Annotated in this window: 48 protein-coding genes, 1 tRNA gene and 1 pseudogene; 26 read left to right on the forward strand and 24 right to left on the reverse strand. The window is 40.3% G+C overall.

What is annotated here, in order from left to right; all coding sequences use genetic code 11:
• Positions 1–222 precede the first annotated feature (222 nt).
• On the forward strand, positions 223–1,545 hold the full coding sequence (locus C7B70_RS16450; RefSeq protein ID WP_106370098.1) for a dihydroorotase: 1,323 nt from the start codon (positions 223–225) through the stop codon (positions 1,543–1,545).
• A gap of 26 nt (positions 1,546–1,571) precedes the next feature.
• On the opposite strand, the gene C7B70_RS16455 is transcribed toward C7B70_RS16450, so the two are convergent.
• Genes C7B70_RS16455 through yvcK form a run of 3 tightly spaced genes read right to left on the reverse strand, consistent with a single transcriptional unit; the run spans position 1,572 to position 4,100 of the window.
• Positions 1,572–2,237 carry a LysE family transporter gene (locus C7B70_RS16455; protein WP_106370099.1) on the reverse strand — a complete coding sequence of 222 codons (666 nt, stop codon included), beginning with the start codon at positions 2,235–2,237 and terminating at the stop codon, positions 1,572–1,574.
• Between the two features lie 8 nt (positions 2,238–2,245).
• On the reverse strand, positions 2,246–2,695 hold the full coding sequence (gene tsaE / locus C7B70_RS16460) for a tRNA (adenosine(37)-N6)-threonylcarbamoyltransferase complex ATPase subunit type 1 TsaE (protein WP_106370144.1): 450 nt from the start codon (positions 2,693–2,695) through the stop codon (positions 2,246–2,248).
• Between the two features lie 13 nt (positions 2,696–2,708).
• Positions 2,709–4,100 (reverse strand): gluconeogenesis factor YvcK family protein, encoded by a 1,392-nt coding sequence (gene yvcK, locus C7B70_RS16465; protein WP_106370100.1) that lies wholly within the window; start codon positions 4,098–4,100, stop codon positions 2,709–2,711.
• A gap of 357 nt (positions 4,101–4,457) precedes the next feature.
• Between yvcK and ruvC the strand changes: the two genes are divergently transcribed.
• Complete coding sequence (gene ruvC, locus C7B70_RS16470) at positions 4,458–4,988, forward strand: crossover junction endodeoxyribonuclease RuvC (protein ID WP_106370101.1); 531 nt, start codon at positions 4,458–4,460, stop codon at positions 4,986–4,988.
• A gap of 40 nt (positions 4,989–5,028) precedes the next feature.
• Here ruvC and C7B70_RS16475 read toward each other — a convergent pair whose 3' ends face one another.
• Both C7B70_RS16475 and C7B70_RS16480 read right to left on the reverse strand, forming a co-directional pair.
• On the reverse strand, positions 5,029–6,870 hold the full coding sequence (locus C7B70_RS16475; RefSeq protein ID WP_106370102.1) for a PP2C family serine/threonine-protein phosphatase: 1,842 nt from the start codon (positions 6,868–6,870) through the stop codon (positions 5,029–5,031).
• A 257-nt stretch (positions 6,871–7,127) separates the two neighbouring features.
• Entirely contained in the window at positions 7,128–8,375 is a 1,248-nt protein-coding gene (locus C7B70_RS16480) for an aspartate aminotransferase family protein (RefSeq protein WP_233220967.1), read from the reverse strand.
• A gap of 260 nt (positions 8,376–8,635) precedes the next feature.
• Here C7B70_RS16480 and C7B70_RS16485 point away from each other — a divergent pair, with 260 nt between their 5' ends.
• Entirely contained in the window at positions 8,636–9,706 is a 1,071-nt protein-coding gene (locus tag C7B70_RS16485) for a TrkA family potassium uptake protein (RefSeq protein WP_106370104.1), read from the forward strand.
• Here C7B70_RS16485 and C7B70_RS16490 read toward each other — a convergent pair.
• The 3 genes from C7B70_RS16490 to C7B70_RS16500 are packed head-to-tail and all read right to left on the reverse strand — an operon-like array spanning position 9,703 to position 13,138.
• Positions 9,703–9,909 (reverse strand): glycogen debranching protein, encoded by a 207-nt coding sequence (locus C7B70_RS16490; RefSeq protein ID WP_106370105.1) that lies wholly within the window; start codon positions 9,907–9,909, stop codon positions 9,703–9,705. The two genes, C7B70_RS16485 and C7B70_RS16490, sit on opposite strands and share 4 nt — an antisense overlap.
• Positions 9,906–10,400, reverse strand: a complete 495-nt coding sequence (locus tag C7B70_RS16495) for a GNAT family N-acetyltransferase (RefSeq protein ID WP_106370106.1) — start codon at positions 10,398–10,400, stop codon at positions 9,906–9,908. The genes C7B70_RS16490 and C7B70_RS16495 overlap by 4 nt, the downstream gene beginning before the upstream one ends.
• 35 nt (positions 10,401–10,435) lie before the next feature.
• Entirely contained in the window at positions 10,436–13,138 is a 2,703-nt protein-coding gene (locus C7B70_RS16500; protein ID WP_106370107.1) for an EAL domain-containing protein, read from the reverse strand.
• A 246-nt stretch (positions 13,139–13,384) separates the two neighbouring features.
• Here C7B70_RS16500 and dprA point away from each other — a divergent pair, with 246 nt between their 5' ends.
• Positions 13,385–14,500, forward strand: coding sequence for a DNA-processing protein DprA (gene dprA, locus C7B70_RS16505; protein ID WP_106370108.1), 1,116 nt, complete (start codon positions 13,385–13,387; stop codon positions 14,498–14,500).
• Here dprA and C7B70_RS16510 read toward each other — a convergent pair.
• The 3 genes from C7B70_RS16510 to C7B70_RS27075 all read right to left on the reverse strand — a co-directional run bounded on the left by C7B70_RS16510 (position 14,497) and on the right by C7B70_RS27075 (position 16,591).
• Positions 14,497–15,684, reverse strand: coding sequence for a PAS domain-containing protein (locus tag C7B70_RS16510; protein WP_106370109.1), 1,188 nt, complete (start codon positions 15,682–15,684; stop codon positions 14,497–14,499). The two genes, dprA and C7B70_RS16510, sit on opposite strands and share 4 nt — an antisense overlap.
• Before the next feature lie 246 nt (positions 15,685–15,930).
• Positions 15,931–16,185 carry a hypothetical protein gene (locus C7B70_RS16515; protein ID WP_233220964.1) on the reverse strand — a complete coding sequence of 85 codons (255 nt, stop codon included), beginning with the start codon at positions 16,183–16,185 and terminating at the stop codon, positions 15,931–15,933.
• 232 nt (positions 16,186–16,417) lie between these two features.
• Positions 16,418–16,591, reverse strand: coding sequence for a hypothetical protein (locus C7B70_RS27075; RefSeq protein WP_199192312.1), 174 nt, complete (start codon positions 16,589–16,591; stop codon positions 16,418–16,420).
• Positions 16,592–16,792: 201 nt separating this feature from the next.
• Here C7B70_RS27075 and C7B70_RS16520 point away from each other — a divergent pair.
• A tRNA-His gene (locus C7B70_RS16520) sits at positions 16,793–16,865 on the forward strand.
• Between the two features lie 98 nt (positions 16,866–16,963).
• Here the strand turns inward: C7B70_RS16520 and C7B70_RS16525 are convergent.
• Positions 16,964–17,269: a YkvA family protein gene (locus C7B70_RS16525; protein ID WP_106370111.1), complete on the reverse strand. Its 306-nt coding sequence runs from the start codon at positions 17,267–17,269 to the stop codon at positions 16,964–16,966.
• A 251-nt stretch (positions 17,270–17,520) separates the two neighbouring features.
• Here C7B70_RS16525 and C7B70_RS16530 point away from each other — a divergent pair.
• The 3 genes and pseudogenes from C7B70_RS16530 to C7B70_RS16540 form a co-directional block, all read left to right on the forward strand.
• A pseudogene (locus C7B70_RS16530) lies at positions 17,521–18,165 on the forward strand (MotA/TolQ/ExbB proton channel family protein); the annotation flags it as partial.
• A 258-nt stretch (positions 18,166–18,423) separates the two neighbouring features.
• Positions 18,424–19,026 (forward strand): biopolymer transporter ExbD, encoded by a 603-nt coding sequence (locus C7B70_RS16535; RefSeq protein ID WP_106370113.1) that lies wholly within the window; start codon positions 18,424–18,426, stop codon positions 19,024–19,026.
• A 91-nt stretch (positions 19,027–19,117) separates the two neighbouring features.
• Positions 19,118–19,486 carry a phage holin family protein gene (locus C7B70_RS16540; protein ID WP_106370114.1) on the forward strand — a complete coding sequence of 123 codons (369 nt, stop codon included), beginning with the start codon at positions 19,118–19,120 and terminating at the stop codon, positions 19,484–19,486.
• A 40-nt stretch (positions 19,487–19,526) separates the two neighbouring features.
• Here the strand turns inward: C7B70_RS16540 and C7B70_RS16545 are convergent, their stop codons facing one another.
• Positions 19,527–21,329: an aspartate kinase gene (locus C7B70_RS16545; RefSeq protein WP_106370115.1), complete on the reverse strand. Its 1,803-nt coding sequence runs from the start codon at positions 21,327–21,329 to the stop codon at positions 19,527–19,529.
• A gap of 101 nt (positions 21,330–21,430) precedes the next feature.
• A complete protein-coding gene (locus C7B70_RS16550; protein ID WP_106370116.1) occupies positions 21,431–23,044 on the reverse strand; it encodes a serine/threonine-protein kinase in 1,614 nt (537 codons plus the stop codon).
• Between the two features lie 215 nt (positions 23,045–23,259).
• On the opposite strand from C7B70_RS16550, the gene C7B70_RS16555 reads away from it, so the two are divergent.
• From C7B70_RS16555 to C7B70_RS16565, 4 genes are all read left to right on the forward strand, one after another.
• Entirely contained in the window at positions 23,260–24,126 is an 867-nt protein-coding gene (locus C7B70_RS16555) for an FAD-binding domain-containing protein (RefSeq protein ID WP_106370117.1), read from the forward strand.
• A complete protein-coding gene (locus tag C7B70_RS16560) occupies positions 24,123–24,527 on the forward strand; it encodes a hypothetical protein (protein WP_106370118.1) in 405 nt (134 codons plus the stop codon). Before C7B70_RS16555 ends, C7B70_RS16560 begins: the two co-directional genes overlap by 4 nt.
• A gap of 227 nt (positions 24,528–24,754) precedes the next feature.
• Positions 24,755–24,910, forward strand: a complete 156-nt coding sequence (locus tag C7B70_RS27080) for a hypothetical protein (protein WP_199192313.1) — start codon at positions 24,755–24,757, stop codon at positions 24,908–24,910.
• A gap of 208 nt (positions 24,911–25,118) precedes the next feature.
• Positions 25,119–25,787, forward strand: a complete 669-nt coding sequence (locus C7B70_RS16565; RefSeq protein WP_106370119.1) for a DUF1361 domain-containing protein — start codon at positions 25,119–25,121, stop codon at positions 25,785–25,787.
• Positions 25,788–25,790: 3 nt separating this feature from the next.
• On the opposite strand, the gene C7B70_RS16570 is transcribed toward C7B70_RS16565, so the two are convergent.
• From C7B70_RS16570 to C7B70_RS16605, 7 genes are all read right to left on the reverse strand, one after another.
• Positions 25,791–26,339 carry a hypothetical protein gene (locus C7B70_RS16570; RefSeq protein ID WP_106370120.1) on the reverse strand — a complete coding sequence of 183 codons (549 nt, stop codon included), beginning with the start codon at positions 26,337–26,339 and terminating at the stop codon, positions 25,791–25,793.
• 65 nt (positions 26,340–26,404) lie between these two features.
• Positions 26,405–27,109, reverse strand: coding sequence for a DevA family ABC transporter ATP-binding protein (locus C7B70_RS16575; RefSeq protein WP_106370121.1), 705 nt, complete (start codon positions 27,107–27,109; stop codon positions 26,405–26,407).
• 8 nt (positions 27,110–27,117) lie between these two features.
• Positions 27,118–28,275 (reverse strand): ABC transporter permease DevC, encoded by a 1,158-nt coding sequence (gene devC / locus C7B70_RS16580; RefSeq protein WP_106370122.1) that lies wholly within the window; start codon positions 28,273–28,275, stop codon positions 27,118–27,120.
• 5 nt (positions 28,276–28,280) lie between these two features.
• Positions 28,281–29,594: an ABC exporter membrane fusion protein gene (locus tag C7B70_RS16585; RefSeq protein WP_106370123.1), complete on the reverse strand. Its 1,314-nt coding sequence runs from the start codon at positions 29,592–29,594 to the stop codon at positions 28,281–28,283.
• A gap of 125 nt (positions 29,595–29,719) precedes the next feature.
• Positions 29,720–30,394, reverse strand: coding sequence for a cold shock and DUF1294 domain-containing protein (locus tag C7B70_RS16590; RefSeq protein ID WP_233220965.1), 675 nt, complete (start codon positions 30,392–30,394; stop codon positions 29,720–29,722).
• Between the two features lie 257 nt (positions 30,395–30,651).
• A complete protein-coding gene (locus C7B70_RS16600) occupies positions 30,652–30,876 on the reverse strand; it encodes a type II toxin-antitoxin system HicB family antitoxin (protein WP_106370125.1) in 225 nt (74 codons plus the stop codon).
• Positions 30,877–30,972: 96 nt separating this feature from the next.
• Positions 30,973–31,704 (reverse strand): phycocyanobilin:ferredoxin oxidoreductase, encoded by a 732-nt coding sequence (locus tag C7B70_RS16605; RefSeq protein WP_106370126.1) that lies wholly within the window; start codon positions 31,702–31,704, stop codon positions 30,973–30,975.
• Between the two features lie 120 nt (positions 31,705–31,824).
• On the opposite strand from C7B70_RS16605, the gene C7B70_RS16610 reads away from it, so the two are divergent.
• Positions 31,825–32,070, forward strand: coding sequence for a hypothetical protein (locus C7B70_RS16610; protein ID WP_106370127.1), 246 nt, complete (start codon positions 31,825–31,827; stop codon positions 32,068–32,070).
• On the opposite strand, the gene C7B70_RS16615 is transcribed toward C7B70_RS16610, so the two are convergent.
• Entirely contained in the window at positions 32,063–32,662 is a 600-nt protein-coding gene (locus tag C7B70_RS16615) for a nucleoside triphosphate pyrophosphatase (RefSeq protein ID WP_106370128.1), read from the reverse strand. The genes C7B70_RS16610 and C7B70_RS16615 overlap by 8 nt on opposite strands.
• A 1-nt stretch (position 32,663) precedes the next feature.
• Positions 32,664–33,209, reverse strand: a complete 546-nt coding sequence (gene psbP, locus C7B70_RS16620; protein WP_106370129.1) for a photosystem II reaction center PsbP — start codon at positions 33,207–33,209, stop codon at positions 32,664–32,666.
• A gap of 316 nt (positions 33,210–33,525) precedes the next feature.
• On the opposite strand from psbP, the gene C7B70_RS16625 reads away from it, so the two are divergent.
• The gene (locus tag C7B70_RS16625) at positions 33,526–33,705 is read left to right on the forward strand and encodes a hypothetical protein (RefSeq protein WP_106370130.1); all 180 of its coding nucleotides are present in this window, start codon (positions 33,526–33,528) and stop codon (positions 33,703–33,705) included.
• Between the two features lie 88 nt (positions 33,706–33,793).
• On the opposite strand, the gene C7B70_RS16630 is transcribed toward C7B70_RS16625, so the two are convergent.
• On the reverse strand, positions 33,794–34,192 hold the full coding sequence (locus tag C7B70_RS16630; RefSeq protein ID WP_233220966.1) for a response regulator transcription factor: 399 nt from the start codon (positions 34,190–34,192) through the stop codon (positions 33,794–33,796).
• Positions 34,193–34,361: 169 nt separating this feature from the next.
• Here C7B70_RS16630 and C7B70_RS16635 point away from each other — a divergent pair, with 169 nt between their 5' ends.
• The 12 genes from C7B70_RS16635 (at position 34,362) to C7B70_RS16690 (ending at position 44,799) form a co-directional block, all read left to right on the forward strand.
• Complete coding sequence (locus C7B70_RS16635) at positions 34,362–35,528, forward strand: cysteine desulfurase family protein (RefSeq protein ID WP_106370132.1); 1,167 nt, start codon at positions 34,362–34,364, stop codon at positions 35,526–35,528.
• A 138-nt stretch (positions 35,529–35,666) separates the two neighbouring features.
• Complete coding sequence (locus tag C7B70_RS16640; RefSeq protein WP_199192316.1) at positions 35,667–36,980, forward strand: DUF3370 domain-containing protein; 1,314 nt, start codon at positions 35,667–35,669, stop codon at positions 36,978–36,980.
• Positions 36,981–37,293: 313 nt separating this feature from the next.
• Positions 37,294–38,253, forward strand: a complete 960-nt coding sequence (locus tag C7B70_RS16645; protein ID WP_106370134.1) for a phosphatidate cytidylyltransferase — start codon at positions 37,294–37,296, stop codon at positions 38,251–38,253.
• Positions 38,253–39,266 carry a Rieske 2Fe-2S domain-containing protein gene (locus C7B70_RS16650; RefSeq protein ID WP_106370135.1) on the forward strand — a complete coding sequence of 338 codons (1,014 nt, stop codon included), beginning with the start codon at positions 38,253–38,255 and terminating at the stop codon, positions 39,264–39,266. Before C7B70_RS16645 ends, C7B70_RS16650 begins: the two co-directional genes overlap by 1 nt.
• A complete protein-coding gene (locus tag C7B70_RS16655; protein ID WP_106370136.1) occupies positions 39,263–39,925 on the forward strand; it encodes a 1-acyl-sn-glycerol-3-phosphate acyltransferase in 663 nt (220 codons plus the stop codon). Before C7B70_RS16650 ends, C7B70_RS16655 begins: the two co-directional genes overlap by 4 nt.
• Entirely contained in the window at positions 39,922–40,527 is a 606-nt protein-coding gene (locus C7B70_RS16660) for a CDP-alcohol phosphatidyltransferase family protein (protein WP_106370137.1), read from the forward strand. Before C7B70_RS16655 ends, C7B70_RS16660 begins: the two co-directional genes overlap by 4 nt.
• Before the next feature lie 37 nt (positions 40,528–40,564).
• Complete coding sequence (locus C7B70_RS16665) at positions 40,565–41,113, forward strand: GNAT family N-acetyltransferase (protein ID WP_106370138.1); 549 nt, start codon at positions 40,565–40,567, stop codon at positions 41,111–41,113.
• 72 nt (positions 41,114–41,185) lie between these two features.
• The gene (locus tag C7B70_RS16670; RefSeq protein WP_106370139.1) at positions 41,186–42,238 is read left to right on the forward strand and encodes an aminotransferase class V-fold PLP-dependent enzyme; all 1,053 of its coding nucleotides are present in this window, start codon (positions 41,186–41,188) and stop codon (positions 42,236–42,238) included.
• 16 nt (positions 42,239–42,254) lie between these two features.
• The gene (locus C7B70_RS16675; RefSeq protein WP_146134080.1) at positions 42,255–43,010 is read left to right on the forward strand and encodes a class I SAM-dependent methyltransferase family protein; all 756 of its coding nucleotides are present in this window, start codon (positions 42,255–42,257) and stop codon (positions 43,008–43,010) included.
• Entirely contained in the window at positions 43,007–43,768 is a 762-nt protein-coding gene (locus tag C7B70_RS16680; RefSeq protein ID WP_106370141.1) for a carboxylesterase, read from the forward strand. The genes C7B70_RS16675 and C7B70_RS16680 overlap by 4 nt, the downstream gene beginning before the upstream one ends.
• Positions 43,765–44,412: an SDR family oxidoreductase gene (locus tag C7B70_RS16685; protein ID WP_106370142.1), complete on the forward strand. Its 648-nt coding sequence runs from the start codon at positions 43,765–43,767 to the stop codon at positions 44,410–44,412. Before C7B70_RS16680 ends, C7B70_RS16685 begins: the two co-directional genes overlap by 4 nt.
• An 84-nt stretch (positions 44,413–44,496) precedes the next feature.
• Complete coding sequence (locus tag C7B70_RS16690; RefSeq protein WP_106370143.1) at positions 44,497–44,799, forward strand: hypothetical protein; 303 nt, start codon at positions 44,497–44,499, stop codon at positions 44,797–44,799.
• Positions 44,800–44,853: the final 54 nt, after the last annotated feature.

Below are 44,853 nucleotides of genomic sequence, written 5' to 3' on the forward strand. Positions count from 1 at the left end.
AAACGACATCGAGCCGTGGGTAAAGAAACTGGCACTCGCGAGCTAGAATGAGCGCTTCAACAACACTTGATCTCAGCGTCGTTCGCGGCGGCTAGTACGAAAAACTTTATCGTTCTAGAAGTCTTTGGGGAGCCACCTTCGGGCAATTTGGTACTTTGTCCACGCTTACACTAAATCATTACTTCCGTAGGACTACTAATTTTTTAACTGTCAAAAATTACCATGCCCATTAATTCCAGCTTACTTATCCGCCACGCCACAATTATGCTTCCTAATGGGGAATTTATAGTTGGAGATGTGCTGGTGCGCGATCGCTTAATTGTCCAAGTTGCTCCAGAAATTTCTATCCCAGGTATTCAAGAGATAGACGCAACAGGGTTAACTTTGTTGCCAGGAGTTATTGACCCCCAAGTACACTTTCGTGAACCAGGCTTAGAACACAAAGAAGACCTGTTTACCGCTAGTTGTGCCTGTGCCAAGGGTGGAGTTACATCTTTTTTAGAAATGCCTAACACGCGCCCGTTAACCATCACTCAGCAAGCTCTTGATGACAAGCTGCAACGGGCGGCGCAAAAGTGTGTAGTTAATTATGGTTTTTTTATTGGTGCTACTTCCGAAAACTTACCAGACTTACTAACGGCTCATCCCACTCCAGGCATAAAAATCTTTATGGGTTCGATGCACGGCCCATTGCTAGTAGATACAGAAGCAGCCTTAGAGGCGATTTTTGCCCAAGGGCAGCGTTTAATTGCCGTCCATGCTGAAGATCGCGCCAGAATTGAGCAAAGGCGGTTAGAATTTGCCGGAATCCACGATCCAAAAATTCATTCGCAAATTCAAGACAATCAAGCGGCTTTACTTGCTACTCAACTTGCGGTAAAACTGGCTAATAAGTATCAACGCCGCCTGCATATTTTGCACTTGTCAACCGCCGAAGAAGCAGAGTTTTTGCGTCAAGATAAGCCAAGCTGGGTAACGGCGGAAGTAACGCCCCAACACTTGCTATTAAATACTAATGCTTATGATACCATCGGCTCTTGGGCGCAGATGAATCCGCCTCTGCGATCGCAGCGCGATAACGAAGTTCTCTGGAAAGCTTTATTAGATGGGGTTATAGACTTTATTGCTACCGATCACGCGCCTCATACTTTAGCAGAAAAAGCCCAAGAATATCCCCTTACGCCCTCTGGAATGCCTGGAGTAGAAACATCGCTCCCCTTAATGCTAACGGCTGCTAAAGAGGGACGATGTACAGTGGCGCAGGTGGCAAATTGGATGTCTACCGCCGTAGCTAAAGGTTACGGTATTGCTAATAAAGGTGCGATTTCTCCGGGCTATGATGCAGATTTAGTATTGGTAGACTTAAATACTTATCGCCCAGTGGTACGGGAGGAATTGTTAACTAAATGCGGTTGGAGTCCTTTTGAAGGCTGGAAACTTACGGGATGGCCAGTAATTACTATTGTTGGCGGTCAAATTGTCTACGAAAACGGCAAAGTAAATACACAACTGCGGGGTGAAGCTTTAAAGTTTACTAATAATTAATTACGAGATATTTCCCCCCCCTTTTTTTAAGGGGGATTTCCGAGGAAATTTAAGTTACGGGCTGTACTCAAAACATCTTCTAAAGCTACTTTTATTCCTAACCCAATTAAAATTACTCCCATAGTTTTTTCTAGATAATGAGACATCGATAAAAACCGATTTTTAACAATGGGGTGAGAAATCGTTATTGCTAATAAGGTAAACCAGCTTAAAGTAAACACAAACATTTGCAATCCGTAAAGCGCTCTTAAGCTTGCAGGCGTATTTGGGCTAATAACTTGGGTAAATAAACTAAAGAAAAATAAAGTAACTTTTGGGTTAAGTATATTAGTTACGAAGCCAATTTTTATTGCTTGTAATCTAGTGAGGTCGTGCTTTGATTTTTCTGTTGTATTTTTTCTATTTGGTTTAGCTTTTAAGGATTTGTAGCCAATGTAAATTAAATAAGCTGCGCCTAAAAGTTTGATGGTTGAAAATAAAATAACTGATTTAGAAATAATTAGCCCAATTCCAACTAGCGTATAAGTTACATGAACTAAAATCCCTAAAGATATACCCAAAGCTGAATAAATGCCCGTACGGCGAGAATAGATTAAACTATTGCGACAAATAATAGCAAAATCAGGGCCAGGACTCATAATTGCTACTAACTGAATAAGCGTAATAGTTAGTATTTGAGCATCTAAAGACATAGTTATTTTTATAACAATTCATCTAATTCGAGCGAAAGACCAAAATCACAAATTTCTACCTGTCTTTGGTCGTTTTCATAAGTTAAAGATAATTTTAAATAAGCTGGCGGTTTAAATACCAATCTCTCCGCCCATTCAATGGCAACAATTCCTAAAGGATATTCCCACTCATTCCAGTAACTTTCTAAATTCAACTGCTTAACTTCTTCAGTTTGTAAACGATATAAGTCTAGATGATACAGAGGTAAACGTCCTTGAGTGTACTCGTTAACTAGGGTAAAAGTTGGGCTAACAATTGCTTCGGTAATTCCCAAACCTTTACCAATTCCTTGAACTAAAGTAGTTTTACCACTACCTAAATTTCCCTCTAATAAAAGTACGCTACCAGCAGCTAAAAGTTGTCCTAACTTTATCCCCAATAGTTGCGTAGCTTCCGCATCAGCTAGTAAAATTTTCAAAGGGGTTGCACCTTTAACCATAAGAGCGACTGTACCAACGCAATAAGACTCCTGCTAGACGCTGAGGATTGTGTCTAACTACACCCGTTGCCTCATCTTCATCCATAACATTTGCTAGAATAACGCGCCGCCCTAACTTTGTAACCAATTCACGATCAAGAAATACTGGATGGGAGTCTTCTTGAGCATAACGTTTTAAACTGCGGGGAGATGGATCTTGTTTGTGGACTAGCACGGCATTAAATAAATTTTCTCCACAAGCATTATCGATCGCTCTAATATGATCGGAAACGGTATAACCATGAGTTTCCCCAGCTTGAGTCATAATATTACACACGTAAATGCAGGGTACGGGGGGAACTCTACCGCCTCTGTTGCGCCTTAAAGCGATCGCTTCTGTTATTTCTGGTACTAATAAATTAGGGATAACGCTCGTGTAAAGGCTGCCAGGCCCAATAATAATACAATCGGCTTCTTCAATAGCTTGGATTACTTTAGGTAAGGCGGGAGGATTTGCGGGAATACTACCAATTTTGAGAATGCTTCCCCCAGCTTCGGTAATATTTGACTCGCCTTCAATTATTCGCCCGTCGGCTAATTCTGCCCACAAGCGCATATCCGATAGAGTTGCAGGTAATACTTTACCTCTTACTGCCAATACATCAGAACTTGCTGCAATCGCTCTTTCCAAGTCTCCGGTAATATCACTCATTGCTGTCAAAAACAGATTACCAAAACTATGACCCGTTAAACCATCACCTGCTGTAAATCGATACTGAAATAGCTCCGTTAGCAGTGTTTCCTCTGATGCCAGCGCCGCTAAACAGTTGCGAATGTCTCCCGGTGGCAAAACACCATTTTCTCTCCGCAATCGCCCAGAGGAACCGCCGTCGTCTGCTACGGTGACAATTGCTGTAATGTTGTTACTATAAGTTTTCAGTCCTCTAAGTAAGGTTGATAAGCCTGTACCACCGCCAATTACAACAATTTTTGGTCCACGATGTAAGCGACGGTAACTAAGTAATACGTCGATTAATTCTTCTTCACCTTCGGGTCTTAAAACTTCGGTAATTGAACTAAGTGTACGAGTTTGTCCCCAAAAAACTAAGAGTATCCCCAATAGTAAGATTAATGGGCCGCTAATATAGTTTGGCAAAAAATTAGCGATCGCGCTTACTAAGTCTTGAATGAGTTGAATTGCATAAAAAATGGGTGTCAGTTTCACCCATATAGCCAAACCCAAAGCTGCAAGTACCACACCACCAGCACTTATTAGCAACCAGCGCTTAACCGATAATCCTGGCGAAAGCCATTTAAACCACTGGCTAAGTCTATACTGAGTCCGATTGCGCGACTCTTGCCTAAATAGGTTTATAACTTGTTTGAAATAATAGCTGATGGACATAGGCTAACTTGACCGCAGGATGATACACCAGATAGCTAGTAAGCAAGGCTGTTTGAGTCTTAATTTAGGCTTATCCGTTCATTACTTTACTAGCTTTGAGGACGTTGAGGTTTACTTTTTAGTTGCGCTAACGGTTTGTAGATGACAACACATATCTTATCTAATTAAGGTTCAATAAAACTATCCAAGTGCTTCCCTTGGCATAAAATATTTCCTAAATTAACAATTTAGAGTTATTAATTGTTAATTTAGGAAATAATAAGTTTTTTACAGTTAACTATCTTATTATTTCACTTAGTTATTTTAGATGTAAAAATGCTAAATACATCTTTTTTACAGTACCTTTAAGGCTTTCGGATGAAAAAACGTATTTTAGGCTTAGATCCGGGTTTGGCTATTTTAGGTTTTGGAACCATTTGTTATCAAGCAAAACAACCTCCAGTTATGGACTTATCCAATTCTTCTAACCTGATAGCTCAAGTAGTAAGTAAGTCAGTAACCCTATTAGATTTTGGCGTAATTAAAACTAATGCTAAAGAAGAAATGGGTAAGCGACTTTGTATTATTTACGACGACTTAAATACACTGATGGAGCAATGGAAGCCCGATCTGGTCGCTGTGGAAAAGTTGTTTTTTTATCGGATGGCAAATACTATTACGGTAGCTCAGGCTAGGGGGGTACTGATGTTAGTATTAGCGCAACATAAAGTTCCTTTTGTTGAGTTTACACCTGCTCAAATTAAGCAAGCACTTACAGGCTGGGGTAATGCGGATAAGCAAGAGGTACAATCGGCTGTAGCACGAGAATTAGAGTTAGATTATATTCCGCACCCTGATGATGCGTCGGACGCTTTAGCAGTGGCGTTAACAGCATCTTTTCAATTATAAAAATGTGGCAGGTTTTGTTTCATAGCCTAAAGAGAAAACTTTAATATTGATTTAATAAATTACATTTCATTGCGACAATTGTTGCATTATCACGAGCGCCTCTTGTTAATACTAAATCAATCGTATTATTCACTGCTAATTTTAAGTTTAGATTTACTGTAAAAATTTCTGCTAACTCCGTTGGAGGTATTAAGTCCCATACCCCATCGGAGCAAAGTATCACAATATCGTCTTGTTCTAAAAGTATTGATAATTCTGAATCAAAAGATTGCAATGTTTGTACATAGCTAGGATCTAAAATGTCTTTTGAACCAATGCACTTAGTCAATACATTTCGCTTTTTGTGTTTGTAACTTTCTGCATAGGTAATATCACCTCTCGCAAGGAGCATAGCCACTAAAGAATGATCTTCGCTCAGTTGACATATCATATTTTTGCGAATCAAATAAATGCGACTATCTCCTACGTGGGCAATTCTTAAATGGCGTGAATTAGCCCAAACTACACTTAAAGTAGTACCACCTTTAATCACATTTTCCCTAACATATTTATTTGCTTTTTTAACTACAGCAACTAACCATTCGTTGCATTTTTCTTCACTATAATCAAAACAATCAATAGGTGTTTCTATTACTTTTTTTACTGCCAAATAACTAGCAAGTTCTCCGTGGGCTAAACCTCCCATTCCATCAGCTAAAACTGCCAAAATTATATTTTTGTAACTGCTAGAATATTGCTGAATTCCATAACTATCTTCGTTATGCAGACGTTGCATTGATAGCCCAATTGTAGAGCGACTTGCTACGTCCCACTGCACCTTGCAACTACTAACTGTTTGTTGTGTTTCCTTTAAAACTTCTGTTAATTGAGCTAGGGAAATTCGTTCATCTACAATAGGGAAAAGACAAAGGCTAATAATTTGATGAATGCCTGGTATGGGTAGAATAGTCGAGAAACTAACATTAGGCTTAGTATTGGGCAATTGTTGGTAAATAGCCTGGTAGAGCAAAACACCTATAATATAAGCACTCATTCCTGCACTAACCGGACAATCAAAAGCAATTTCTGGAGCGCAATACTTAGTCTCTCTAACAAATACAACCTTTTCACCGACAAGACGAATATTAGTTAAATCAAAAAATTTGATTGTCGAATTAACTTGAATAAATTGAGGGATTACTTGAAAAAAACACCAATCTTGCTGATAAGCTTGCTGAAATAATTGGCAAACTTGATTAGTTACTTCTAAAGCTAATTCGTAGCTGTGTTTTTTCTGTAACCAAATATCTAAAGTTTGTGCTTCTGTTGGCAGATAACTTAGTAAAATTAGTTTTGAATTGGGTGAGATGTTAGGAAGTTCTGCGGAGTCATCTTCTAAATAGTCATAGTTTTCGGTTTCTTCCCAATCGCCATCAAAGTAGCTTTCAGTATTTGTTACAACGTTGTCATTATTAGCTGTTTGATTTAGGTCTAATTTGTTCGCAGAGTTACTCTTTGTTAAATAATTTTCAAGTACAAAGTCAGTTTGTTGAATGAACTTTGTATCTAAGTTTGGGTAATTAAAGCTTCCTTCTGAACTACCCTCTTTAGAAATGTTTGAAAATAGTTCTACTTCTTCTATGCAAAAAGTAATAAGTTCAGATATTGCGCTATTTTCTTTAAGTACGTGGCGTAACTGCAATTCACAGCTAAGTCCGCCATCCACATCGCCAATACGCAGTAAACCTGGCTTCTTAAAATTTAGGTTGGGATCAGTTCCAATTTCTTGAATGGTGACTTGGTAATAATTTACATCAGCAAATTTACCTAAATGTAATTGGACGACAAGATAAAAGTTATTTAGTTGAAAACAGGTATCCTCTTTAACAATTAGACAGGACATATTAGCAAGTATATTTATGGAAAATAACTATCCTAGAATAATTTATTAATTTATCTAAGTATTATTGATAAGATTCTAGGCTATTTTTTAACTGTTGCCAAAAACAAAAGCTAGAAAGCTAATAAATTCATCAAGTATTTGCATCTAGTCTATGTTTGTAAACTTTTAACAATACAAAAAAAACAATTAAGAAGGCTACAATTCCCTCTTAATTATTTTCCTGAAAATTTGGATAAACAATAAAGTGCGATCGCTTACTAAACCAAAACTTTCATCGCCTGTTCTACAGCCTGTAAAGCCGTGTTGACCTCAGACTCAGAAACAATTAATGGTGGCACAAAACGAATAACTTTGGGCCCAGCAGGAACAAGCAATAAGCCTTCACTCATTGCCGCCTTGACTACATCGCCAGAAGTTAAGGGAATATTTTGAGCTAGTTCCATGCCATTAATTAAACCCCAACCGCGCACTTCTGCGACAATATTTGAATATTTCGCAGCCAAGGCTTGCAAGCCAGTTCTTAGTTGTTCGCCGCGCTCAATGACGTTTTGGAGCAAGGAGTCGCCTTCTATAGTTTCTAGGACGCATAGCGCCGCCGCACACGCAAAGGGATTGCCCCCAAAGGTACTAGCATGATCGCCAGGGGTAAAGACATCGCAAAAAGACTTACACAGCACGGCTCCGATTGGGATACCACCGCCCAAACCTTTAGCACTGGTAAAGACATCTGGCTCAATACCTAAGTTTTCGTAACCCCATAGTTTGCCAGTTCTCCCTACACCTACTTGCACCTCATCAAGCATCAATAAAATGCCCGTTTCGTCGCAAATATCGCGGAGACGTTGGAAATAAGCGCGATTTCCAGGACGCACGCCGCCCTCTCCCTGCAAGGGTTCTATCAAAATTGCCGCCACACCGCGATCGCCTGCATCTAGTTCAGTGATTGCCGTTTCTACAGCTTTGATATCGTTGTAAGGGACGTAATGAAAACCTGGAACTAAAGGACTAAAATCTTTTTGGTACTTTGGCTGCCCAGTAGCTGTAATAGTTGCTAAAGTGCGTCCGTGAAAGCTATCTTTGGCAGTTAAAATAATTGGCTCATCAATTTTTTTTACTGTATGGGCGTACTTACGGGCAAGTTTAATCGCACCTTCATTTGCTTCTGCGCCAGAATTGCAGAAAAACACCCGCTCCGCGCAAGAAGTATCGATTAACTTTTTCGCCAATTGACCTTGAACGGGAATATAGTACAAGTTGGAAACATGATGCAGAGTTTTAATTTGCCGTGTTACTGTTTCAACTAAGGCGCTGTGAGCGTGTCCTAGGGTACAAGTAGCAATCCCCGCTACAAAGTCTAGATATTCTCGTCCTTGAGTGTCCCAAACCTTGCAGCCTGCGCCCCTTTCCAAGGCTAAGGGAAAGCGCCCGTAGGTAGTCATTACCGATTCGTTGAAGCTAGTGGGATCGTAGGTATTACCCAGTACGGGGGCAGATTCGGCGGGCATAGAAAGATTTGCAACTAAATCTATACTCATTAATTACTCCTTAAAGGCTTATTTATTTTTATCAAGTTTAATCGCTGGCAGTTAAAACTTTTGTTTGATTTGATTCAACTAGCAATATTTACCCAGAAATTTGGCGATCGCCTAAAACTAAAGTCGGCTGAATTTGACTCTAGAATTTTTAAGGTTGCTTAAACCATACTACTTATTACATAAATCAATCTCGTATAATCCAACAAAGCTAACCGCGACGGCAAACACTTGTGTACTCAACCTTCGAGCAAAAATATAACCGCATCCAAAAAGAGTTATTTGCTGGTGCTGTAGCCCTTGGCGGTGTCTTTCTAATTGGCACTTTGTGGTACTGGCTGGTAGAGGGGTGGACGTGGGAAGATGCGGCTTACATGACCGTGATTACTCTTGCTACTGTTGGTTTTGGGGAAATTAACCCTTTAGGCAACCGGGGGCGTTTGTTTACTATCTCCCTGATTTTAATGGGAGTGGTTACGATTGGTTATATTGTTAATCGTTTTACAGAAGCTCTAATTGGAGGTTACTTTCAAGAAGGAATTAGACTTAGGCAACAACGGCGGGCAATGGAATCACTTACAGGACATTATATTATTTGTGGTTGCGGACGCATTGGGCAACAAGTGGCTTTAGAATTTGCCGCCGAGGGGGTTTTATTTGTCACTGTTGACTTAAATATTGCTTCAATTCAAACGGCGCAGGAATTGGGACATATTGCAGTTCAAGGGGATGCTACCTTAGATGAAACTCTGCACAAAGTTGGCATTGAAAGGGCGGTAGGATTGGTGGCGGCGTTGCCTTCGGATGCTGAAAATTTGTATACGGTGCTGTCGGCAAAAACTTTAAATCCTAACATTCGGGCGATCGCTCGCGCCAGTAACAGAGAAGCGTTGCAGAAGCTCCAACGAGCAGGAGCCGACGCTGTAGTCTCTCCCTACATCACTGGTGGTAAAAGGATGGCTGCGGCGGCACTCAGACCCCAAGTAATGGATTTTGTTGATGGTATCCTCACCGGAGCCGACCGAGAGTTGTATATGGAAGAATACCGTCTAGATCCGGCGGTTTGTCCCTGTATTGGTCAAAGTCTAAGAGAAGCAAGGTTGCGGAGTCAGTCGGGGGCTTTGGTACTAGCTATTCGTCGAGTTGATGGGAGCTTGATTGGTGGGCCGACGGCGGAAACTATTTTGATGGCGGGAGACTTGCTAATTTGTATGGGTACGGCGGAACAGTTGCGACAAATTAATCAAATTTTAGGCCCAATTGGTCATCGAGTTCCGCGTCCGCCTAAGCACGGTAACAATTAGTCTAATTTCAAAGCATTAACTGGTACTTCATCCCAGGTTGCTACAGTTCGCATATTTGCTACCCATCCGGCGGCTTTTTGCCCATCGGTTAAATTATTAGCAAAAGAGTCATGACAATCTTTTGCCTGCCTTTCATCCTGACAAGCTATACAAGCATGAATCATTCCCGATGGATCGATTTGTTCGTTTACCCAAATAATCAAGGTTTATTCCTCCTTTTAGTTGATAACTGACTTAGTAATTCTCCTGTAACTCTGCAAATGCGCCAGTCTTGTAGCACTTCTGCGCCCATCTGCTCGTAAAAGGCGATCGCATCTTTATTCCAATCTAAAACGCTCCACTCTAATCTTCCATAACCACGCTCTACCGCAAGATTGGCTAAATACCCTAAAATCTCTTGACCAATGCCTTTACGGCGGTACTTAGGTAAAACAAATAGGTCTTCTAAATACATTCCTGGCTGAGTGAGAAATGTAGAATAATTGGGAAAAAATAGGGCAAATCCGGCTGTTTCTCCGGCATACTCGGCAATTATTGCCTCAACGTAAGGATGGGAACCAAATAAATGTTCCTGCAAAGCTTCTACATTTCCAGTAACTGAGGTAGCTAACTTTTCGTACTCCGCCAGCGCTTGGATCAAACTAAACAAAGTGCCTACGTCATCCGGTTCTACTTGACGTAATCTCAAATCCATAGTTAACAACACCGATTCACGATTGCTTTTAGATTTTAACTAGAGATTTTGCTGTTTTGACTACTAATATCTAAGGCGCAGGGTTTACCAATAGCGTAGCCTTGGGCATAATCTACCCCAAGAGATTGAAGTTTTTGGTAAATTTCCTCAGTTTCGACAAATTCAGCAATGGTTTGGATTCCCATCACTGCCGCAATGCGTTTAATAGATTCTACCATTTCTAAGGCGATCGCATTTTCCGTAATTTCTTGAATAAAAGACCCATCAATTTTTACATAATCTACTGGTAAAGCTTTGAGATACGTAAAAGATGACATTCCACTGCCAAAATCATCTAGAGCAAATCGACAGCCAATTAGTCTTAACTTATTAATTAATTCCGCCGCTTTCTTTAAGTTTGTTATGGCGATAGTTTCTGTAATTTCAAAACAAATAATTTCTGGAGGAATATTCGTCCTTGCAAACTGTTGTTGCACAAAGGCAAAAAACTCAGCATCGTTAATACTAGATCCAGATAAATTTACCGCATACAAATTTGGTAAAGTCTCAATTGGACAAGATTCCCAAACTGTTTGATATTGCTGTTCTAAATGAGCAAAAAGCGTAGCAATTACCCACCGATCAATCTGTTGCATCAAATCGTATCTTTCGGCGGCGGGTAAAAACTCTGTGGGTAGTATGATATTACCGCTTTTATCTTCTAAACGTAAAAGAACTTCGTAATGTTCTTGTTTTATCTGGCTATTTTCAATTGGGACAATTTTTTGATAGCAAAGTCGGAAATGATTATTTGAGAGCGCTTGAGGAATAATTAAACCCCACTGTGTCTCACTTAATCTTTGTACTAATTCACTCTCACTATTGTTATAAATATGTACTTGGTTCCTACCTCTCTTTTTAGCAGTATAACAAGCGCTGTCGGCTGCACTTAAAGCCATATCTAGATTTTTACAACTATCATTAATAGCAGCTATGCCAATACTTACACCAATAGAAAATGTTTGATTGCGCCAGGAAAAAGTAAATTGAGAAACACGCTCTCTTAGACCATCGGCAATTTCTACGGCTAGATGAAGGGGACAATTGTAAAGTAAAATTCCAAACTCATCTCCGCCTAAACGCGCCAATGTGTCAGTGTTTCGCAAACTGGTTTGAAATAAATTGCTTACTTGTTTTAATAATTCGTCGCCTGCTGTATGACCGCAAGTATCATTGACAACTTTAAAGCGGTCGAGGTCTAAATAACACAAAATATGTTGGGGTTGCGAACTTTTAGTAGATAATAAAGCTTGTTCCAAACTTTGCTCAAAAGCACGTCTATTTAATAATTCTGTCAAGGGATCGTGAGTAGCTTGCCAAGATAGACGTTTTTCGCTTTCTCGTAGAAAAGCTTCAGCTTGTTTGCGAGTTCTAATATCTCGAAGCACAATACACAAAGCGTCTTTTTCTTCGTAGGCGATCGCATTGGCGCTAAATTCGACATCAACGGGCAAATCGTACTTGTGATAAAATTGCCATTCACCAACCAAAGGAACATTAGTTTCGGCAATATTATTAATAGCATCATCAATTTGCTGGCGATCGCCTACTATAACGTCGTAAAGCGTATTTTTCTGCAATTCTTGCCAAGAAAAACCAAGCAAATCAAGTAAAGCCTTGTTAGCCTCAATAAAACTCTTACTACTAGCATCAATTAGAATAATCCCTTCAGAGGCTTGAGTAACCACTGCACGATAGCGTTCTTCTCGCTCCTGTCTTTCGTAATAAAATAGTAATAAATGTTCTAACATTGGTAGAGCGATCGCACCAAACAATAATCCAATAATGCACAGAGCTATTAGAAGGTAACTTAAGCTTTTTTTAGTTTGAACATTATAAGTGTCTCTAGAATTGTCTACCCGGGTTATCGCTGCTGGCTGACCGTAGATATCACTTAATGAAGCGTACCCAGCGATAACTTTGTTATTTAGCACTTTAACAAAAATTGGATTTTTTGCGGATATATTTGCACGAGCAATTTGTAAATCTGAAGATAAGTTATTGTCATTTAAAGCTTGCATTGTCAACGATAAACGGGTTGCTTTAGCTAATTTATCGGTTACTTTAGTATCTATATACCGCCCAAAAATTAATCTTCCCCTTGGTGTTCCTCTACCTTCGCTATTTAAAATTGGTCGAGAAGAAATTAGCATCAAACCTTCGGGTATTGCCATTATCCCCGCTAAACTATTATTGGGATTGGAAGGCTGCAACAAAATATTGTTTGGCTCAATACTTTTGCTAATTGTTCCGGGTATTCTAGTTTTTTGTTTGTTATTTAGATCGAACCCTGTACCAAAAATTATTTTGCCGTTCGAGTTAACATAAATTACTAAATTTATGTCTAAAAAGGCAATTTGTTCATTAGTCAAGTTTGATTTAATATATTGTTGATTTCCGTCAATAATAAAATTGTAAGTATCATCCCAAGCTGACCAATCAAGATAGCGATTGCTAAAATCTTCAATATTTTGAGTAAAAACTCCCGTAACTCCTTCAACTAATTGCTTAGAGTCTTGTTTCTCTATTTTTTCTAGACTGCTAGATAATATAGTTGAAGCTGTAGCATAAAAAATACTAATTAATGTAAATAATGATACACAAAATATACTGCGTGTTTGATGACGAAGCCTTTTGGACTTACTTGTTTTAGTCTGTTTTATCAAATTAACATCATGGTTTTTTAGTAGCGATCGCATTTTGGTAGCCTGTATAATGCCCCAATTAGATTGTTATTAAAGTTGATACAGAGCGGCAGTAAGTAATATTTTTAGTCCTAATAGCCTATTTTCTATCTAAACTCATTGATGGGTAATAAGAACTGTTAAAATCTCAAAAAATAAAATTATTTTAAGTATAACCTTGAAGGTTATTGATAATTATGAAGTATTCAAGAGTATTTGTGTTTTCGATGCGATCGCACTTAGCTAGGAAAAGAGGATAAATTGATAGAAGAACAAGCCTTTTGGATAGCATGGACGCAGATTAACGGCATTGGTTCGATTTTGATTAAACGCTTGCAACAGCATTTTGGGACGTTAGCCGCCGCTTGGTCAGCTTCAAGGGAGCAACTATTGCAGGTGGAAGGGTTGGGATTGCAAACCATTGGCGAAATTGTACTGCAAAAGTCGAGTATAGATCCTGAGAAATTATTTTTACAGCACCAAGCCCAAAACCCTAATTTTTGGACTCCAAACCAAACAGATATTTATCCCCGATTACTGCTGGAAACTGCTAGTCCTCCGCCTGTTTTGTACTATCGAGGCAAAGTAGCAGTAGCTGAAAATCAAGGTGCTGTTCCCCTAGTAGGAATTGTGGGTACTCGTCATCCGTCAGAATACGGCAAGCGCTGGACGAGAAAAATCAGCACAGCCTTAGCTAAAAGCGGCTTTACGGTGGTTTCAGGGATGGCAGAAGGGATTGATACTGACGCGCACTTAGGCACTCTTGAAGCTGGAGGTAGAACGATCGCGGTATTAGGTACAGGGGTTGATGTCGTATATCCGGCACGCAACAAAGAACTTTATCAGCAAATTTTGTCTCAAGGATTAGTTGTCAGCGAGTACAGCGCCAAAACACCACCTGATCGCCCTCATTTTCCTCAACGCAACCGAATTATTGCCGGAATGAGTAGGGCGGTAATAGTTATCGAAGCACCAACTAGATCAGGAGCGTTAATTACAGCCAGATTTGCTAATGATTTTTGTCGAGATGTGTATGTTTTGCCGGGAAGTTTGGATAACGAGCGATCGCATGGCTGTTTAGAACTAATTAGCAATGGCGGTACAATCATACTCGGCATTGATTATTTACTAAAAATGCTTGGTGCGATGCCTCAACTTGATTTTGACCCACCACCGCAGCAATTGGAGTTGTTGGAGATAAACTTAGCACCAGAACTCAAACAGGTATGGGAGGCGATCACCGATGTTGCTATGCCAATGGATCTAATTGTACGGCAAACTAATCAGTCTGTTGGCGAAGTTTCTAGTGCTTTATTGCAACTAGAACTTATGGGATTAGTATCGCAGTTGCCAGGAATGCGCTATCACCGAAGTTAAGCCGACTTTGAGTTTGTAGAATTTTGCTCTAACAAAATTAAATGATTTTTAGAATCAACTTTAATTTCTCCTTCTTTTTGCAGCTTTCCTACTAACCGAGTAATAGTAACCCTCGTTGTAGAACAAGCGTCGGCAAAATCTTGATGAGTAAAACGAATATTTAAGCGAGTTCCTGACTCTACTTTTTGACCAATTTCTTGTTTTAATAACTGTAAAAGCTGGTAAAAACGGTCTTTCACTCGGCGCTGTCCAGAAATTGCTAAAAGCGCCTCCGTTTGGTGCAAGCGCTGATTAATTTGGGCAATCGGATTTTGATCTACACTAGAATAACTATCTATTTCTGCCCAAGGAATACTTACTAATTGTACTTCTGATAAAGCTGTAGCTTGATAAGTTTGTAGGCGAGTTAAGTTTGCCCCAAAAATCATACCAGTACCTACCAAACCGACCAACACTTCTTCCCCATTTTCACCCACCGTAGAAAGCTTGACTAATCCTTGGCAAACTTGCCAAATAACTTGAGATTTAATCGGGACGATCTCACCTTTTAAGTAAATCTGTTTTTGAAGATTGAGGGCAGATTTTGTAATTGTTGAATTTGTTGGTTGTAATTGCAGCTTATCTTCAATATCGTAGATACATATCCTTAATCCAACTAGATTCTCATCCCAATCACTAATTTTAGATATTAATAATTCGGCATTAAAAGGCTGAAGATTTCGCGGTAAAATCCGCAATTTTAATCTAGCTTTATTGTCCGCTTGTTTCAACTCCGTAAGCTGGACATGAAATAATTGTCTTTTTTCCTCTGCTATAAATACTATTAAGGGCTTACCGATTAAAAAGCGTTGCGGAACGTTTAATGTAGTCGCTGCTATGTGGTTTGCTTCTTGAATTATGCCTTGCTCATCGGTTACTAAATAGGGATTAGGAGCTAGATCGAAAAGTTCTTGATATCGTAGCTTTTGAACTTCTAAAGCTACTTGTGCTAAATGTAATTCTTCATTTTGCTGCTGTAATTCTTCTAAAGCAACTTGTAATTCTTCAGAAACAAAACCTAGCTCTTTTAGGGCGGTAGGCATTACCTCTACAGGAATTGGTAAGTTAGGCTTTACTCCTTGGTACAAACTTCCCAAACGTAGGTTTATACTTGCTACTTGCTTTGAAAAATTCTCTAAATTCAAAATCTACCTCTATTGTTTAGCTGAAATATTTTGTTGAGCATCTTCTAGTTTTTATTTTTAAAATACAGGTTTGCTGCTACGAGTATTTTCGATCTTAAAATATTAATTACTTATCAAGCCTAGCAATACATTTTTACGAATAATCATTAATTATTTCCTCCCTAACTATTTAAACTTTTCCTCCTAACTAATTTGGCTAAATTGCTTATTTAATTTTTAATAATTCTTATTCTACGCCTGTAGTGCTTAAATCGAGCGCTTTCGTTTGGGGGTTTTTAGCGTAGGTACAGAGTCAGAAGACGCTGCTGAAAGGTAAATTTGAGATTTTGGTTGTATCTGTGCTGTAGGCTTTTGCTGCATCCGCCAACGCCCTAGGATTGCACCGCCTACAGTTGCTAGACCTAATGAAAACAAACCCGTGCGATCATTTAGTCCCCCAATTATGGCATTCACTAAGCCAATTGTGACCAAAAAGCTGGGTATAGGTTCTTTACGATACATTGAACTCAAAAATCTTGGATTTATAGGGTTCATTACAAGTTTAATTATTTTTTACTGTTGCTATTATTCAGGTAAAGAAAGTAAAATTATTGATTATCCGCTTTACCCAATTTTACAGAAGCAAGCTTTAGCTGTGCTTTTAATTGTAGCTTTTAAGGTGGGGCTTTACCTTTTCTTTATAATTATAGTCTCAAAACTTAGCTGCTGAGTGTTTAATCAATAACGAGCAATTCTATTTTAAGCCCAGCCAAGTAAACACACCTTGATTAGTCACGTATTCAATAATTATCATAAGACTAAAGCCAATCATAGCGGCTCTACCGTTCAATCTTTCTGCATATTCGTTAAAGCCAAACTTGGGTTGTTGTAATTTTGGCGTAACGATAGGTTGTAGTTGGGCGTTCATACTAAAAATTGTTATCTTTTAAACAAAATTATTCCTATTACCAGCAAAGGTTAAGATTTACTGCGAGTTCTATCCTCAGCTTTGGCATAGGAACAATCTATACAAATCACTGTAACATTTATTGACATTAAATTAGTTGGAGTCAAATAAAAATAAATTAGTCGATAATTGAAAAACTGTGTTAGGGTAATTAATGGCATGGCGGGCGTAGCCAAGTGGTTAAGGCAGTGGATTGTGATTCCACCATTCGGGGGTTCAAGTCCCCTCGTTCGCCCTCAAAGAAACAAAATAGCATAATGCCGCTAATCCATTTATTGAATTAGCGGCATTATTATTAGCAGGTGCGATCGCACAGTGTCAGGATTTGGTTAGTTATTTGAGCGAAACCGCATCCACATCAACGGTACTAGCGGTATTGGTAGGATCGGTAGTAGTAGCAGTTTCCGAGTAATTTTTCCGGGCTTTTACGCCTTCAATTACCATTTGGGACACTTCCGAAACTAAAAGAGTTAGTAAAAATACATCATCTAATTGTCCAACAATGGGCAAAAAGTCCGGCGCAATATCAATAGGACTAACAAAATAGAGACCTGTACCAATAATTACCCACCAACGGTATTTTGGATTGCGAAGCAGATTGCGATACCAAGAGTAGACTGATTGAATCGAAAAGTTCATTTGTTCAACCTCCAGTTATTTATAATTGTGACAAATCTATTAGAGAAATTGCGGTGTAAATAACCGTCCTTTTATAGTGCGGACGTTGCTACTATTTACTGTTGTCTAAAAATCTAGGCAAGTGTTGAGTAGATCCGAAAATTTTAGGTGGCGATCGCGCGTTAATCTCTACAATTAAAGTGCCTTAAGCAACGTTGTGGTTAACGATGCTTAAATAGTGGGCTGAGGAATGGACGGAGGAGAGTAAAACAGTGGATGTAGTACAGATTTTTCGAGATGGTGGGCCAGCAATGTGGCCTTTGCTAGCTTTATCGATTTTATCGTTGAGCGTGATTATTGAGAGATTGTGGTTTTGGGTGAGGATTCTTAGCCAAGAAAGCGAGATTGTCAATCGAATTTTAAATACAGCTAGTGCCAATTGGGGGTCAGCAACAGAACTTGCCAAACGTGCTGTTAATCAGCCTATTGGGCGGTTTCTTTACGCTCCCTTGCGCCTTGTAAAGCCCGATCCAGAGCTTTTTCGATTGGCTTTAGAAGCCAGCGCCGAAGATGAACTGTCATCGATGCGACAAGGGGAAAAAGTGTTAGAAGCTGTGATTGCTCTAGCGCCCCTATTAGGGTTATTAGGTACAGTATTGGGGTTAATTCAGTCTTTAGGTAATATTCGCCTCGGAGACTTAGGAACGGCGGCGGCGGCGGGAGTAACTACAGGAATTGGACAATCATTGATCAGTACCGCCGCCGGGCTAATTGTGGCGATTAGTAGTTTGGTTTTTTACCGTTTGTTTCAAGGTTTTGTAGTCAATCAAGTTAAAGTGTTTCGGAGGTCAGGAAGCGACTTAGAGTTGCTTTATCGGCAATACTGGCAAAATATCTCTGCAAGTATGTCAACTATTGAAGAACGCCCGAATCTAGAATTAGTGACTACGAAGGAAAATATCACAACTAGCCAACCTACTAGGTTGCAACAACCAACAAGTTTTCAATCAGATGTTGGCGTGGAGGAACGCACGCAAGACTTAGGTACATCTCCGCATGAACCAATTGCTAGCCCCGAAGCAACGGAAATAGGCGAACAAGAAAGTAATGAGACACCGCACAATAACGAGAATCATCGGGACAATTCACAGTTTTGAGCTATACAAATCACCAAAATGAAAATTAATTTACACTCACCCCTTGAAGAAGTCCAAATTCAGATTATTCCGTTGATTGATGTCATTTTTTGTATATTGACATTCTTTTTGTTAGCAGCTTTGCAATTTACTCGGCAGCAAGCAATTAATGTAGATTTGCCAAAAGCAAATACCAGTACAACACCCCAGGCGCAACAACGATTGATTGTAACTATAGATCCAGTGGGACAAATTTATGTCGAACAACAACCAATTAATTTAGACCAATTGCCCGGAACTTTACAAACTTATTTTCGGGCTAACCCTACGGCTTTGATGGTGTTGAATGCTTCTAGGACATCAAGCTATGACGATGTGGTGCAAGTATTAGATACTATGCGACAAGTAGGAGGTGATCGCGTTGCTTTGGCAACTTTACCACCATCTTCTACTCAAACCCCTGCTACCGTTGCCCCTAATTTGACTATTCCTGTCAATCCTTCACCAACTACTAGCCCGTTGCAAGGTACAGAACCCCTTCCTACACCGCCTACCAGCCCACCGGGGGTTAATAATACTATTCCAGTTTTTCCGATAGCACCCTCAAGGACGCAACCAAGTCCAGTTTCACCCCAAAGATAAGCTCAAGTTCTGCCAATTTACAGATGAATATTTCTAGACTAAATTAGTCTACTGGTATTAAGAATCTGTTGAAAATTAGGAGAATAAAATTATGCACTTTGATCTTGTAAGTTTATTAATTGCTTGGCTAGTTAGTGCTTCAAGCTTGCTGATTGTGACCAAATTGCCTGTAGGGGTAGAAATTGATAGCCCAGCAAAAGCTTACACCTCCGCCGCAGTTTTGGGAGTTGTCGCCGCCGTTATCAATCCAATTTTGAAGGCAGTATTTTTTATTCCTAATCTGTTGACTTTTGGTTTAATCTCTGGGCTAGTTACGTTTATTGTTGCTGCCGTTGCTTTGGCACTTACAGCCAGTGCTGTAAGTGGTTTTCGCCTGCGTCAAGGGATTTGGAGCGCGTTAATTGGGGCTTTAGCGCTATCGGTTGTCAGTAACTTAATTTATGGTTTTGTGGCTGCTTAATTATTCTTCGCCCCCGGACTGCATCAGTTTGGGGGCATTTTTAAGCAGAAACTTGAATTTCGTCTTTGCCTTCAAGCTCAAAAGCGCTGTGAATTGCTTGTAGGGCTTTAACTCCTTCTTCTTGAGAGACAACGCAGCTAATTTTGATTTCTGAAGTTGCAATCATTTGGATATTGATTTGCTGCTGGGCGAGGGCTTGAAACATTTTAGCGGCAATTCCTGGTTGTCCGAGCATTCCTGCCCCAACGATACTTACTTTAGCGATCGCACTATCAACGACTATTTCACCCCAACCAAATTCTAGCGCCGCATTTTTTAAAGTTTCTTTTGCCAATTCTGCGTCTAGTTGCGCTACCGTACAGGCAATATCGCGCTTGGGTACACCGTCAACTATACGACAGCGTTGAGATTGGATAATTGTATCAACACTAATACTATTTTCTGCTAGCAATCCAAATAAGCGGGCGGCGGTTCCGGGGCGATCAGGTACTTGCCTAATAGCCAAACGTGCTTGATTGAGGTCTAGAGCGACTCCCCGCACCGGAGGGATGGCAGTATTAATTTTTTGACTGGGAGCTTGTTTAGTGACTGCAAAGGCGGCACAAAGGGCATTGATGGCGCGATCGCCATCACTAGCATCAATTACGCAACTAACTTTGACTTCAGAAGTTGAAATCATTTGAATATTTACCCCCGCTTGCGATAAAGTAGCAAACATTTTCGCCGCTACTCCCGGACGACCAATCATCCCCGCGCCAGCGATGCTGACTTTGGCAATTTGCGGCTGAATCATTACTTCAGCTTCTTGGGGGGCGCAATCGCTATTAGAACGTAGTACAGGGGCAATCGCACTAGCTACAGCTTCCGCTCGTTTGAGCATGGGTGTAGTTACCGTAAAAGCTATATCGTTAGTATTGCCGTCGTGGATAGATTGAATGATTAAGTCAACATCCAAGTTTTGCTTGGCAATTTCGCCAAAGAGTCGTGCTGCTACTCCTGGGCGATCGGGTACGCGCAATAAAGCTACCCTAGCTTGATCTGTATCTAATTCCACCCCATCTACTGGACGAGCAATTTCTAAGTCTACAAGGCTTCTTTCTTTGGGTATCGGCGACACTACCCGCGTACCGGGTTCTTCACTCCAACTAGAACGAACTACCAGTTCTACCCCGTAATTTCGAGCAATTTCTACGGCGCGAGGATGCAAAACTTTTGCACCCAAACTCGCTAGTTCTAGCATTTCATCGCAGGTAATTTCTGCCATCAACTGCGCTTGAGGTACTAGGCGCGGATCGGTGGTCAAAATTCCTGGTACGTCAGTATAAATTTCGCAATAATCAGCTTTTAAAGCGGCAGCTATAGCAACGGCGGAAGTGTCGCTTCCACCACGTCCTAAAGTTGTAATCTCTAAGTCTAAGGTGTTGCTAATACCTTGAAAGCCTGCAACTACAACAACTTTTCCCTCTTGCAATTGGCGATTAATTCTTTCTGGGTTAATGTGCAAAATTCGGGCGCGGCTATGTTCAGCTTCGGTAATAATGCCTACTTGCGCCCCTGTGAGGGAAATTGCTGGTTGTCCTAATTCTTGTAATGCCATCGCCAACAACGCAATTGTTACCTGTTCGCCAGTGGAAAGTAGCATATCCATTTCCCGACGGCTGGGACTTGTAGAGATTTCTTGAGCTAGTCGCACTAACCCATCGGTAGTTTTGCCCATTGCCGAAACTACTACAACTAAGGAGTTTCCCTGTTTGCAGAGTGCGATCGCTCTTTTTGCCACTGCTGTAATGCGTTCTACTGAACCGACAGAAGTACCACCGTATTTTTGAACTATTAGCGCCATAACTTTATACTCAACCCTGCTCCATTACAACGTTAGACTAAGTAGGGGTTAAGTGCTTACTATTATTTAATTTGATTAAATGTAGCTATTTCCGTTTTCGTTCAATGCAAATCAGCTTCCCAAACACCAATATAAATGCGATCGCGCTCGTTTCTTTCAATCGTGCCTTTTAAGTTCCCTGTATTAAACGAATAACTCTTAGTTTGGCGTTGACGCACTTGTTGCAACCCGTTGTTAATATCTTCAGAAAAGTAATTGCCTAGCATTCCTTGTAAAGTAGATTGCATTACGTCTGATGCTACCGATTGAGCAAAAGCTACTTCAGTTTGGCGAATTTGCCCTGAATTGCGATCATACAAGTAGCCTAAAGTAATCCGCTCTGGTTCTAATTCATAAATAACGGCGCGAGTATTGCCCCAAATACCCCTTGTATTAGTTTTTGGGTTGCCAAAAGCAGCTTTAACTCTGTTTTCGGAAGTACCCGGAGGGAAACCAATTACTTTAGATTGAGTAGTATTAGCTTTATTTTGCGTAGGTGTTGCGGTAGGGGTTGGCGTAGTAACTTCATTTTGTGTTACTGGTGAAGGGGAACTAGGTAAAACCTCCTGTATTGGGGAAGGCGATCGCTCTTTGACTGCAATAGAATCTGGTGAGGGGGTGTTTGTAGGTGCGGTTACATCAATTGGCTTAAGAGTTTGATTTTGCCCAAAACTAACTATAGCTACAACTCCCGCCAACCCCGTAGCCAGCAAACCACCGATAATTAAATTTCTTTTCCCCTTTCCTTGGCTTACGGTTTCAGGGACATTTTTAGAAGGGGAAAATATTGTCGGCGACTGGCTAGCGACAGGACTTACAACCAGAGTTGCTATTGGTACAGAAACACCCATTGCTTGCATTGCTTCTAGCATTTTTTGGGCTGTAGTGTAGCGATCGCGCGGATGATATTTAATAGCGCGATCAATTATGTCTGTTAGTGGACTCGCCTTTGTTATGTATTTGTGCCACAAAATCTCGCCAGTTTCCGAGTCTAATTCTAACTGTTGGGGATGTTTGCCCGTAAGCATATAAATCGCTGTCAAGCCTAAACTATATACGTCACTGGCATAAATTGGTCTTCCGGCGGCTTGCTCTGGAGCCATAAAACCCGGCGTACCAACCACAATTGAGCGATCACTTTTTCCTTGAGCATTAATTACTGTAGCTACGGTTTCTTTAACTGCACCAAAATCAATTAAAACTGGCTGATTATTTGAGTTGCGTAAAATAATATTATCTGGCTTAATATCTCGGTGGATAATACCGCCGCTATGAACGTAGTCAAGAACAGATAACAAACTCACCAAAATATTTTTAACATCAAGTTCGCTCATAGTTTCTTGAGCGGTGACAACATCAGTTAAGGTTGGCCCTTGAATCCACTCTTGAATCAAGTAAAACTCCTCGTTTTCGACAAAGTAGGCGAAAAGCTTGGGAATTTGGGTGCTACCTTCTCCTAGTTTTTCTAGAGTCGCTGCTTCGCGCCCAAATCGCTCTTGTTGAAACTTTTGTTGTCCCGCTTGGTTCTTTTGCGGGTTATTCATCAACTTTAGCTGCTTAATCACACAAGGGCGGCGGGAAGGCAGATAAGTATCCTCAGCTAAGAAGGTTTCACCAAACCCGCCATGTCCTAAAACCTGAATAACTTGATACCGCCCGTTTAGCGTTGTCATCATTAAAATTTTTACAGTAACGCTGCAAAGGATTCAGATTACTAGGTCTACATACCTTTACAAAATCTATATCATTTGCTTTGTAGTGTAACCAACTACCTAACGATTGAATTGAAAAGTCAAAAGAAATAATAATCTCTTTGGGTTTATAACCTTCAACCTTGCCCAACGATTGTAGTAGTTCACAATAGTTATAGAGACTAACGGAAAATACCTTGATGAATAAAGATATGCGGCGAGAGTTTGCTACTTCAGAGGAATTAGTTGCTTACCTCCAAACCCAATTTCCTACAGCTACAGCACGAGATAAGCATATTAGTAAAACTATAGGTGGTCGCAAAGCCGCCCAAGAACTTCTAGAGCAAGTAAACCCGTCTAAATATGCTAGTTCGCGCAACTATCTAACTGGTGCAGTGACTCGGTTGTCGCCATACATCCGTTATGGGGTTTTAAGTTTGGCAGAAATTCGCGATTATATTCAAGCTCAAGTACAACAAAAAGATGAAGCAAGTAAACTAATCAACGAACTAGGATGGCGTGATTATTGGCAACGGCTTTATATTGAGCTTGGTAATGATATTTGGCTGGACAGAGAGCCTTATAAAACTGGCTATACGTCTAAAAACTATGCTGAGGTATTACCCGATGATATTGCTAGTGGAACAACTAAGCTTGTCTGCATTGATAGCTTTAGCCAGCAGTTGCGCGAAACAGGATACCTACACAATCACGCGCGATTATGGCTGGCATCTTACATAGTGCATTGGCGCTCTATTAGCTGGCAAGCGGGGGCAGTCTGGTTTTTGCAACATTTATTAGATGGCGACCCCGCGAGTAATAATTTATCTTGGCAATGGGTTTCGAGTACCTTCAGCCAAAAACCATATTTTTTCAACCGGGAAAATTTAGAGCGTCATACTGAAGGAGTTTATTGTCGTCAATGTCCTTTCTACGGTAGCTGCGACTTTGAAGGAAGCTACGAAAAATTGCAAAACCAGTTATTTCCCCAAGCGGAGTTTTATCGCTCTACTCCCCAAAAACACCGCCCTAAAAATCCCCAACGCCCAAGGCTTAATAATATATGAATCTACCGATAATTTGGGTACATGGAGACTGTTTGAGTCCTGCTAATCCTGCCTTAAAAATGTACCCCGATGCTCCGGCAATTTGGGTATGGGATGATGCCTTAATTGATGAGTGGCAGCTAAGTCTCAAAAGGATAAAGTTCATTTACGAATGTTTATTAGAGCTACCTGTAGTGATTCGACGCGGAGACGTAGCAACAGAAATAGTTGCTTTTGCCCAAGAATGCGATCGCCATGCTGTAGTCACCGTTACAAGTCCTAGTCCTCGATTTAAAGATATTTGCCAAAAAATCGCTCTACCCATTACCGTGCTACCAATAGAGCCATTTTTTGAATACGAGGGTTATATCGATCTCAAAAGTTTTTCCCGCTACTGGAAAGTTGCCCAACGTCATCTATAGACCTTTACTAGCACTATTTCGCCTCTATTTAAAGGTAATTGCGTCTGAACTATAGCAATTTCTACCCAACCGTAAACTCAAGAGGTGACAAAAGCTACGTTGCTCTATCTTGGGTTAGAAATTGACCCCATAATAAGGATTTTAGGGTTTTTCTGTAGCCGTTGTTACGAATTAGGTGTTATGTTAGGATTAACAAACAAAAAAACTAATAAAGCAGATAAGTAATCATGATTAGAAATAAACAACAAGCCGCCAAGCAAGCCTCTGATGCTCACCGCGTTAATATCCAAAGAAGTTTAGAGCATCGCCTACAAGTTGCTAGAGCTAATGGAGATGAGCAGTTAATTCGGCAGCTAGAGTCAGAAATGAGTTATTTCAACTAAGCCAACTGCATAAATAAAGTTTTCATCCTCCCCGACTTTACCTAAGTAAGCCGGGGAGGATATTTTTATGGTTATTACCTAAATAGATACCTTAAAAAAACTTAAGCCTCAATCTCAAAAATTAAACTATTTTTAAGTCCTAGCTATACTGGTTAGTTAAAAGCCTGTAATTAATGCTATCCTTGCCTAATTTTTTGGAAAATTTTTGATGAGAGAAAGAGTAATTGCTTTATTAAAAACGCTTAAGTGGATTTCAAGCCGGAATCTTGGGCGAATTGTCTGGAATCTTTTTTTAGCTTTTATTCCTTTAGGATTGAGCTTTTGGTTATTTCGCCGTGGGCGATCGCGTTCAGTGGTTTGGTGGCTAGGATTTGTAGTTTTCTTAGCTTTTTTGCCTAATGCACCATATATTTTGACTGATATTATTCATCTTATTTATGATGTCCGCGCGGTCGATTCTGTATGGACAGTTACTTTAATTGTCTTTCCTCTGCATTTGCTATTTATTTTGTCTGGGTTTGAAGCTTACGTTGTTTCTTTGATGAATTTAGGTTACTATTTGCAGCGCATTGGCATGAAAAAATTTATTTTAGCTGCGGAGTTATCTATTCATGCCTTGTGTGCTATTGGTATTTATTTAGGGCGGTTTCCCCGTTATAATAGCTGGGATTTGATTACTCGACCCGATGATTTAGTCGGTACAGTAGTAGAAGATTTGATTGGTAAAATTCCTTTAGCAATCGTTTTTATTACTTTTGTCGTAATCACTATTCTATACTGGCTGTTTAAGCAGGTAACTATAGGCGTTTTATGGCAACGTGGAGCAATAGATTTTTACTTACCTGCAAAGACAATTACTCATCAAAAAGACTTTTAATCGCTAACAACTAATCGAATTAACTTTTGGGGAACGATTGCGAACCGTTGGCGGTTTTCGACCAATTAATATAGTTATTTTTCGCACCATCAAAACTAACTGTTGGATAAAGTTTTTATTTTGAGCTTGAAATTTTGATGACTTTGATAAGACGGTTGGAATAGGTCTTTTTAATCTTCTTTTTGTGCGTCTGCGAAGCATCTGCGATAGTTGCAACGCCTCTCTCTCTTGCTGAAAAAGGTTTATTTTTCTTGTTGCTAAAACAATTAAATCTGGTTTTTGATAATGAATGCAAGGAATAGCAAGGACTTTATCCTTAAATATCAGCCGAGTATAGCGATCGCACTTAATTTCGCTGGCGGTGACTTTTAATTCAAATACCGCTTCCTCTAATTGCTCAGATAATCGGTTGACTTTTTCAGCCTTTACTAACAGTTTTTGCCAGCCGTTAATTACTTTTTGCGGCTTTTCCCGGCTCAACGGCGATTGTAATGGCTCTATAGGACTAGAAGGCGCTGTTGTTTTTGTACCTGTACTAATAAATTCGCTCATAATAAACGGCTTTTTAACTAGATTGTCACTACAATAGTACAAATGAACTATTAAAGCAACATAAATTAGCTAGAAGCTGCACTCAGATCGGCATTACGGGTTAAATAACCATCTTCCATATCAACAATGCGATCGGCGATATCTAAAATGCGGTTGTCGTGAGTCACCATCAAAATAGTTGAGCCTTGCTCTTTAGCGAGGCGCTGCATAATTTCTACGACATCGCGCCCAGATTTTTTGTCTAAAGCGGCGGTAGGTTCGTCTGCAAGGATAAGTTTGGGATGATTTACCAAAGCACGAGCGATCGCAATGCGTTGTTTTTGTCCGCCAGAAAGGCTGTCTGGGTAGTAATTTACCCGCTCTCCCAACCCTACAGCTTGCAGCATTTCTGTAGATTTTGCTTCGGCTTGTTGTTTAGAAATGTGATCGTTTAATTCGATAGACATTTGCACATTTTGTTTGGCGCTGAGAAATCCGAGTAAATTGTGAGCTTGAAAAATATAGCCAATTTGCCGCCGCATTTGCACTAACTTACTTTCTTTCGCTCCATTCAATTGCCGATCTAAAAGGGTTAAATTTCCTTCTTGCACCGAACGCAAGCAGCCAATTAAGCTAAGTAGCGTAGTTTTCCCAGAGCCAGAAGGGCCAGTCATAATCACAATTTCTCCAGCATTAATGCTGAGATTAATATCAAATAAAACCTGTTTTTTGAGGTTTCCTTTGCCGTAGTAATGATTGAGATTTTCAATGGCAATTACAGGTTCTACCATAGTATTAATTAAAATATATCTGCCGGATCGGCAGCTTGGAGTTTGCGGACGGCGATCGCGCCCGAAGCACAACACATAATTATAGTTAAAATTAAAACGGTTATGGCTCGTTCTAACGTCATAGCTATAGGTAATAAAGTAGCATTTTTTGCCATAGCATACTGAAACATAGCAAACCCAAATCCTGGAATGTAACCCAAAATAGCTAGGATTATAGCTTCTTGAAACACTACTAATAGCAAATATTTCTGAGTGTAACCCATTGCTTTTAAAGTTGCGTATTCGGGCAAGTGGTCGGAGACTTCACTATAAAGAATTTGATAAACAATCACTGTTCCGACAATGAAACCGATAATTGTACCTAAAGTAAAAATAAATCCGATAGGCGTACTACTTGACCAGTAAGCTTTTTCAAAATCAGCGTATTCTTGTTTAGTTAAAATTTTTATATCTTTAGCCAAATAACTAATTAATTGCTGTTTAATTACGGCTGGATCTGTGCCAGGTTCTAATCTAATTAACCCGATATCAATTAATCCGCGCTGCCTTTTATCAGCAAATAACCGTAAAAAATTGCGATCGCTAGTAATTATATTCCCATCTGCTCCAAAAGATGCCCCTAATTCAAATATCCCACCGACTTTAACTCGCCTACCTGCGACTTCGGTTGCAACTACTTTTCCCTTATTAAAATCTGTAGTAACATCCCCAAATTCCGGTCTAGATCCGCGATCAAATAATACAACATCTGGCAACTTAACTTTATCTAATTTTTCTGAAACTCCAGCCAAAGCAAACAATTGATCTTTGGGGTTTATGCCAATTACTTGAATATTACGAAGCTTGCGAGTTTGGGGATTTTTCCAGCTAGTAAAATCCAAATATACCGGATGTACAGATTTTACGCCTTTTAATCCTAGTGCTTGATACAAACGCCTTTGCGAAAAAGGTTCCATTGAAAGTAAAGCATCAGATTGAGGATTAATTAAGACAATATCTGCGTCTAAACTGTCGTGCATCCGCACATTAGAATTAAACAATGCTTCTCGAAACCCAAGCTGCATAAACATGAGAATATCCGCGAAAGCAATTCCCGATAGAGCAATTAAAAGTCGAGGTTTTTCTCTCGTTAATTGCAACCATGCTAGAGGAATTTTTTTTAACATTATTTTTAAATAGTAATTGCTACCACAACTTTGGCATTAGTTAAACCAGAAACTTTCCAACTAGATTGAGAATTGAGATTAATTTTAACTTCAACGACTCTAGCATCTACATCCGCCGATGGATCGTTATCAATTATATCTTGTTTACCAATGAGCCTACCAACTTCTACAACAGTGCCTTTTAATTCGCCATTAAAAGCCCTATTATCGCTGGTAATAGTGGCTTTTTGTCCGAGACGAATTTTACCAATATCTTCTTCTAATACTTCCGCGACTACTAGCATTGAATCAGTTTTACCTAGTTCAACAATGCCATCGGTACTAATATTTTCCCCGGCTCTGGTATGAATTTTCATAATTTCCCCAGCTTGGGGCGCGGTAACATAAGTTAAAGCTAAATCAGCTTGAAATTGCCTTACACCAGACAGGGCGCTATTGACTTGCGCTTGAGCTATTTGTACATCTACCGGGCGAACTTCAACAATTTTATTTAAAGTAGCTCTTGCTTCATTAATTTGCTGAGTTGAAGTAGCTATTGCGCTTTCCCTAATTGCTCTAGCTTCAATTAACTGCTGTTGAATTGTATTTACTCTTTCAGTTCGTGTAGCTTGACTTTCGTTAACTTGCTCCGTTGTCGTTACTGCACTTAATCGTCTGCGTTCTAATTCTTGGGCAGAAATAGCGCCATTGTTATACAAATCTTGATAACGTTGTAAATCGCTTTGAGCGTTGCTTTGCTCGGCTTCGGTACGCGCTACCGTTGCTTGGAGAGTTTCATTTTGCCCTTGGAGTTCGGCTTGCAAACGCGCAATAGTAGCATCGTTGGCTTTGATTTCACCGCTCAACTGAGCTTGCAAACGTTCAATTGTTGCTTGTTGGGCTGCGATTTCCCCGGTTTGCGCTCCAGCCTTGACTTTAGCTAGATTAGCACGGGCAACTTCTACTTGTTGTTTTGCCCCGTCCAAAGCCGCCACCGTGCGATCGCGATTGTCTAAAATAGCTATTACTTGTCCAACAGACACTAATTGTCCTTCTTTTACCAATATTTTATCAACTCTTGCTCCCATGCCTTGAGCAGAGGTTGGTGCAGACACCTTAATTACTTCTCCTTGAGGCTCTAATCTGCCTAAAGCGATGGCAGATTCAATTACAGGGGTAGGAATTGCTACAGGGGTTGTAGGGGCTTGTGGTTGCAGCTTATTAAAAGCTATCGCACCAAGGGCGATCGCACTGGCGACAGCTAAACCTATCTTCCAGCGATTTTTGGGCTTTAACTCTGATTCTGCTTTTCGTATTGGCTGTTCGATCGTTCTAGACATGGCGATCGCATCTCTATAAATTTAAAATATTATTCCTCAAATTTAAAAATACAACTTATGCTAAGTATCTGCCACTAAAGTCATCTATTACCGATAAATAGTGCATATTTTCTAGTTTGTCGTGCTTACCTGCTAGAAATAATATTGAGAAATGCTTTGCTCAAAGTCTTATCGAGGAAAAGCCAATCGAACCAAAACACCATGTGAATTGAAGAAATTGCCCAAAATACTTGTTGATAAGACTTTTTACTACTTTTATGACGAAGTCTGCGCTGGGCAACAAAAGCACCTAACCAGCCCCCTGCAAATTCGCATAGATGGAGCGTTTTCTCAGAAGTTCTCCAACCGCCTCGTTTTGCACGAGCCTTATCGTCAGCGTACACAGCAAAAGTTATCAAACTCATTATCGGATAGAGAATAAGCGGGAGTGGATTTGCCATTGTCAAAGCCACATGAATTGAGCCAGTTAAAGGCAGAATTGATAGCAGCAATAGCTCCCATACTGGAAACGAAGACGTAGATGTAGTGCGAGATTTAGAATCAAAGGTCGAATTTGACTTAATCTTAGCTCCCAAAATAAAGGCATTGTCCGCACGAACTTTGCCATCTTTTTCAACTACAACATAGTAGTAAATTGTGTCATCTGTTTGCGGACGGCGAGTTGCATCTTTGATTTGCGAGATGTGCAAAAAAACTTCAGGACTACCATCAGCAGGTTGAATAAAGCCAAAGCCGCGCTCGTCTATCCATTTTATGAGTTGCCCTTGGCGTTGACTATTTTCCATAAAGTAACTATACATCTCACCTCTAACCAGTATCTTTCCCTACCGCGTCCTAATTAATAATTACGATGCAAAGTCTTGTCTTAAGTTGCTGTCGGGTCTGGGACTTGAAGATCCCGGTAGATTTTACGGGCGAGAAAATTATTTATTTCACGATGACGCGGAATTGTTGAAACTCTTTGAGACAAACGATTAACATAGATCGCAGTTGTTGCCTCCTTCTCTCAAAAATTCGCAACCGTGAGCCTCAATATGGCAGATCAAATCTAGACGCTTCATGCAACGGACAGAAAAACAGACTCTTTAATCGCATCTTGTCCTTGGAGCTGTTCTTCAGCAAGGAGGCGATTAGCTTCTATAACTAGCCCAATAGCTTCCTCTAGATTTATTCTGGCTTCCTCTAAAGAATCTCCTTGCGTGTTAACTCCAGGCAATTCTTCAACAAAGGCAATATAGCCTTCTGCAACTTTCTGAAACACCTTTGTTAATGCAATTTGCACGAGTTTACCCTGTAATTTTTAAGGCAATTGGATCAAATATACTCTTGCTGGAATCTGTTAGTACAAGTCATGTCAGAGATAGAAATAATTTGATCGCTAACATTCTGGCAAATCAAACAAAACGGTAGTCATGTAATGTTCTGCCCATTGGTTGCCGAAAGCTTTTTCTAAAACTCTCCGAGTTTTGTCATTTTGTTGCTGTTTAGTACAATAATACTGTTGCGCTGCAACAATTTCGGCTCTCTTTTCGCCGCTTTGAGGTTGGGATGCGATCGCATTTTGGCAATGAATAGCTAAAAATGCCTCGACTCGCTGCACAAACATCTGTTCTTCTTCAGGGGAACCAGGACGCACGAAAATACAAAACTCGGAAAAAATATCCCCCCACTCAGGCAACTCGCGGTTATTACTAAAATTAATAGTAGGTAAGGTTTCTATTTGGGTGCTGTATTCGGGAGTCGTCAAGCGTTCGGCATTTAAAGGCGATAAATCGGCGATCGCGGCGCTAATTTGTCCCCTTCCGCCTACTAAGTCGCAACCAAACATCGGTAAGGCGTATTCGGGGCGCGGAAACATCACGCAATGCAAGATATCAAGCATTGTTCCAACTTTGGCAAGTTCTAAGTGCAGCTTACGAAACTGGGGAGTTTGATAGCAGAGGTTTTCAATTACTAACTTTTCCCCTTCTAGCTTTCCTTCTACATACCCTAACTCTGCGGGCATGGGGTACGGTGATAAGTCTAAATATTTCTGCCAGCTACCTTCTATGACATTAGCTAATTGGCAAATTAAAGGGTGTTGTTGCGATCGCAAAGAAGATGATGACATAGTTGTTTTTTAAAATTGCGGTACTAAGTAAAGTTATTTAACACTTATGGCTGTACAACTTTGATTATCTGTAACGTAGAATACAGAAAGAACGATTTAGTTGTGTAATGGGAAGAAACGATGCAAGTAACTTACTACCAGCCAAACTTTTGTATTTTACCTGTAGGACAAATAGACTGGTCAACTAAAAATAGCTGCGACTTAACGCTTACGCCCGACACCTGGGTACATTTATTAAAATTGCCCAGCGAATATAGTTATGACGAAGCACTACTATTGTGTGATCTGGGCGAAGATAAGTGGGTGGCGTGGGTTCCCAATTATGGAGAAACGGTATTAGATGCCCGTGATTTTTATCCTACCTAGCTTGCCAAAAATCTGTAACATCGTAATCTAACTGTTCTAGCATTTGCCGCAGTAAGGGCATACTTAAGCCAATAACGTTAGTATGGCAGCCAAAAATTTTTTCTATAAATAAGCTGCCATAACCTTCTAAAGCAAAAGCCCCAGCACATTGTAGCGGTTCGCCTGTAGCTACATATTTGGCAATGACGCGATCGCTTATCTGAGCAAAATAAACTTCTGTCATCTGCGGATAGCTAACCGTCCGATTTTGCACTAAGTCTATCAAAGCATGACCTGTATAGAGTTCGCCGACTTTACCGCGCATTTTTTGCCACCGGGCGATCGCTTCTGAGGGGTTTGCAGGTTTTCCATGAATTTCCCCGTCTACTAACAACACCGAATCGCAACCCAAAATTAACGCCGATTCAAATTGCCCTGCTACTCTCTCGGCTTTGCATTTAGCGAGAACTTCGACCAATTCGCGCGGATCGCTTCTTTGAATTTGCGACTCATCAAAATTGCTAACACTTACTACAGGGTCAATTCCAGCAATTTGTAGCAAGCGGCGACGGGCGGGAGAGGCGGAAGCAAGGACAAACTGGGGTAAAGGCATATTAATAAACTAAGAAAGAATCAACTACTGATTCAAACTGAGTTTGAACTTTTTGCCAACGTTTTTCGGGCGCAGAAGCATTGAAAGTATAGAGTTTGCCACGACTAACAGCGACACTAGCTAAATTGTGGCGTTCTTGATTATTGGGAAGTTTGACAGCAAACTCTAAAAGGTAGTATTTTTTGCCTTTTACTTCTCTTGAGGCGGCGTTGACAAGTTCTGCTTCGCGTCCAGAATCAGGAGGTGCGATCGCACTTTTGCTTAATTTATACCCTACCTCTGTCGGAGTTCCAAGTTCTGCTAAAGTTTTACCATTAGCAACGGGACTAACTACCACTGATACATTTTCGCTAATTTCAATCATATCGTGGAAAACAATATCAGCACCGTTAGACACCTTTACTGGAAGCCAGCCGTTAGGATACAAAAACTCATAGCCACGGGTTGCATCCACATAGCTTTTGAGTCCTGCCCCGGCGGTGGCACAACTTGTTAAATTAAAAGTAACTGCTATTACTAGCAAAAAAGCGGCAATTTTTTTCAACATAGGGGATTACACGCCAAGGAGCGTATTTTGATTGCCTCAATAGTATAAAGAACTGTGCGATCGCACTTCCAACCAAAAACGCACTTTGCTATCGAGTACCGAGTTAAATTGGTTTCATCCTACAAATTTACCAAAATCAACTTCTATCCAGCATATTGAGGCAAGTTTCTATAATCACCCCAAAAACTCCAATATATTTATTTTTTCCTAGGCTAAAGATTTTTTGCCGACTCCAGGCTAACTACAGCGATTTAAGTAGGCAGCAAGTAGCTAACAGCTTATAAAATAAGATTATTGATTACTGGAAATAAACACAATGGATACCCAAACCCTTAAAGACAGAGTTGCTTTAGTTAAAACCAAGCGCGAAGAATTGCTAACTTTACTAGAACAGCCAAATTTGGGCAGTCTGAGAATTGATGTCAACCAAGCTTTAGAAGAAATGGACGACTTGATTGATGAGTTTAAGCGTACCTTTCCTGGAGAAGTCTATTAAATTAGCTTATTTATAGATACAATGAATTTCACGCTGATGGTTAAGGAATTTAACTTGTCAGCGTGATTTTTTTAGATTCTGCACTTTTTTAATGGTTTGGTACTTTAGCCCCTAATTCTCTAACTAACTTAATTAGTTCTAGAGTGGGTGTATCTTTTTTACAAAAAGCATCTAGACAAGTAATGTTGCTTGTTTCTTGAAACTTAGGGTTTTCTAAAGAAGAATAAGCAATAATCTGAGTAGATGGATCGATAGTTTTTATTCGGCTAGAAGCACTCCAGCCATCCATTACAGGCATTTGCAGATCGAGAACAATTACGTTAGGGTGGTAGCGTTCTACCATTTCTATCGCTTCTTGTCCGTTACTAGCAACACCTACTAATTCGATGTTTTCCTGTCCACTTAGGGCAAGCTTGAGGCTAAAACGAGTTAGTTCGTGATCGTCGACTACAAGAACGCGCAAGGTACGGGGGCGACAAGACAACATTAACATCCAAATGAATTAAAAGTGATTAATTACTTATTTTCTTTATAGTCTAAATTACTGTTTACTCAATCGTATCTATCTTGTGGTTGAATAAAATCTAGACTTTTGATGTATTTTGAGTTGTGATTAAAGAAATTTAAGTGAAACCTTTATTAAAAGAGCAAAAACTTTGAATAATCGTCCTATTTATCTAGATTGTCACGCTACGACACCTGTTGACGAACGAGTATTAGCGGCAATGCTACCATATTTCACAGAGTATTTTGGCAACCCATCAAGTAGCGGTCATATTTACGGGTGGGAAGCGGAAGCTGGGGTAAAACAGGCGAGAAATACCTTAGCTAATGCTATTGGCGCATCCCCCGAAGAAATAGTATTTACCAGTGGCGCAACTGAGGCTAACAATCTAGCAATTAAGGGGATAGCGGAAGCTTATTTTAGTAAAGGGCAGCACATCATTACTTTACAAACCGAGCATAGCGCCGTATTAGATCCTTGTAACTATCTGCGAGGACTTGGTTTTGAAATTACTATTTTGCCTGTCCAGTCAGACGGAATAATTGACTTAGAGGTTTTTCAGCAAGCTTTGCGTCCAGAAACAATTTTAGTATCTGTAATGGCTGCTAATAACGAAATTGGCGTTTTGCAACCTCTGGCAGAAATTGGGGCAATCTGTCGCGCTGCGGGGGTATTATTGCATACAGATGCGGCACAAGCGATCGGTAAAATTCCGCTAAATGTCGAGTCAATGAATATTGATTTGTTATCAATGACGGCGCATAAAGTCTATGGCGCTAAAGGTATAGGTGCTTTGTACGTCCGTCGGCGCAACCCTAGAGTGCAACTATCGGCACAGCTACACGGAGGCGGACACGAGCGTTCTAGGCGTTCGGGGACTTTGTACCCACCGCAAATTGTCGGGTTTGCCAAGGCGGTAGAAATTGCTTTAACAGAGATGGAAAGCGAGACTAAACGTTTAACAGATTTACGCCAAAACTTATGGCGACAGCTTAGTAAGTTAGAAGGAATACATCTTAATGGTCATTCTACCCGAAGATTAGCAGGCAACCTTAATATTAGTGTAGAAGGTGTAGATGGAGCGGCTTTATTATTGGGATTACAGCCAATAATGGCAGTTTCTTCGGGTGCTGCTTGTTCTAGTGCAACTATCGCCCCATCTCATGTTTTGACAGCCTTGGGACACTCCGAAAAACTAGCTTATGCCTCGGTGAGGTTGGGAATCGGGCGTTTTAATACTGCTACTGAAATTGATATAGTAGCCCAACACTTAACTGCTACTATTTCTAGTTTACGGCGGCAAACTTCCCGTGTTTAAACTATTTCTAATTACCATCCCCAGAAATTAATGCTTTGTAGTCAAAGCAAAACTTTTATGAAAAATAGTATAAAAAATTTTGATTTGCTTAAGTATCCGGCGCTCGCATCTTTAGCAATAATACTGCAAGTTTCGCCAATGCCCAAGCTAGTTTTTGCCCAAACAACGCCTAAAGAGGTCGTCCAATCTCAATCAGTTTTACCATTACCAGGCAAACTAGACAATATTCCGGTATTTAATAGCAATAGTCCTGAAGGAGTAAAAGCTGATGGCATTCTACTATCGACTTTTCCCGCGACGGACAAAAAAGTACCATCTGCCCATCTCAACTATCCATTAGAAGGGCGGTTTGATTTATTTGCTCACCATTTCAGCTACTATCCCAAAGATTCACAGACACTTTATTTGGGGATTATTGTTAATAATCCAGGGAAAAAGCCTGTAACTGTAAATGTTTTAGCCGCCGCTAGTTATTTGTTACCAGAAGCACCTTATGTCACTTTATTCTCTTACTTAGAAAATGATGACGGTAAAACTTATTCTGGTCCAGGCGATCGCGCTGTAAGCAATGTATTACGAGGTGTCCGTCAAGCTGGTTTTCCTCAAAAGCTAGTAATTGCCCCAGGGGAAAGCAAAATGTTACTAAATTCGCCGATTCCCGTCCGCGATTTAGTTAAAGCTGTTAATGGGCGATCTACACTCATGCAGCTAAATAGTAGCGGCAAAGTTTATATCGCAAGTCTAGCAATGTTTGCCAAGCAACAAAGCGATCCAGCGCCGAATTTAGCCCAATGGGAGCAATTACTAACTACAAGTAGCCTTTCAAGTCCCCGTGACAAAACCCCTACCCCTCCCGAACAAACTAGCGGTCAATTAATCTACGGTAGAGTTGCAGGTATATCGCAAGGTTCGCAATGGAAAGCAACTCTTGCAGACAATCCCCAAGCTAAAAACTTGACAATTCCTGCCCCAGGAAAAGCTATTTCCTATGCTATAAATACGCTCATTGGTGGCAGATTAGGTACAGGACAAGTGCAAACAGCCAAGATGTTAGCCCGATATCCTGATACCGCCTATGAATCTCATGGGAATTACGGCGTTCTTTACAATCTTTCAATTCCTTTAATTAATTCAACTCAAAAAGCTCAAACAGTAACTTTAACCCTTGCTACGCCCTTAAAAGAAGACAAACTGAGTCAAAAGGGCGCGCGTTTTCGCCAACCACCCTTAGATTTTCCCTTTTTTCGGGGTACAGTCCGCTTGCGTTACAGTGACGACAACGGTAAACAACAAACGCGCTACGTGCATTTGTGGCATCGTGTAGGACAAGTATTAGATCCCCTAATTTCCTTAAAAATGGCTCCCTCAAGCCGCCGTATGGTGCAGCTAGAGTTGATTTATCCTCCAGACTCCACCCCGCCGCAAATCCTAACTATTGGTACTTTGGAGTAATAGTAAATTGTCTCATCGGCGATCGCCTTTATAGGGAAAGTTCTCAGTTAGGGCGATCGCAACACAATACTTAGTCCAAACTAGCATTTTAACCTAATACTTTTTACACACCTTATAGTTGCTATTTTGTCAAGCTTAATAGTGGTAGCTGTAAATATTGGCATACTACTTTTAAGTTTGTAGCAGTAACTAAATATATTTATAAGTATCAGCTAAATTAATAGCATTCTGGAATTAGCAACACAGGGTTTGTATTTAAAAGCAAACATTTAAAAAATGGCTGCAAATACCGCCAATATTGACTTGACTAAATATGAACAGTATAAATGCGATCGCCCAGTCATTCAATTTGTTTGAATTAATTAGGAATAACATTACTAACAACTTTATTCCTTTAGCTTTCTACTCTAGTTTGGCGGCAATTGTTTATTCATTATTAGGTATTTTTATTTGGCTGAAACCTTTAGAAGTAGCAAAGAAACCTTACTTAACTTGGGCGATTTTGTTACCTGTAATTTTTATACCTTTGTGGCTAGGTTCTGGTGCATGGGCGATCGCAATTACGTTGATTTCTATCTATGGTTTTAAAGAATTTGCCCGTAGTACAGGACTTTACGAGCATAAAGCTTACTGTATTGTTGTAGATATATTAATTGTGGGTTTGGGATTGGGTGCGGCTTTTAATCAATACGGGTTGTTTATGGCGTTGCCAATTTGGGGAATAGCCGGAATTACGACTTTACCTATACTTACCAATCAATCTAAAGGTGCGATTCAACACATTTCTTTAGCCGCGATTGGACTAATTTATTTTGGTTGGTTCATGGCACATATTAGCTTTTTAAGTCAGTCAAAATATGGTTTAGGTTATGTTTTATTTATGGTGTTAGCGACTCAATTTAACGACGCTTTAGCTTTTTTATGGGGTAAGTTATTCGGTAAAACAACTTGGACAGAGATATCGCCCAAAAAGACTGTAGAAGGCTCAATTTTAGCTTTAGTGTCGAGTATTGCGATCGCATTTTTAAACTGGCAAATCGCTTTTCCTCATTTTCAATGGTGGTTAGTGGGAATAATTGGTTTAATAGTAGGTATTGGCGGTCAAATTGGCGACTTGGTAATGAGTGCCTTTAAACGCGATTTGGGGATTAAAGACTTTGGCGCACTTTTACCCGGACATGGCGGAATTTTAGACAGAATTGATAGTTTGCTGTGGGTTGCGCCAGTATTTTTTCATACAGTCCGGTTTTTTCATGGAGGCTTTGGCTACTAATGCAAGATGTTCGTCAGTGCAGCCTCAATCTCAATTATTGGTGGACAGTTGCCCATCTTAAGAATTTTTCGCGTAGTGGTATTAAAGCGGCAAAAGTGGGAACGATAGAATTAGTTGTTGTCAAGGCTAATAGTAGCTACAGCGTCTTTGAAGATGCTTGTCCGCATAAACGGGTGCGCTTAAGTAAATTTGGTCGCCGCGTCGGAAATAAACTTGTTTGTAGTTATCACGGCTGGAAATTTGCCCCTAGCGGTCAGTGTACCGATATTCCGGGTATGGATATGCAAAAGCAATTTTGTCTTAAGTCCTATCCCGTTAAAGAGTATGGCGGCTGGTTGTGGGTGTTTTTAGGCGATGAAAAGTTAGTCGATTCTGTCCCGTTACCAAAAATTCCCCCAGTTCATAGTCAGCATTACCATCCGATTCCGATGCAAGGAGAGGTTGGCTGTCACTTTAGTTATATTACTGAAAATGCGACGGATTTATTTCATGCAGACTTGCACCAAAGCGCCCAACCTTGGGCAAATCCCAAATTATTGTCTTTAAAAAGTAACTTGCGGACTGTAAACGCCATCTATGAAGTAGATACCCCTAGACTACTTGCAGCGTTGATTTCTCATCCTGGTAAAAATCGCGTTCATGTAATGTACGAGTACCCTTACTTTCATTTATGGTCAGAAGATGGGGCATTTTATCTATTTGTAGTTTATGTTCCCACGGAGCCACAACGAACCTGGGTTTATTCAACATTTTACTTTCGCCATGTGTGGGGAATGCCTTGGATTTTAAAATTGCTGCATCCAATTTTAGATAAAGGTACATTTCGCCAAGTGTTTGCCGAAGATATCCGCGCAGTACAAGAAGAACAACGGGCTTATAACTTACATAGTCAAGACTTAAGCCGCGAAACTAATCCTGTTTCTTATGCAGTCCGCAAAGTTATCTTAAATCAAACTGACGGACAACAGCCTTTAACATTAGAACCTTTTGTTTATGAGGGTAAACCCGTATGAAATTTGATTATGTCCCGGCGGTGGATTTGGGAGATCCTTTAACTAAACGTTTGGGGAGTTATCCTCGCGTACCAGATTTAACTTGGGATACTTTGCGACTTTGTGGTAGTTGGCTTGCGGTTACTTTATTAAGGTTGCAATATCGGCTAACGGTAAAAGGGCAAATTCCTACTGGCGATCGCATTGCAATTGTAGCAAATCATCAATCCCACCTAGATACCATAACTTTACTGGCTGCAATACCTGCCAAAATCCGCCATCAAATTGTTGTATTAGCCGCCGCAGACTACTTTTTTGATAAAGTCAATCGGGCATTAGCAGCCTCATTATTGTGTCAAGCCGTAGCTTTTGATCGCCTCAGCGTCATGGAATTGCGACAGTGGCGAAATCGCCTCAAAGCTGCAACCTCTGGCTGGATTTTGTTTTATCCCAGTGGTAGCCGCAAAAGTTGCCAACTTCAACGCGGATTATTAAAACTATTGCTACAAGAAGGCTGGACAATTTTACCCGCACATTTGGCGGGAACTAAAGCTGCTTGGTCAATTGAAGCGCGGTGGTGGAAACCATTTCAGCATTTAGAAGTTACCTTCGGAGAACCTTACAAGGGTAACGATTTAGATTTGTTAGTTACTCAACTTAAACAAGATTTATTTTTATGACTCCTAAACTCGATTTGGGCTTGTATCAGGCTAAATACTCATTACGGGCTTTACTAAGGAAAATTCCTGGAATTGATCGACTATCACCCAATTGGCTATCGTGTTCGACGATTATTCCTGGTTTAGCTACAGCTTATTGTTTATATCAAGGCTGGTGGATTGGGGCGGTAATTGCGATCGCATCTCGAATGTTACTTAGTACCTTAGATGGTTTAGTCGCCGAAGAATTTGATAAAACATCGCCATTGGGGGCTTATCTCAACCGTTTACCCGGAGAAATAACCGATTTACTAATTATTTTGGGTTTATTTCCTCACGGTCAACTTACATGGATTATTACCTTAATTATCCTCACAAGCTGGGTACAAACGTTTGGATTACTTGGTTTAACGGCGGGAAGCAAAACCCAATCGGTAGGGCCTTGCGGACAAACTGACCGACTGGCAATTATTGCGATTAGCTGCATTGTTGCGGCGTTTAATTTTCCCATCTGGCAATATGTGATTCCCGGAATGTGTATCGGTTGCGGATTAACTATCTTGCTAAGGATATTTCGATCTATCCGCGATATTACTAGCAACCAATCGCTTACTCCTGTTTGAAGTAGTTTGTTAAATGCGAACAAGAGCTTAATTGAATATGGAAATTATTACCAAAAGATTTCTTTTACGAGACTTTATTGAGGAAGATGAGCCAGCGTTTTTTGCCTATCGTGCCGATCTGCGCTATGCAGAGTTCTGTGCGCCGGAGGAAGTAACACTGAACTATACTCAAAAACTTCTGCACCTTTTTAATCAATGGGCAACGGAAAACCCTCGCTACAATTATCAGCTTGCTCTAGTTGATCGCCGCAATCAAGAACTAATTGGCTGTGGCGGACTGCGCCAGGAAGGTTACAGTGCAGATATAGCAGAACTAGGCATTGAGTTAGCATCTCAATTTTGGGGGCGTTATGCCTACGCTATTGAGGTAGCAAAAGCTTTGATTGAGTTTGGTTTTCACAATCTGGCTGTAAAGGAGATTCGAGGCGTTTCTGTCAGTGCAAATTTGCGAGTTACCCGTTTAGCACAACGGTATGGATTTATTGCCATTGGCACTCGTCCTAGTCCTAATTGGATGAGCGATCGCTCGTGGAGTCAAATCGAATGGCAGCTTACGCGCGAATCTTGGGAGAATCTAGCCATCTAACGCTTTGGGTAACTTACTATAAAGCGCGATCGCGCGGATCAAAGATGACCATTTCCTAGTTATAAAAATTTAATGATTCCCGGAATTACTTACCTAAACTGGGCAGGACTTGCACCTTTAACTGTGAAAAGCTATATGCACAGCCTGTTCGCCCCCGAACTTATGGGCAATATTCTTTTACCAAACTGGGTTAAACGAGTCGATAAGCTGAGAGAAGACGTTGCTTTATGGTTGGGTTGTCACAGCGAACAAGTTGCCTTTGTACCTTCTACTAGCATGGCACTAATGATCGCAGCCCATAGTCTAACTTGGCAAAACGGCGACACCATCCTTTATCCAGCTAATGATTTTCCCGCTAATGTTTTACCTTGGCAGAGTTTAGACCGCTTTGGAGTTGAAGCGCAAGCCGTGCAAGACTGGGCGCAACCTTGGGATGAATCTGTAAAAATGGTTAGCATTTCCACCGTTGACTTTACAACTGGGATAGAACAACCTTGGCAGCAAGTTGTACAGCAAGCAAACGCTAAAGGTATTTGGACTTGCGTAGATGCAATTCAATCGGCGGGAGTTAAGCCGAGTTGGTGTCCTGAGATTGATTTTTGGTGTGCGGGAACGCAAAAATGGTTAGCTTCTGGTTTGGGATTAGCTTTATTGGTGCTTAGTCCTAGAGTTTTAAGCCGATTATCTGCACCTTTTCCTACTTGGCTAGGATTAAATCAACCGCCTTTAGTTCATTCGGGAATGAGTAAAACTGCGCGTGGTTGGGAATTAAGCTGGTCTTCTCCCCAGGCGATCGCCCGATTTGAAACTAATCTTAAATACTTTCAATCTTCTGGTTGGGAAAATATAACTCAAGGTGTCAAACAACGCCGCGATTATTTGCACGAACGCTTGTTAGAAATGGGTTGGAAAGTTGTATCTTGTCCCGAAAGATGGTCTGGTCTAGTTTGTTTCGATCCAGGCTTAGGACAAGCGGAGTTAATTGTTAAAGATGGCTATAAAAAACGCATTATTACCGCCCAACGTGGCGAATATGTCCGTTTATCACCGCATATTTTTAACTCAATGAATGGTTTAGCTAAAACTGTTGATTGGCTATGGAAATGCAAGCTTAAATACCGCTAAATCACCCCTAAAAGCTATGAAATATCAAATTTTACGTTTTTTACTCAAAACTGTTGGTAAACTCAGCAAAGGTATTAGCTTAGGCTGGAGAACAGGCTTTGATTCTGGCGTAATGCTGGAGTACGTCTATGAAAATAAGCCCCAAGGAATTACGCCATTAGGGGTATTAATTGACCGGATCTACCTATCCAATAAAGTTTGGGATGGAGTGCGATCGCGCCGTCAAATGTTAGTAAAACAACTTAACAATGCAATTTCTAATTACAACCATCCTCAAGTTTTTGATTTAGCGGCGGGTGTCGGTTCTTATTTGTTTTTATTACCTTTTGACAAAGCCACAATTATTGCTGGCGATTACAATGATGAAGCTGTTACCCAAGGCAAAGCAAAAGCTACTACTCAAGGGCGTAGCGATATTGTTTTTAAACATAATGATGCCTTTAATTTATCTGCTTTTGCCAGCCAAAAAGCTAATATCTTAGTTTCCTCTGGATTCTTTGACATTTTGACAGAAGACGAGCAAATTAAAACAGTTTTAAATAATGGTTCATCTATCACTCAACCCGGCGCACGATGGGTTTTTACTATTGAAGAAAATCATCCAGATTTGAAACTATTGCAAGAAAGTTTAGTCGATCTAAATCAAAAACCTTGGAAATTAGTATTACGTCCAGCGCAACAATTAATCGATTGGGCAAAACCTTACGGATGGGAACTAGAAACCCTCCAACGCAACGATTATTTTGCTGTAGGAACAATGGTAAAAAGATGAAATTAAGCAATCAACCATTTTTATTAGAATCTACAGGCGATCGCGCTTGCTTACTTTTGCATGGCTTAGGTGGCGGTGTATATGAGATGCAGCTATTAGGAGAATATTTATACAAACGCGGTTTAACTGTTCAAGGTATAAATTACCCAGGTCATGCGGAACTTATGCCTAAAATGCCTGCTTCTAAGTGGCGAGAATGGTACGAACACATAGAAGAAACTTATCAAAAGCTAAGTTTAAAATATGCCAGTGTTTCAATAGTAGGATTTTCGACAGGTTGCCCTTTAGCATTGTATTTAGCAGCTACAAATCCTGTAGAAAACTTGATTTTACTTAGTCCTTTTTTAGCAATCAAACATGAGTGGTATTACTTACTAAAACCCGAAAGTTATCTAGCCTCAGTAGGTAGATTAATTAATGATGTACCTCGATTGAAATTGCCAATTAGTGATAAAGTTATGCGAAAAGCTGCCGAAGAAGCTGCTTTTTTTAAAACCTTTAATTTACCTACAGTTAAAAGCGCGCTGGAATTGATTAATACAATCAAACCATTGTTACCGCAAATAGATGTACCAACATTAATTATTCAATCGCTAAAAGATACCGTAGTCGATCCTAATGGTGCAAGAATAATTTATCAGCAACTTGGCTCTAAAGAAAAAAAACTTTGTTGGTTAGAAAAATCTGATCATATTATTTTGTTAGATGTAGAGCGCGATCGCGTAACTCAAGAAATTAACGACTTTCTCTTGCCATGAAAACCGCTTGGGTGACAGGTGCTACAGGGTTTTGGGGGCGTAATGTAGTAATGAGTTTATTACGGCTAGATTGGCGTGTAGTGGCGCTAACGCGATCTCCACCAGAAGATTTGATAGTATGGGCGCGATCGCAAAACAAAGAATTAGTATGGCAACATTGCGATTTGCGACTTTTACAATTGCCAGAATTAGAGACACCATCAGCATTATTTCACTGCGCGGCAGTTTTTGACACTTTAGAAACAATGATGCAAGTAAATGTCATAGCGCCTATTCAGCTAATTGAAAGTGTTTTACCACAAATGCAAGCGGCTGGTGAAGGGAGAATCGGTATATTTCTGGGTCAAAATGGGCGAATTGGATTGCCAAATTTGGGTCATTTTAGCGCTACCCAGGGCGCTATGTGGACTTGGGCGGAATCTCAATCTCGCACATTAGCACCTTTAGGGAATGTTTCTCTAAGCTTAGTATTTCCGCCTCGTGCGCCTTCAGATTTGCAAGGAAAACTCGCAGAAAAATTAACCAAGCCACCAAAATTATCAACTCGTCCAACGGCTGACGATTTAGTTAAAAACGTATTATTAGGTCATCGCTGCGTAGGTCGTCGTCCTGTACTTGCAGGGATTTCAACTTTGTTGTGGTAGCGAGGTACGATCTATGTTGGTTGCAACGCAGCATTTACTAAGCAATAACAACTAAAATCTGTATATATCGTTGGCAAAAACTTTATGTCTCTGCAAGAAGCCAAAAAACAAGCTTTCAATTTATCGGTGAGTGAGCGACTTACTCTAGTAAATTTGATTATCAAATCGCTTCAAAGCGAACTTAACAGTAAAGTAAACCATATAGAGGAACAGCCATCTGCTTATATTTCTGATAATTTGCTTAGAGATCGTTTAGGTACAGAACGAACAGCTTTAATTGATCAAATGCGTGGATTATTGAAAACGGATAAAGCTGCTCCTATAGATGCTGAAGTCCAAAGTATGTTGGAGGAACGATTGGTAGAGAGTGTGCGATTCGTTGGTTAGTAAATCACGGTAAACAGTCCGTACATAACTAACCCAGCCAAGACTCCCACATCT

Source organism: Chlorogloea sp. CCALA 695, from assembly GCF_003003885.1.
In the GTDB taxonomy this organism is placed as follows: domain Bacteria; phylum Cyanobacteriota; class Cyanobacteriia; order Cyanobacteriales; family Chroococcidiopsidaceae; genus Aliterella.

Bases quoted from the DNA above. Each gene is read 5' to 3' on its own strand.
- C7B70_RS16665 (WP_106370138.1), top strand. From the start codon at position 40,565: ATGGAAATTATTACCAAAAGATTTCTTTTACGAGACTTTATTGAGGAA.
- psbP (WP_106370129.1), bottom strand. From the start codon at position 33,209: ATGTTGAAAAAAATTGCCGCTTTTTTGCTAGTAATAGCAGTTACTTTT.
- C7B70_RS16630 (WP_233220966.1), bottom strand. From the start codon at position 34,192: ATGTTGTCTTGTCGCCCCCGTACCTTGCGCGTTCTTGTAGTCGACGAT.
- C7B70_RS16650 (WP_106370135.1), top strand. From the start codon at position 38,253: ATGCAAGATGTTCGTCAGTGCAGCCTCAATCTCAATTATTGGTGGACA.
- C7B70_RS16480 (WP_233220967.1), bottom strand. From the start codon at position 8,375: ATGCCCGCCGAATCTGCCCCCGTACTGGGTAATACCTACGATCCCACT.
- C7B70_RS16625 (WP_106370130.1), top strand. From the start codon at position 33,526: ATGGATACCCAAACCCTTAAAGACAGAGTTGCTTTAGTTAAAACCAAG.
- C7B70_RS16540 (WP_106370114.1), top strand. From the start codon at position 19,118: ATGCACTTTGATCTTGTAAGTTTATTAATTGCTTGGCTAGTTAGTGCT.
- C7B70_RS16590 (WP_233220965.1), bottom strand. From the start codon at position 30,394: ATGTATAGTTACTTTATGGAAAATAGTCAACGCCAAGGGCAACTCATA.
- C7B70_RS16550 (WP_106370116.1), bottom strand. From the start codon at position 23,044: ATGATGACAACGCTAAACGGGCGGTATCAAGTTATTCAGGTTTTAGGA.
- C7B70_RS16525 (WP_106370111.1), bottom strand. From the start codon at position 17,269: ATGAACTTTTCGATTCAATCAGTCTACTCTTGGTATCGCAATCTGCTT.
- C7B70_RS16610 (WP_106370127.1), top strand. From the start codon at position 31,825: ATGCAAGTAACTTACTACCAGCCAAACTTTTGTATTTTACCTGTAGGA.
- C7B70_RS16670 (WP_106370139.1), top strand. From the start codon at position 41,186: ATGATTCCCGGAATTACTTACCTAAACTGGGCAGGACTTGCACCTTTA.
- C7B70_RS16500 (WP_106370107.1), bottom strand. From the start codon at position 13,138: ATGCGATCGCTACTAAAAAACCATGATGTTAATTTGATAAAACAGACT.
- C7B70_RS16680 (WP_106370141.1), top strand. From the start codon at position 43,007: ATGAAATTAAGCAATCAACCATTTTTATTAGAATCTACAGGCGATCGC.
- C7B70_RS16535 (WP_106370113.1), top strand. From the start codon at position 18,424: ATGAAAATTAATTTACACTCACCCCTTGAAGAAGTCCAAATTCAGATT.
- C7B70_RS16605 (WP_106370126.1), bottom strand. From the start codon at position 31,704: ATGTCATCATCTTCTTTGCGATCGCAACAACACCCTTTAATTTGCCAA.
- C7B70_RS16455 (WP_106370099.1), bottom strand. From the start codon at position 2,237: ATGTCTTTAGATGCTCAAATACTAACTATTACGCTTATTCAGTTAGTA.
- C7B70_RS16585 (WP_106370123.1), bottom strand. From the start codon at position 29,594: ATGTCTAGAACGATCGAACAGCCAATACGAAAAGCAGAATCAGAGTTA.
- yvcK (WP_106370100.1), bottom strand. From the start codon at position 4,100: ATGTCCATCAGCTATTATTTCAAACAAGTTATAAACCTATTTAGGCAA.
- C7B70_RS16685 (WP_106370142.1), top strand. From the start codon at position 43,765: ATGAAAACCGCTTGGGTGACAGGTGCTACAGGGTTTTGGGGGCGTAAT.
- C7B70_RS16515 (WP_233220964.1), bottom strand. From the start codon at position 16,185: ATGTATCGTAAAGAACCTATACCCAGCTTTTTGGTCACAATTGGCTTA.
- C7B70_RS16645 (WP_106370134.1), top strand. From the start codon at position 37,294: ATGAACAGTATAAATGCGATCGCCCAGTCATTCAATTTGTTTGAATTA.
- C7B70_RS27080 (WP_199192313.1), top strand. From the start codon at position 24,755: ATGATTAGAAATAAACAACAAGCCGCCAAGCAAGCCTCTGATGCTCAC.
- C7B70_RS16570 (WP_106370120.1), bottom strand. From the start codon at position 26,339: ATGAGCGAATTTATTAGTACAGGTACAAAAACAACAGCGCCTTCTAGT.
- C7B70_RS16640 (WP_199192316.1), top strand. From the start codon at position 35,667: ATGCCCAAGCTAGTTTTTGCCCAAACAACGCCTAAAGAGGTCGTCCAA.
- C7B70_RS16675 (WP_146134080.1), top strand. From the start codon at position 42,255: ATGAAATATCAAATTTTACGTTTTTTACTCAAAACTGTTGGTAAACTC.
- C7B70_RS16560 (WP_106370118.1), top strand. From the start codon at position 24,123: ATGAATCTACCGATAATTTGGGTACATGGAGACTGTTTGAGTCCTGCT.
- C7B70_RS16565 (WP_106370119.1), top strand. From the start codon at position 25,119: ATGAGAGAAAGAGTAATTGCTTTATTAAAAACGCTTAAGTGGATTTCA.
- C7B70_RS16655 (WP_106370136.1), top strand. From the start codon at position 39,263: ATGAAATTTGATTATGTCCCGGCGGTGGATTTGGGAGATCCTTTAACT.
- C7B70_RS16575 (WP_106370121.1), bottom strand. From the start codon at position 27,109: ATGGTAGAACCTGTAATTGCCATTGAAAATCTCAATCATTACTACGGC.
- C7B70_RS16615 (WP_106370128.1), bottom strand. From the start codon at position 32,662: ATGCCTTTACCCCAGTTTGTCCTTGCTTCCGCCTCTCCCGCCCGTCGC.
- C7B70_RS27075 (WP_199192312.1), bottom strand. From the start codon at position 16,591: ATGAACGCCCAACTACAACCTATCGTTACGCCAAAATTACAACAACCC.
- C7B70_RS16660 (WP_106370137.1), top strand. From the start codon at position 39,922: ATGACTCCTAAACTCGATTTGGGCTTGTATCAGGCTAAATACTCATTA.
- C7B70_RS16495 (WP_106370106.1), bottom strand. From the start codon at position 10,400: ATGGATTTGAGATTACGTCAAGTAGAACCGGATGACGTAGGCACTTTG.
- C7B70_RS16450 (WP_106370098.1), top strand. From the start codon at position 223: ATGCCCATTAATTCCAGCTTACTTATCCGCCACGCCACAATTATGCTT.
- devC (WP_106370122.1), bottom strand. From the start codon at position 28,275: ATGTTAAAAAAAATTCCTCTAGCATGGTTGCAATTAACGAGAGAAAAA.
- C7B70_RS16690 (WP_106370143.1), top strand. From the start codon at position 44,497: ATGTCTCTGCAAGAAGCCAAAAAACAAGCTTTCAATTTATCGGTGAGT.
- C7B70_RS16545 (WP_106370115.1), bottom strand. From the start codon at position 21,329: ATGGCGCTAATAGTTCAAAAATACGGTGGTACTTCTGTCGGTTCAGTA.
- C7B70_RS16475 (WP_106370102.1), bottom strand. From the start codon at position 6,870: ATGTCCTGTCTAATTGTTAAAGAGGATACCTGTTTTCAACTAAATAAC.
- ruvC (WP_106370101.1), top strand. From the start codon at position 4,458: ATGAAAAAACGTATTTTAGGCTTAGATCCGGGTTTGGCTATTTTAGGT.
- C7B70_RS16555 (WP_106370117.1), top strand. From the start codon at position 23,260: ATGAATAAAGATATGCGGCGAGAGTTTGCTACTTCAGAGGAATTAGTT.